Below are 57,671 nucleotides of genomic sequence, written 5' to 3' on the forward strand. Positions count from 1 at the left end.
ATCTATATGAGTATATAGCACAACTGTACTTATAAGATAATCATCAAAAATTCTACTTGCTTAGGAAATTCTGATTTGTAATAAATATCTTGCAATACAACAAAATAACTGTTGTCATAATATGTTTTTGCTGTATTTACACTTAAATAATACTGTAAATAGAATTACCTAATTGCTTCTTCTGATGGCTTTAATATACATTTTTTCACTTCCTAATACACTCTTTTTATAAAATACATTCCAATACAGATATCCTCCTTTGTCCAGCTTGAATGCTAAAGGTTCGGTTATTATTGATTTACCTAATGCTATATCTTTAATAACTATACAAATCGATTTCTCCTTATAAATTTTCTATTCATGAAATATTTACTTGTTATTAATTAATCTTTCAGTTTCTTTACATGAATTTTCTAAAATATTTACCAACCACATATAGTTTCAGATATTTATATTATAGAGAAAACTTTATTTACTTGATTTCCATAATCTATTGACATTGTTACAAAACTTCAATTTATAAGGTTGATTTCTTCTAATTTAGGCAATAGATTTGATTTATTGCAAACAAAACTTGAGTCATTTCATATATAGGATGGAATTTATTGTTTCTTAAACCATAATTTTCTGATACATATCTAAAATTTGCTTTCTTTTAATGAAATTATATCATAACTTAAACTTTAAATCAGTTCTTTTCTAAATAGAAAAATAAGATAAAACCATTGAAATTATGTGCAAGATAATAGAAAATCATATGCATTTAAATATACTATTTCTTAAATTCTTTTAAGAGCTCTTAAGTATATCTTTTGGTTTTGATTCAATGTAATTATATATTCTTAGCTGATAGATATACTACTACCATCTAATGTACATTTATAGTAAAGATTTTTAATTTTTTTAGTTACCTTTATTTTTTTGATTCTATATTTATGTTATATACTATACACATAGAAACTGTATCTATCACTTATAATATGGTTCTTTGTTATACTTTTAAAAGTAATTGCTTCACTAAAAATAACCACATAAGTAATTATCTTATATGGTCTATGTTAGTTATTCAGTATTATAAAGTTTTATTTTTAAATATCATACAGTAGTTATATTTAACAGTAGTACATCTTACATCTATATTAAATTACCTCTACTACATTAAAACCTTGTTTTTCAACTTCTTCTACAAAATTTTCTCCATCAATATGAATACAGTAAACCTGGTTTCTGTATTCCTTTGGAATAATTTCACTTAACATTCTTAGTGACGTGTGTACATTTTCACTATCCTCATTAAGACATGTATCATGATAGATTAAATTTCCAGATTTCAAATAAGGAATTACATCAAAATTTGTTTCACATGTATCTCCACTATAAAAAATATCATTTCCATTATCAAATTCTAATTTATAAGAATAAGTTTTTATCGCCTTGACATGTTTAGTTATAAATCCTGAAAATTTTAATTGTAACGAGTCAATTCGTTTATTCTCAGCATCATATACTACAAAACTTTCATTTTCTCTTAATCCTAAAAGCTTTAAAAACATACTTATTTTTTCTTTTTCATTAAAATAAACTTTAGTTATTATTTTATATTTCCAATAGCAAAATCCTATAAATCCTCCCAATGAACCTATATGGTCTGAATGCATATGTGTTATCAATACATTTATTTCGTTGATTCCCTCTATCAAATTCTTCTCTAGAATACTTTTAAATACAGTTTCTCCACAATCAATAAGTAACAAAGTGTTATCTTTCTTTATATATGCGGCAGTATTTTTCTCTTTAGTATGATATCCTGAACCTCTACCTAAAAATAATAGCTTATTCATAATATTTCCTCTCTTAATTCTAATCTTTGTTACTTACTTATTATATAATACTTTTATTATCTAACAACATATACATATCTTACTCATCTCTAACAAAACCACACCTCTTTATTTATATATTTTCACGTCTAATTTCCAATAGAATCTATTTGAAATTTAATTTATTCTATCTCTTTTTTTTACATATTCCAGTATATAACTAATTCCCATACCTATAAAACTACCAACTACCCCCCACATAAAATTATCTGTGACAAATCCAATTGATATACCAATTATAAAACCACCTATAATTAAATTATCTGATGGGTCATTTTCTTCCTCATTTTTATTATAATCTGTTATATTATCATTAGGTAATTTACTTGATACAATTGTATCTTCAACTTCAGCTTTATTTTCATTAACTATCAAATCATCTAAAGTTACATTAAATAGATTTCTTAATAATATTAGATTTTCTATATCTGGATATGTTTTATTAGATTCCCATTTTGATATAGCTTGCCTAGATACATTTAGCATTTCAGCAAGTTGTTCTTGTGATAAATTTCTTTCTTTTCTTAGCCTTTTTAAATTTTCTCCCAAGTTCAACATAATCACCTCATCTCAATTTAAATTATATTCATCTATCAGTTTATTCACAAGACTTATATAGTTGCATCTTGTTAACTATTAGTTGCATCGCTGAATTTATCTACACTTCAAATAAGAAAATAATAAAGGAGTTGTTTCAAAATTGATTTTTTATAATCAAATTTTAAGTTCAACTCCCTTTTGGATTTTTATATGTTATTTTTTATTCCAAATGCTCCTCTTTAAAGTGTCATACCTTTTGCATAATCGCAGCAATTTCCTCCCGTACCTTAAAATACCTTTTTTCCGGAATGGGAATCATCGTGCCTGTAACCATGGTAATTCTATAGCGTTCCACAGAATCAATAAATTCACAGTTAACCAGATACCCCCTGTGTGGTCTACAAAAGATTTCCGGGAATAATAGCGCTACCTCGCCTATAAGCCGTTTAATCGTTACTATCTTGTCCACAAAATGAACGACTGTATACTTGCCAATCGCTTCCGCATATACCACCATATTTGGATCAATATACTGTAGACCTGTGTCGTTGCGCAGTTCTATTTTTTTGTGCTGCTTTTTCACACTGCTTTCCGTCACCAGCTTTTGTACATAGCGATACGTTTGTACGCTGACCTTGAAAGGAAAGACCTCGTCATCGACCAGCTCGTTCCACTCGTTTGATACATGCATATGCGTTATTTTTACGCTCTTATTTTCGCCAGACTGTCTAAAATGAATTGTCACTCTTTGGTTGGCCGCTGCCACTTTATCAGCGTCTTGTTCAGTGTGACAGGAAAAGCGCCCGACTACGATACTGCTGTCTTTTCCGGGCTGTAGTAGGTAAAACTCAACATTCTCCATCTCTATATTTGGCATGATAAACCCATCTTTGAAGTAACTTTTTACTGCTATTTCACCAAACACGAACAAATTGCCTGGACCAATCCACATGACATCGGTATCCAATGCAGAAAAGAATGGCTCTGTGTTGAGATGATAATATTCACGAAGCATATACTCAGTGTACTCCACCACGTTTTCCATTACCAATTCCATTGAACACCCTCCTTCTGATTAAATATTGCAATTACTATTTTGCCGCAGATTAAATTTTTTTGCAAATAGTTTAAATATTTTTGCTGTTTTGAAACTTGTAAAAAATGTCATTCATCATCTTTTGTACAAGAAGATATCAAAATCCTCGTTCCTGCTGGGCAGTTTTGACAGTCTTTAACTTGAACCTCCTCTATCGGATTCAATATTGTAATTGTAATTTTGTTAAAAACAGAGTGCATCCCACTCAAACCTCAAGCGGGATACACTCTGTTTTTTTGTTCCTGGTCTCGAAAGTATACTGTGCAACCAGCTTCTCATCTAATCCACTTTTTTATTTGATTCTACTTATTTAAAATTTCATCCAGAGACGTATAAAAGATTTTTTAAAATCATCCGCTCCCTAAAATTTCATTGAACGCTCGAAGTTTATTTTTCATTTCTTCTACAAAGGTTTACTCTTTAGTAAATTCCGCCTGTGTAATACATCCTATCTTTCTTTGATAAGCTCCTATTGCAGATAAAAATGAATAATTATGCAAAGTCTTGCCTCTCTCTATTGGTGATGAGGTCTTTCCAAATAGACACGCCAAAGCATACCCTTTGTCAAATTCAATTGTAAAAGGCTTCCCCTGAACTGTTCGCCCGTTATGTTGATTTTCTATTCCGACGTCACGTCCCATGTCAGTATGAAAAGTCAGATTGAAAATAAACGATTTATTCCAATAACTTGCTATAGTTCCTGTAATTTTAATAATATGTTCTCCAGTCAGAAATTCAAGGTGTGCTTCATTTCCACGGTATGTTCCATGTGTATTAAGGTCAAACTGAGCATAACAAGTACCTATAAGATCAATAGCTTCTCCATAGCGAATAAAAATTTCATTAGGAAATGTACATCTGAGTTCCTCATATTCACGGAAGTCATCAAAATCAACAGCTCTTGATGCCTTGGCATCAATTAAATTAGTTTTTCTCAAATTCAAATCTGTCATATAAAATATCCTCCTTTTCTTTTTTCTAATTTTATTAAATCCATCAATAAAATTCAATGATTTGGAACAGATGACCTATTTTGGGGAATAAATAGCGAATATTTGATTAGACAAATACGATTTAAATCAATTACACACACATCCTTATCTGTTACACCTATAATGAAACTTATTTCTTGAAAATAAGCTAATCTACGCAAAAAAGAAAGCTGTTACACATCAATTTATAATTGTTATGCAACAGCTCCAACTTTAAGCTTCTCTTGTATTTTTAATTATTTCACAAATCTTTCTAGCATTTTCAGCAATATCTTCAACACTACCTTTAGTTAATAATCCACCAAATCCACACACATCAACACCATTTTCCAACCATATATGTAAGTTATCAAGAGTAATTCCACCACTTGCCAAAATTGGCATATCAGGTATTGGTGTCTTAAATACTTTCACTAATTTTGGTCCATAAAAATCTGATATTGGAAAAGCTTTGACAAAGGCAGCCCCTAAGCTCAATGCATCTACTGCTTCAGTCAATGATGTACATCCTGGTGCATAAGGAATCTGATATCTATTACAAATCTTTGCTACACCTTCATTGTAATTTGGTGCAATAATGAACTGAGCACCATGTAAAATGGCATGACGAGCTGTTTCACTATCCAATACAGTTCCTGCTCCTACACAAAGTGTTTTACCATATTTTTGACTAAGCCCTTGTATAATTTCTCCAGCATTATTCAAAGTATAACTCATTTCTATAACTGGTACTCCACCTTTAATACAACCTTCAGCAATCTCACATGCACGCTCAAGTGTTTTTGCTCTTACAATTGCTAAAGCTCCACATTCTACCATTTTTTTGGTTATATTCATCTTTTTCATACCATTCACCTCTACATTCATCAAAGCATTTTGATTCTTCATTAATTTCAATCCCATTTTATAATACTATATTAGTTATATGTCAATGTGATACCCCTATCTGTGTTATCTATTCTCACAGTTTTTATTGAACAACGCTTTATAATTTTCAACTACTTGCTTAATTTCTTCAAGAGATTCTCCTGTTGGCTCAATTACAGGAAATCGTGCAGGCCCAACATTAATTCCATTCAAGACAACAGTTTTTTTTATAACAGATGGAATAGTTCCAAATTTTAGGATACGACGAAGTTCTTCAATACTATTTTGAGCTTTTTGAGCTTCTTCCAAATCACCCTTCATGAATTTATTATAAATAGCAATATTAATCTCTGTTAGAAAATTTGCTGTGGCTGCAACAGCACCTTGCCCACCAGATTTCAAGGTATCAAGAATAAGGGAATCTGAGCCTGAAAATACACTGAAGTCTTCATTCCTAGTTATTTCAATATAAGCTTTTATATTATCAAGCTTACCACTACTATCCTTTATTCCAACAATATTCTTTACCTTAGATAATTCAAGTACTGACTCAGGTTCAATATTAATTCCTGTCTTACCTGGCATGTTATACATCATAATTGGCAAGTTAATTGTGTCAGCAATAGCTTTATAATGTAAAATTAATTCCTGTTGTGTTGGTGCCACAAAATATGGTGTAATAATTGATAATGCACTTGCACCTATTTTTTCCATTTTCTTGGACAAATTTATAACTTCTCGAGTTGAATTGCCCCCAGTGCCAACAAAAACTGGTACACGATTATTAGTATGATTGATAACAATTTTTGCAAATTCAACCTTTTCATCATCTGTAAGTACATGACATTCACCATTAGTTCCTAAAATAAATAATCCATAGATTCCCCTATTAATTAGATAATCAATCAATTCACATGTTGCGTGTGGATTGATATTTTGATTCTCATCAAATGGAGTTATCATTGCACATATAATACCTTTATATTTCATAAAATTACATTCCCTCTCTAATAGACTTTCCAAGACTTCCTCCTGGATGCCACTTTAAATACTGCTTTGCATCAAGACCTTTAGCATACTGAAGTGCAACACTTAATGATTGTAATACTATAGTTTCAGCAAGAATTGACGCACGAGGAGCCTTATTAAGGCAATCTCCTTCCTGTTTAACACCTGCAAATAAGAATATATCAGAAGAATTCTTTAAGTATGAATCAGTATTTCCACTCACACCAATTATTTTTGCTCCATTTGTTTTTAATGTTTCAACAGTTGCTTTTAATTCTTGAGTTTCACCACTATTCGATATTGCAATAACAACGTCACCCTCAAGTACTTGACCACTTGACCCATGTACTGCTTCTGTACCATGCAGTATATATGCTGGTGTTCCAGTAGATGAAAGCAATGAAGAAATATATCCCGATACATGACCTGGTTTACCAATACCAGTTACATGCACACGTCCATGCTTCCTTTCTGCTTCAAAAATTAAATCACGTGCTTTGTTTATAGATACTTCATCTATTGAAGCAATGAACGTCGCAACTTCATTAGATAGATTCTCTAGAAATACAGGTAATGTATTTTCCGCCATAGATTTATCCTCCTTAAAATTATAATAGGAATACCTATTGTCCTTGTATAATATTAATATGTTTTAGATAGGTTTTATAAATTGTAAAATATTATGTAATATTGAACCAACCACATTATAATCAATATTAGGGAAAGTCGCACCTTCTATACCAAGTGTTCCATAAACTGGATATAGTATAACTGGTAAGAATGCAAGAAATAATCCTACAACGAATGAACCAACAATAGCTCCTCTCCATCCACCTGATGCATTACCAAACACCGCTGCTGTACCACCTGAGAAAAAACATATATGAGCAGCTGGAATAATTACTACAGGGAATATATTAGGAAATGATGCCATAATAACAATTGCTAATAGGCCAGCAGTATATGCTGATATAAATCCAATAATAACTGCATTTGGTGCGTATGGAAATACTGTTGGTACATCTAATGCAGGACGTGAACCTGGAATATATTTTTCTGAAATAATTACGAATGCTGCAGTTATTTCAGCCAAGAACATGCGAACACCTGACATTAATATTGACATACCAGCTACGAATGTAAATGCTTCTATAAGAGGGAACACTAACCAGTGTGTTGAGCCAGCAAGTTCCTGAGTAAATGCGTGACCAGCTTTTAATGTTGCTACATAGAATAAGATTAGCATAACTATAGACAGACCCATTAAGAAATCTCTGAATATTGATAACCACTTAGGAAATTTAATCGTTTCTGTTGTTTCTTCTTTATGCTTTGAAAATAAACGACCAATATAACCTGATAAACCATAACCAATCATGTTGAAGTGACCAATAGCTTGTTCATCGCCACCAGTTAGTTCACGCATAAATGGTTGACAGAATTGAGGTAATGCAGCAGACATAAATCCTAAGATAGTACCTCCTACTAAAATAGTAATTGTATTATCGAATCCATGTGCTTTCATAATCAAAACTAATACACAAGAAAAGAATAAACTATGACCTGTTGTAAAGAAAATATTTTTGAATCTTGTAATACGTGCAAAAACTAAGTTTAATATGAATCCAAGAATCAATGTACATGAAACCGCAAAACCATATGTACCTTGTGCAAGTGCAGTAGCTGCTTCTGGTGAAGCTATAACACCTGTAATTCCAAAGCCTTGTTGGAATAATTTATTGAAGTTCTGTAATGCTCCAGTCATAGCTGAGGCACCAATACCAAATATCAAGAAACCTATAAGTGTTTTTGAAGCTCCAGTAAATACTTCAACAGCTGGTTTCTTTTGAAGAATCAATCCTATAAATGCAACTACACCAAGTAAAACAGCTGGCGTACTCAATAAACTAATAATAAACTCCATAAATAGCCCTCCTTATTCTATTAAATTTTATTTTTCTTTCGATGCAAGAAATTTTTCTAATGCTGTTTTAATTTCATTACGGTCAACAATGTTGTGAATTCCAATTATATCAAATTTCAAATTTTTATTTTTTAACTCTTCAGCAACATCGATTAATGTTTCTACAGCATCTCCATTAAATCCATTTAATGAGTCTAATGAACCATGCTCTACTTCAATTGGAAAATTATTTTCCTTAATGATTTGTTGAGTCTTTATTTTTAACATCAAACTTGAGCCAACTCCTGCTCTACATGCGATTAAAATTTTATACATAATTAAATCCCCCTTTTATAATTCGTGTGTTTTTATAAAATCAATAATTTCATTAGCTTCCTTAGCATTATCCAAAACTCTAAAGAATTCTTCTTCTTCCAATAATTCAACTAACTCGGACATAGCACGTAAATGAGTATTATTATCTATTGCACTTAAGCAAAATACATATTTTACAGGGTCATTATCATCATTTCCAAACTCAATAGGATTTTCTAAAGTAGCAATCCCTATTGCAATTTCTTTTGCCCCTGCTTCTGGTCTAGCATGTGGAAGTGCCACATGTTTTGTAATTACTATGTACGGCCCAGATGCCTTTGCTGAGTTAACCATAGCATCTACATAGGCTTCAGTTACTTTATCATTTTCAACTAAGACAGAAGCTGACTGTCTAATAGCCTCCTCCCAATCTTTAGCTTTTATCCTTAGTTTTATTAATGTTTCATTAGTAATGTCACTTAGCATAGGTCCTTCTCCTTCCTTAGACGTAAAATTTTCTATTTGTGTAAAATAAGCTAATAACTCACTTGAAAGCATACTTTCAGAAGTTACTTTAGCATATTTTTTTATTATATCCATAACCTCATCTATTTTAGGTTGTCTTAAAAAAATATCACCCAATTGAATGTACACTTCACGTGTAACCTTATATTTTTCTTTTGGGGTCATAACAGGACTAACTTTAATTACTGGAACGTCTGTTTTTAAACCCTCTGCCTTATAATTAGTAGTAAACACAATGTCTACAGATTCACTGATATTTTCCAACTCAGAGGATTCTAATATTGGTAGAAAATACAAATCAGGAAACAAGTTTGTAAGTTCTGCATGTAAAATAGCCGAGCTACCAACGCCATTTGAACAAACTATCAATGCTATCCTTTTTCTAGGTCCATCAAACTCTTTTTTATCTGAGAAAAGGGTTGCAAAATGCATAGTTAAATATGCTAATTCCTCTTCTTGAATTTCCTCTCCAAATAGTCCACAAAACTCTTTCATTGCATTACTCACAATTCTGTAAACTAATCTATATTCTTCTTTTACCTTTTCACAAATTGGATTATAAATAGGTAATTTAAATAAAAGTCTGTAATAGGCTGGTCTAAAATGAGAATATAATCTCTTAAATATTTTTTCTTGACTTATATAATAAACTCCACTTAAATATCCAAAATTTGTCATCATTTTATTTACAATTTTTGAAATAACAGCTCTATCTTCCGTATCTTCTTCATCATTTCCTATTGATATACCTAAAATCCAAGCACTAATATACATTATATTATGAGATTTTATCTTCTCTTTACTCTCATATACTTCTAATAGTTCCCTAGCAAATTTGTACTCCTTCATCGAACTCATGACTGCAATATTAGGAATATCTATATTCTCTTGAGCAACTATTCTATTTGAATACATCCTTGCTTTTAGAAAGATAAAGATATATATAAACTCTATTAATCTATCTTCAACAAAAGTAATTTCATATTTTTTTACAAGCTTTAATATAATTTTTTTAGCTTCTTCAAAGCTATCTAACTTATACTCTTCAATAAAAATATCAAATACTCTTGAACTTTTCTCATTAGATAGAGTTTCTATAATATTTTTAATAAGTACTCTTCTAATTTCCATCTCATTCCCGACTAAGTAATATCCGTTTATGCGATTGTTCTTAACCTTAATACTCTTTTTTTCAAGCTCTGGTATCAAATCTTTAAAATCAAGATTTACAGTAGACCTACTTACTTTTATAGAATCTATAAAATGGTTGATTGAAATATCCTCCAGATTAATAAAAAGCATTAAATACATATATAAAAGTCTTTCTGTTTTGCTAAAGTAGTAAGTATTCTTAGAATAGTTTTTTTCTAGGATTTCTTTAATTGCATCTTTTGTATCTTTTTTAACAATAATATCTTTATCAGCTCTTAAATATATAAGTGGTACTTTTTTTACTTTAAGCATGTCATTGATTTTATTTATTCTATAAGTAATTTGCCTCTTTGACGAGTTAGATTCCTCTTGCAGTTCATCAGCTGTAATCAATGTGCTATTTAATAAAATCTGAAGAATTGATACAATTTCTTTGTCCACTTCTATTAATCCCTACTTTCTTGTTAAGATTAGTCTTTATATTATCCCTGAATTTTCATCACCTCCATAATATTTATTTTATTTGATAATTTTAGCCTTTTCAATTTCATTTAAGTCTAACTTTTGTTTTAGATTAAGACAAAAATTAAACTTATCTAAAATACAAACTATAATACAGGTATAGATTCTATATATAAAAAAATAGTTTCTTAAATAAAGAAACACAAGAAAAATTGATTTAAATAATAAAAATTATATTTATTATGAATAAATTATTACAACTAAAAAGCACATTAATTTAAAATAAAATTGATGTGCCTTATCTATAACTCTAATATATTAAGTCTGATTTTTAATTTAGAATTTAACATCCTTTGTTGAAAATTAACTTTAAAATCAACTTATGTAAATATAAAATTCACAGTCTATGTTTCTTATGATTTTAATATTTTAGGCTAAATAAGTTAAATTTTTTTCTTATGTAATAATCTATATTTATTTCATCCTTCTAAATGTTTCGTCTAATGAAATACATTCTGCATATCTTCCATTCCAGATAAATTCATTATAGTATTTATATGATTGTTCTGCTGACATAAATGAATTCTTAACAGTTGTATTTGAATAAGCTGGAACTATTATATTAAGCCCATGTTCAAATCCACATTTTATAGTAGCATCAATACAGTAATCTGTTTGAATCCCAGCAATAATTATATTTTTTTCACTCTTACTTGTTAAGTATTCTAATAAGCCTGTTCCCTTAAAAGCGCTATTTACTTCTTTATCAAAGATTTTTTCTTCATCACATGGTTTAAATTTTTCATATATTTCAAATCCGTTTTTACCTTTAGTTAACTCATGTTCAACTCCATCGTCGTGACGTACATAGATTACTTCTATATTATTTTTTCTTGCTGTATCAATTAAACTTTCTACATTTGCTACAAATTCATGAAATTTATATAACTTTTCATTTGTTATTAGTTTTTGTGTATCAACAATTAATAAAACCATACCTATTCCTCCTTGAATGTTCCTCTGATAATTTCTTTATATTTTACTATAAAAGTAAATATTATCCTATAAATTTTTATTGTGAAAAATCTATTAAAACTAGGCTCCGATTTAAGAGAATATCTACAAGTGATTTTTACTTAAATTCAATTAACAAATAAGGGATAATCATATCACTCATTTATGATATAATTATCCCTTACACTTTTAAAGAGTTTGTGTTGTGTTTTTAGAAAACCTTTTGTATAGTGCATCTCTTGGATTTATAACTATCAATACAATTGCAACTACCAAATATAATATTGCATAGTATTTTATAAGCTCTATTAAACTTCCACTAATTATCCCAATTAGAAAATTAAATAGTTGATGTATTATAATAGGTACTAACAAAGTTTTATTTAAATTATAAAAAGTTGCCACTATAATACTAGTTGATATAACTGCAGTCATAAAAAATATAATATATTTTATTAAATCAATCCCTGTAAATCCTGTTGTAAACCATATTGGCAAATGCCACATACCCCACCAAAAACCTACTATTATTGATGCTTTTAAAGGAGAATGTTTTTTCTGAAGTTCATTTTGAACAAATCCTCTCCAACCTAATTCCTCACCTAATGGTCCTGCAAATAAATTTTTTAAGAATAAATATATAAACGCTCCCCATGATGAAACTGTGAAGTTAGGCATTGTTCCATGATTTTTAGATGTTAATATAAGTATAACTACTATAACTATTAAAACTTGTATACTAATTACTATAGATACTATTGAAAATTTAAATTTATGTCTAAATCTATCTTTTACATATACTATAAATTTTTTATCTGGGTAAATTTTTTTAAATAATATCATAAATGCAAAAGTTGATGACCAAGCTGATATACACAAAGCAATGTCAGATACCACTGTTGGAAGTTTTAACATTATAGTTGCTACTACTAATAAAAAAAGTGGTAAGAAAATTATATTTGTTAAAATAATAAAACTGACTACAGGTCTTTTTAATGCTGTCTCTGTTCTCATAAGTAATCCTCATTTCAAATTAATGTTTAACTGCTTATATCATGAGTTTAAACCTATGAGTAAGTCCCAGGTCAATGTTTTTATGTTATTTTATAGGGGCATGAATCTCTAAGAATATACGTTCAATCCCTTCTTCATAAGTAGTAAGCAATATGTTAACATAGACTATTCCAAGTAATTCATATCCATTTTCTATTGCTATTTTTCTTAATCTGTATTCCACTTTATTATCAATATTTTCTCCTCCAGTTGACCATCTTCCATCTTCAATAATAGTGTAAATACAATTGGGATGGGAGAGAACTTCACCTTCTATAGTTTTATCGATGTTTTCTACTTCTTTTACGATTATAACTTTATCTTCTATTATACCTTCTTCATTAAAATGTATTACTCTTCTTAAAGCAGTTAATGTAACTGCTTTTTTTAAGTTGTTTGTATTTTCTTTTAAAGCCTCATATTCATTGTAATCAGTAACATGCTTTATTTTACCTCTCACTTCTAAAGGCTTCATTTCTTTTATTGTGTATTTCCCGAAATATGTTTTGATTTTATCACAATCTTCTTTGACTAACTGAATCTTTTTTAAGAGAAGCTTTTTATATTTTATTTCTTCTAATATGATTTGTTCCTTCTCTTCTAGTAAAAGTTCTAAATTGCTTATACTCTTGCTTTTTCTTATTTCTTGAATTTTTTTAATTTCGATATCAATCTCTCTATAAAAATTTATTGTTGTAATATCATATATATCAAACTGATTATATTTTCTATATCCATTTTCATCATTTTTCTTAGGATTTACTAATCCTTTATCCTCATAAAATTTTAGTGTGTCTCTAGACATTCCTAAAAATTTAGATACTTGTCCAATTGTATACATTGTATCCTCCTACTGTTATATAAGTTCTTTATGTTCATTAAATTTCTTCCTATTAACAATTACAACATCTTCTAAACCTTGAAGTATCAAAGTCATCATAGTGTTTGCAATCTTTGTAATTACTCTTTTTATTTCATAACTCAAGTGAAAACTTGTTAATATGATACGTTATAAATATTATATTGTCTACATGTATCTAACAATGATTCTTTACCTTTAAAATACTCTCTCACATATTTAACTTTTACTTCAAAAGTTTTTCTAGACACAAAAATATTCCCTTCATGATAACAGTTTTATTATTTTAACTATCTGTCATCATAAAAGGAACATCTTAATTTTATCTCATTGGAATATATCCATGATACTGTGAATATACGTCCATAGTTGCTATATCACCTAAGAATACTGAAGCAATATTGAATTGTGGTTTTAAATATGGAAACTCCTCTTCTTGTGCCCATTCAGGCTTTTTGATAAATGATTTTGTCCCTTCAACCACAGCTTTATACCATTCTTCTTCTCCTTCAAACCATAGTTCTACTACACGATCAAAGGCAGTTGCTCCATAGTTAATCATGATTTTACTACTTACAAAACGATTAACATAACAGCAGTTTGTAAAGTATGGAACTACCTCATCATAGAACCATTTTTCTCCTTCTTCTTTAGAAATTCCATCTGGATACTTAATCATAAATTGCCAACGATAGTTTGGTCCATCTTGTACAGTACGCCCTTTTCCTCTAAAATCTTCTTCCCAGTTTATTGGAACAAAAGCAAATATAAATGGTGGACATCCATTATCCCCACCTACTGCACGTCCTGCATCTCCACTTTCTGCATTCTCATGAACTTTTTTATTCTCCACATCGGGTATACATCCCTGCCAACGAAGAACATCCATAGGCATGTATTCTGTCATAATTCTATTTGCCATTTCAGGCATATGTTCATCTACAAGCCAATAATGCTCTGTTAATTGCATCTTACGTACACCAAAACGTTCGCCTTCATCTGGTGTAGGATACGCTTGATAAAAAGCATATTTAGTACAATATGGTCCAAAATTACTAATACTATCTGGAATATGGTGGCGATATAACCAGTCCATTAATTTAGGTCTATACTCTTCCTTAGCAAGCCCTACATATATTAAACTTCTCATTATTTTAAATTCAAATCCCATAAACATTCTCCTATAATCAAATTATATTCACATGCTTTCAATTTCCCGTTTTTTTATCTTTCTTCAAAATGCACACAGTAAATAAATCTACCCCTGCTCCCACATACCACACTCCTACTGCCATAGCCACAGCAATTTGAAGATAAAGACCTTGTAAGTTAATAATACTTTCACCTGCCATAATAGTTAGACCTATGGCCCAACCACAAAGCCATGCTGGTAAGAAGATTATTTTTTCAAATAAAGATGCAATTATAACTGCAAAAAATCCTAATATGCTAAGAGTTAAAAATAATTCTAGGTTTGGATTGAAATTCATATATTCCATAATTAAAATGGCCAACACTGCCCATAAATCTCCACACCAAAAACCGAACATTATTTTTAATCCATCTTTTCGTTTATTACCATTTGTTACATATAATCCTGCACAAATAAGTGCTACAGCTCCAGTTTTTACTCCTATATAAGGTGCTAACACTGCCCACAAAGGAGGTAGTAAAGCAATCCCTATAGATAATGTTAATATTTCTTTTTTCTTTCTATCCATTTTCTATATTATAATTAGTAGCTTCTATAGCTTGCCTCATCCCAACTAACCATATTGCTATTGGATTTGCAATCATGGATAATACTACTAATAAATCTCCTATAACACTAATTAAAATATGAATCTTCATATTTTAATTATTCTCCTAATGAAAGTTCAACTTGCTTTTCTTTAGTTGATGGTTCTATAAAATTGTAAGCTGCTTTTCTTTCTTTAAATTCTGGTGTTTTACGAACTTCTGCATAATGGCCTTCCATTTGCTTAATATCATCACCATGTATAAACTTACCTGCTAAAGTATCATGAGCATGACCCAATTGCTCTTCTGGGAAACTAAATACAGTTTTTCCATTTGCAGTATCTAATTCTCCAACTATACCACATAGAGCACATATTGACTTTTTAGTACCTGGCTCAAGGTAGAATAATCTATTATTACAATGTGGACAGACTCCTTCTTCTCCTTTGTATAAAGCTTTTTCAAAATCTTCTGCTGCTTCAACTATGTTTAGACCTATTTGATGAACTTGAGCAAGTTTTGAGTCATCCATTACTAATTCCTTTGCCCATGGGAACCAAGCATTATCTATAACTTTCCACATTGGTATTAATGCTAGCATAGCATGCTCACATTGAACTCTTGTACCCCAATCTGAGCCTCCTATTCCCATGAATGATATTACTTTATCATTAAGCATTTTGGAATCTGGAACTTTTCCCCCTGTAGCTTCTGCAACTTTTGTTCCTATAATATTATTTCCTCTATCTGCTCTTGGTCCAAAACGATCCATTATAGTATGGAATAATCCTGATGCTCCTTCCTCAAAAATAGGGTCTGAAACTACTATCCCATCTGCATCTTTCATTTTGTCAAGTAACCATTCAAAATCATCTTTTAATACACACATACTACCTTTTCCAGATAATAAAGTCTTAACACATGCACAACATCCAGTACAATGTTTAATGTTAAGAGATGACATTTGAATAAATTCTACTTCAGCTCCTGCTTCTTGAGCACCTTTAAGTGCCACTTTACACATGGTGTCATTATTTCCATTTTTTGTTCCAAAAGAAACGCCTAGTATTTTCATTTTTAACTCTCCCTCTTTAGTATTTATTTAATCTTCTTTCATTTTTAATATATAGAATCCATCATCTAGGGCATCTATGATGATGTAACCTCTATCATCAACGATAAGATCTTCTGTTACTGCCAAGCGTGGTCCAGGGAATCCTGAGAAATAAGACTCTTCTGGTGTTTTATTTGGATTCGGTGGTATAAAATATGCTAACTCTTTGATATAATACGGATCCGATACATCATAAACCCTTAACCCTGCATGGAAATAACAGCAATATACTCTATCTCCTCTTTGCTCTAGCCACGGCTTATTATCCATTGGCTCATGAAGGTTATGTGGACCAAATGGTCCTGGCTTTCCTAATCCTGCGACATTAAAGTTAGGATATGGGAAATCCTTCGGTACTTCAGGATATGGAAATTGAGCAATTAATGTTGGTCTTGTTGGATCACTAACATCAACCATATGTATATTATTCATAGCTTGAACATCTGTAATATTCTCTGGCTTAAAAAATTGGAAACGTTCTCCCTCATTTTGCACAACAACTAAATCTCTTCCTGGTAATGGTAGTGCTGTATGAGTTCTTGCTCCTGCAAGCCTACTAGAAAATGCAGGCATGAATGGTAATTCACCTAAGCATCTTGGTCTTGCTAAATCCTCAACATCTAGTACAACTAAACCAGCTCCACCATAACCACAATATGCTTTTCCATCTCTTACAAATGGAGGTCCATGAAGCCATCCTTTATCCATAAATTCTGGACAATGAGCTGCTCCTGGATCAAAAGCTCTATTTGGATATCCATCTGCATATTGGTCTGGTCTCCACCATTTACCTATTTCCACTGGATTAGTTGGGTCTATTATATCTATAACTCTATAAATCAGACCTTCAAATCCAACGCAATCACTTGATAAATGTACATATCTTCCACCATTGTACATAAATCTATGAACACCCATTACATGCTTTAATCCACAATCCCAATATCCTAAAAACTTAGGATTTAAAGGGTCTTCTTTCAAACTATATATTCTAATTCCTGCTTCGCATTTAATACTTGCTAATTTAGCTTGATCAACAAGTGCTCCTGGCCCACTTCCACAGCTCATAGCTACTATCATTAAATCATCTGCTATTTGAATTTTGGGAGTAGTTGTTGTAGGATACTCTTTTGAATCTAGCATTTGAAAATGTTTTATAAATTGTGGATTATAAGGATCTGTAACATCACTAATCATTACTCCATTTTTTTTACTTCCCCCAAAACAGCATCCATATAAATAGTATTTTTCGTCTCTTTTGTACAGAGCCATTTGAAACATTCCACAAGTTCCATCTAAGTCATTAAAGGAACAAACTTCAAGGTTTTTAACATATCCGTTATTTCCTTTCCCTTTTGCATAAAATTTATCTTCCATTTTTTCTCCTTTCCTGTTTCTCATTTGAAGTATTATCAATTGATATACTTTCATTTTATGGGACAAACTTACTTAAATCCAATATCGTTTTCATTGGAATATATAAGTTATTCTTATTAATAACTTTATAAAGTCTAATATGAAAATATATTTAAAATATATATTTTTATACAAATATTTTCTAATATTCTTTAAAAGTGAATTTTCTTATACTATAATAAGTTTTAATTATATATAAATAACGTTTACAAACAATCAAGTTTAAATAGGGGTGATTATTTGAATACTAAACAATTAGAATATTTTATATCTGTAGCAGAAAATCTAAGTTTTACCAAAACAGCAGAAAAATTTTATATTTCCCAAACTGCTGTTACACAACAAATAAAAGCTTTAGAAGAAAAAATAAATGTAACTCTATTTACAAGAAGTAAACGACATGTTGAACTAACACCAGCTGGAAAAGTTTTTTTATCTGAGGCACGCATTATAATAAAAAATATCAATGATGCTATTGAAAAGACACAACAATTTGCACATGGTTCTTTTGGAACTTTGAGTATTGGAATCTTGATAGGGTATGAAAAAAACAAATTTCAACAATATTTAAAAGAATTTTCTAATACCTACCCTAATATATCTATGGAAATTTGTACTAACGAGATAACTGAACTTTTAAACTTAGTGAAAAATAATTTTATGGATCTTGCCTTTGTCATTAATCCAGAAAATCAACCATTAAAAGATTTTGAATATAAAACTGTAGAAAGATATTCTTTGGTAGCTCTTTTACCCCCTGGTCATCCACTTTGCAATGAGGATTATATTGATTTAATTGAGCTACAACATGAGAAGTTTATTTTTGTAAAGGAAACAGGAGATGAGTATGGCCAAAAGTCCATGATACAGAATAGATATCGTGAAGCAGGATTTGTGCCTAATGTTGTGCAACGTTCAAATGATCTTAATACTATTGAATCACTAGTAGCCTCTAATATGGGTATATCCATTTTGCCTTCATTTTGTATTGTAGATACTATGATAAAACAGGATATTGCAATTGTGCCTATAAATGAAGTACAAAATAGAATTGAAGTTGTAGTTGTATGGAATAAAAACAATACAAATCCAGCATTAGAAAAATTTATTTCTATAATATAAAATTAATTAATATTAACTATAAAAATAGCATTAACCACTTTTCTATGGTTAATGCTATTTTCTCCTTACTTAATTTTTAATATACTATTAATAATGTCCTTAAACTTTAGAAAAAATACTTTTTTATGACTATTATCTTCTATACAATAGTCATATTTCTTATTTATAGTTTACCATACGAAAAATAATCACTAAAATTCTTTACAACCTTTTTCAAATATTCCTTAAAATTTATAATTTTTTCCTTGTGTGTCAATTCTATTAACTCTTCTTCTCTTTCATTAATCATCATGGCCATATTATCTCTAATTTTTTTATCTATAGCATGTTTAATTTTACTATATTTTTTATATTCATCTTTATTACAATTTGAAAGCTGGTCAATTGTTTTAAAATCTTGTAATACGTACATATATTCTCTCCTGAACTCTTTGATATAATTAATTAACAGCTCTAATTCACTATAATCAGATAACTTAGACTTCCTACTACTTGATGAATTTTCAGCATTAATAATATTCCAATAAATATTTTCGGAATATTCGCTTATTTTTTCAAAAACTCTAATTTGTAAATCACTTTTTTCTATTATTCTATGAAAAAAATACTCATATATATTTTTATTTTTAATCAACCAATTACTTAAATCTAAGTTTACCATAAAATCTATATTTTTACATCTATGTTTATTCTTTTCTTTAAAGTCCTCTAACCATTTGATTTCTAAATCATCTAAATCTTTTGGTATACAAAGTACCCATTTATTCAATATCTTATTTTTTCTTTTAGTTGTTTTAACAGTCTCATCAAAAGATTTCTCTATCTGTTTTATTCTATTACTTTGTTTATAATCTCCATCTCCTTTTTCTTTCGCTATAGTCAATTTACCTTCTACAAAAAATTTACATTGATATACAGTCCATAAATCTCCATTTTCAACTAGAATATCTAATCCTCCATCACCTCTCCTAGTTTGAACATGATAAATTTTTCTAGAAAAATTCAACTCAAGTGTCTGGAATTTCTCAATTTTTCCCATATCTTTAAATTGTTTATCATCAATTTCATCATTTAAAATATAAGATAAATCTAATTGTTTTTCCTTATTTAATATTAATAAACTACACATAGTTTCAAAAATATGTCTAGCAGCTTCTTCTCCATATATTCCTGCTAATAAATAGTTAATTTGCATAAAACCCTCCATTGAGAAACTAATTTTATTATAGATTCCTTTTTGATTTTCTTTATTATATTACAAATTTTAAACAAGTACAATTAGACATATAAACATAAAAAGAAATACCTTTCATCTTTTTCAGATAACCCTTCCTTTACTAAATGTAAGTCTTGTTTTTTGCAAATATTTATTATCATATTACTTATTCCTTATTCAAAAATAAAATAAGCTAGATGAAGTATTCTTATCTCACCTAGCTTTATAGTAGTTATAATATATATATTCATTGCAAATTGTCATTACTTTATACTTTGTTTAATATAAATCTTCTCACAATATTATTTTTTTGTATTTTTAAACCATTCGATTGTTGCTTCTTCCATTTCTTTTGGAAGTATATTATTGTACACTTGATTATATAGCCATCCCAATGTCTTATTATTTAAATATTTTTTCATTTCATTTTCAGCTTCTAACATTACTACCTTTATTAAACAAGGACACTTAGTATGTGTTTCTGGTAAATTATCCTTATCTAATAATATATTATTTTGTCTTATCTCTGCACATTGAAAAAATGATTCCCTTCCTTCTACAGCTTCTACAACATCCCAAAATGTTATATTATCTGCACTACGAGCTAATGTATATCCTCCTTTTACTCCGGGAACAGATTTTATTATCCCAGATTTACTTAATCTTGCATATACCTTAGATAGATAACTTTCTGATATTCCTTGAAATGTTGCTAAATCTCTAATTCCAATTGATTTACCTTCTTCTAAATTAACCATATATAATAAACAATGTAGTGCATATTCTACTCCTACTGAAAACTTCATTTAACTTTACACTCCTTAAAAAAAATAATACCTTTATCATACATTATTATTATATTCGATTCAAGATATGCCACTTACATTTAATTTAAAATAGCATTTTATTGTTGACAGATTAAAAAAATTATTATATTATAATTAAAGACAATAATTATCCACGATATATTTTATCTTTAATTTAGGAGGAATGTAAAATGTTTACAGAAAAATTTTTAGAAGTTTTAAATAATGAAGGAGTTGTTTCTATTGTTACTTGTGCAAATAATGAAGCTCATGTATCAAATACATGGAATAGCTACCTAGTTCTTGTTGAAGAAAATAAAATACTAATTCCAGCAGCTGCAATGATAAATACAGAAAATAATATAAATATTAATCCTAATGTTAAATTAACACTAGGTAGCCATGAAGTGATGGGATATAGATATATGGGAACTGGATTTTTACTTGAAGGAACTGCTAGATTCTTAAAAGAGGGAGAGAACTTTAAAATTATGAGAGATAAGTTTCCTTTCTTAACAAGAGTATTAGAAGTCACAGTTGTATCTTGTAAACAAACTTTATAAAGGAAGGTTAATATGCCTAGAATAATCAATAAATCCGAGTGTATAGCTTGTGGAACCTGTGAAAGAGTATGTAAGGTGGGATGTATAACACAATTAGAAGATAAAAAGAGAATGATAAATTCCTCAGCTTGTGTTGATTGTGGAGCATGCCAACTTGCTTGTCCTAAGAGATGCATATCTCAAAACTAATTAAAATAATGTAAGTAAGTGAAGGTAGTAAAAAAGAACAGTGCTTATTATCTTAGACAGGTCTTTAAAATAAAGTGTGTATTCTTCCGAAAAGTGGTGATGATTAAAATATTAAATATCACGATATATAAGGAAGGTACACATTTTTTATGTTTAATAAAAATGAAATATTAAAAAAACTTATTGTTTTAATAACGCCACCAAGTCCAGCTGCTATTTCTATTACTATTTTCCCAGTTCCAGGTATACCTACCTCTAATGTATTTTTAATTATATTTGCACATAAGTTCTCTTTTCCTTTTACAATTCTAATAGTTTTATTAAAGCCAAGGTATATATCTCCATATTCTTTCGTATATGCTCTATTGGTACTCTTTCATCTGCTCCATGACCACCAGTTTTATACTCTAAGAACTTAGGTCCAAACGCCACCATATCTTTAAACCAACTTGCATATGTGCCACCACCCATAGCAATTGTATATCCATTTTCATCTGTTACTTTTTCATAGGCTTCTAATAACTTTTTAAGTACTAAACTACTCTCATCCACATAATGTAAGTCTTTATGAGCAATAATCTTTATTTTCCAACCATTACAAAAAAACTTTTTGAATCTATCTATTATATTGTTTAAAACTATATTTTTACCATACCTTATATCTAGCTCACATATGATTTTTTCCTCATTTACTTTTAATATTCCTAAATTTAAAGTAGTGCTTTTGAATACCTCATCATATTGATTAATTCCCAATGCATCTCCATAATAGTCACTACAAAGGTATTTTGAAACTAATTCTATATCTTCTCTATACTGAAAATCCATATTATCTTTAACTATCTTTATTATCATTTTAGATATAGCATTTTCTCCCTTTTCAGGATTACTTGCATGCACAGCTACTCCTTTAGTAGTTAATTCTGAAATAATTCCATTAATAATCTTTGCAGTACAATGAGACGGAACAACATTTTCTTTAGTTCCTCCTCTTACTATTATGTAAGGTTTACTTTTATCAATTTTAATCTCTTTTTCTATCCTTATATGAACTCTTCCTTTTTCTCCATTAACCACTGGATACATAGCATCTGGAGTAAAGCCCATACTTGGAATTTCTTCACCTTTATCTAAATAATATTTGATACACTTCATACCTGTTTCCTCATTTGTACCAAAAATTAATCTTATTCTTTTATTAATTGTAGGGTACATATCCTCTATGTTTTTCAATACATGTATAAGCATAGATACAGCCCCCTTATTATCTATGGCACCTCTTCCATAAATAACATTGTCAATTACTGCTCCCGAAAATGGATCTACACTCCAACCATCTCCCGGTGGAACGACATCTAAATGCATTGGAATTCCTATTAATTCTTCTCCCTCTCCAATTTCTGCATATCCAATATAATTATCAATATTTTTAACGCTAAAGCCCAAACTAGTGCAGTAATCTAAAGTTTTCTCTAAAGATTTTTTAGGTCCGATACCAAAAGGACATTTTGAAATAGGTTCACCTTGTTGTGTATCAATTTTTATTAATTCTTTTAGGAATTCTACTGTTCTATTTAAACTATTATCTACACTTCTGCTTATATCCATAAATCAACCTACTTTCTGTTTTTTTAAAGCCTGTTCTTAAAGAACAGGCTTTTAGCATTAAAAACTATTTTCTTGTAAATACTAATTCGCAAACTTCATCATCATGAGCACATTTTTGAGCAAACTCTAATTTAACACCTTGTGCACAATCAACTCTTCCATAATCACCGTAGCAAGCTAATCTACAAATTTCTTTTCTTTCTTCTTTAGTTAATCCATACTCTTTCCAAGCAGCATCTAATGGACAGTGATAGAATTTTAAAACTCCATTCTCATCTGTATTTTCTACTAATTCCATTTCAAACACTTTTTGCCCTTTACTGTTATATAACATTTCTGCCATTTTTCCTGGAGTATCTGCTACATTATATTTTTGACCTCTCATTTTGCCAAATCCATATATTGCTTCTTTACATATATCATCTGGATTAACTCCTAATTTTTCAGCTTCTTTCATAAGAAGATAAAACCATACTGCTCTTTCTCCTGTTGCTCCTCTAATTCCTTCTAAATATTCCTTTTCTGTATACATTTTTTCTGACATGTCTTTCTCCTCCTAAAATTAAATTCTATATTTTAATCATTGTAAATTAGAATATTCCAATGAATGATCCTACTAATGCTACTACAACTAAAATTACTAATAACTTAGTTATTGTCCACTTCTTGTATTTCATTCCCCAATATACGAAGAATACAACACCAAGTGGTAATAAACCTGGAGCAATCATGTTTAATGTGTCTTGAACAACAATTGCTTTACCACCAATATCAAATGATAATGGAGTTGAAAGCTTAACTGTAGTTGCAGATAATGCTCCCATCATAAACATTCCTAGAATTGAAGCACCATCAATTATCTTATTGACAATACCACCTGATAGAATTTTCTTAATTGAATCTCTACCTAAAGAATATCCTAAATGGAATAAGTAATAACCTTCACAAAATAGTAATATACTAAACATTATTGGGAAAAATGCACCTATAACACTTCCTTCTGCTCCAAATGAAGCACCTAAAGCTAAGAATATTGTTTGAAATGTACCAAAATCTAAAGTATCTCCAATTCCAGCCAAAGGTCCCATAAGCCCATTCTTAACACCTGAAATAACTTCTCCTGGGATTTTTCCTTCAGTAGCTTTCTCTTCTTCCATAGCTAAAACTGTACCGTGAATTAACCCTCCCCATATAGCTTGAGTATTAAAAAATTGTAAGTGCCTCTTTAACGCATCTATTAAATCTTCTTTTTTCTTATATAACTTTTCTAGAGCTGGAGTGAAACTTGCACAAACTGCTAATGCTTGCATTCTTTCAAAAGAGTTAGATAATTCTGCTGTCCACCACCATCTTAGATATGTTTTTGTTACATCTTTCTTCGTAAGTACTCTTGTCCTATTAACTTCAGTTGTACCTTGTTCATTTTTAACTTCTTTGTTTTTTATTTCTTGCATTATACTTCACCCACCCTTTTATCTTCTTTCATAAATGTAATTAAAAGAGCTATACAAACACCAAATATTGCAGCTGCAGTAATTGATATTTCAAAATATTGAACCATAAAAAATCCTATAATAAACATTGGTAAGAATTTATTTTTACCTATAGTAAATATTGTTGTTGCAAAACCTAATGCAGGCAATATACCGCCCATTACTGTTAATCCATTCATTAACCATTGTGGTATAACATCTAATAATGATTGAACTAAATCTGCACCAAAAAAGTTACATACAAAAACTATTGGAAATCTTAAAACAAACCCAAATATTAAAGAGTAAAGTGTTGCACATCTCCAGATACCTTTTGTATTACCTTCTTCGGCATACTTATCTGCCTTATGAACTAATACAGCATTCCCAGTTCTTCTTAAGTTATTAACTAATACTCCTATAACACCTAAAGGTACTGCAATAGATACTGCAACTTCTGCATTAACACCAGTTTGGAGTGCTACTGGTATTGCAATAAGAGCAGCTAAACATTTATCTGATGGAATATTTCCTCCTGCTGCTACCATTCCTAGATAAACCATTTCTATACTTGCACCAACAATCATACCAGTTGTTACATCACCCCAAAGTAATCCAAGGCTAAAACCTATAAATAAAGGAGACTTTAGTGTTGAGAAAAGGGTATACCCTGCAAGACCTGCTGCAAACCAATACCATAATCCTGTTACAATTGCCAACATCAAAACAGATTCCATTTATAATTCCTCCTAATTTATAATTTTTATTTGAATTTCTTTAACGCATTTTCATATGTAATAGATGATTCCTCTGGTATAACTTGTAGAACTATTTCAACCCCATCTTCATTAAGTTCATTTAGTTGTTCTACATCTTCATTTCCTAATGAAACAGCTGTAAATACCATCTTCTTTCCTGCTTCATTTGGAATACCTCCTAATTGAATCTTTTCATATTTAAGTCCAGCCTTATATGCCTTATTTGCCATATCAACATTCTTAAATAAAATAAATATATTTTTATCTCCTAAAGTATTGTTTTGGAATGCTTGTCCTGCATCTTCTACTGTTAATATAGCTACTTCTACTCCTGATGGTGCTGCCATTCTATATACGTCAGCCATAAATTCATCTTGACCTAGGAAGTCATCAACTATTACTATTTTTTGAGCTTGAGCGATTTTCACCCATTTTGTTATAACTTGTCCATGAATTAATCTGTGATCTACTCTTACTAATGTTATTTTTGCCATTATATCCACCTCATAATTTATATTTTTTTAAATTCTTTAATTAAATCCACACAAAGATTATTATTTTTTTTGACGATTCTTTCTGGTAATGTATGTACTTTATCTTCATTGCTTAATTCTTCATCTACGATTAAAATTGTCTGTAAGCTGAGTCCATTTATTGCATCTATCCCTCTTCTTATAGCAACAGCTATTGCAACACTTGACGTAGAGCCCCCATACAGATCTGATATTATAATTTTCACATCCTCTTTATCTACTACTTCTTCAACCTCTTTCATGAATACAGAAATATCTTTTTCAGGGCTTAGTGATAAAACTTCGTATTGATTTGACAATCCAAAATTTTTATTTGCTTCTTCTACTAATACCTTTCCCCAAGTTCCATGGCAGAGTATGATTGACTTATATTTATTCATTGCTAAACAAACTCTCCTTTATAGCGATTAATACTGTGATTTAATTCTACTTCTTCCTCATCAGGTACCATTTGAATTAATACATTAATATTTTTTTTAATAAATTCATCTATTAAAAGAAATTCTTTTTTATTGATGTATACATTTTGAGATATTTTCTTTTTTCCTATCCCTGTAGGTATCCTTCCAATAATAAGTTTTTTAATATCAATTCCTTCTTCTATCATTCTATTTGCAGTATCTAAGTTTTTAATTAATACAAAAACTTTATCATCAGCTTGGTTATTATAAAAATACCTCCTTGATTCACTTACAGTTAATATTGATAAATCAATATTCTTTGGTGCTGCCATTTTTATCAAACCTTTAGCAATAACATCATTGGTTGTTTCATCATCTACTACTACTATTTTTTTAACACCTAGATGCTTAACCCATTTATATATCACTTGACCATGTATTAATCTATCATCACATCTGCAATATTTTACTAAAGACATTTTTAATCGAACTCCTTTTTCTATTTCATTGAGCTAAGAACTTTATTAATATGGTTTATACCAGTTTTCCCCGCTTCAATACATGTCTCTGCTAACTCTTCTAAACTTTTTCCATCTCTATTAATTAAAGCTTCAAGTAGCATTGGAAGGTTTACTCCAGTAAGTGCATGAAACTTTCCACCTTTTTTAAGGTTTAAACTTGCAACATTACTTGGTGAACCTCCTAATAGGTCAGCTAATACTAAAACTCCGTCACCTTCATCTAATTCATTTAACTTTTCTACAAAATTTCTATTTAAGTCTTCAATATTATCATTCCTATTTAGTTTAATTGCCGCTGTTCTTTCTGCTGGTCCTGCAATAAGTTCACAGCTTTTTATAACTTCTTCACTAAAATTCCCATGAGTCATAACTATTATCCCAATCACCAATCTCACCTCACTTTTCTTGTCACTTTTTATATAAGCAATTGCCGTGCCAACTTATGTGTATCAATAACAAATGGCTATTTTACAGGATTTAATCAAATCTTTTTACTTAATTTATAAAAAAAACTTACTCTTTCAATATGTATCAAAATCTTTTTCAAACCTGTATCAAATCTGTATCAAAAAGAGGTAAAAAAAAGATAGCCTTTTGGCTATATTTAAATTTTGTATCAACTTTTGAATTTATCTGTATCATACTGTGATTCAAATATATCTAATATATTTGCATATTCCATATCTGAAATAATTATATCGAATGTCTCTTCTACAAGCTTAAAACTTTCTTTTATAACTAAATATAATTCTTTACTTCTACTAATTCTTTCTTCATATGATTTATAAACTAAAGACTCTTTTATTATTACTCTTTCAATCATACATGAACAATGAAATATAAACTTTACTAAAAGCTCATCTTGAATTACTAAAGAATAATGTTCGCTAATTCTATTAATTACTTCTTTTAATATAAAATAAGCCTTTTCCCCATTTAGAAAAGTCAAAGTTTTACTAATATTATCAATTAGTAATCTATCAAAATATCTACCACCATTATCTTTTTCAGCATATGTAATTTCCATATCTCCATAATGTTTCTTTATAGATTCTATAATATTAAAATATAATTTCTCTAATGTCATTTCCGGAGTTAGGGCCTTTCTAGTTGCTTCTATTACAATAGGTGTACTTACCATATCTATTGCTTTTACTTCTTTTCCAGTAGCATCATGAATAACTTTAGCAAATGTTAAAATAGATCCCATATCAGTTAGAATTAAAATTCCCTTTCCTTTGTCAATTTCATTGGCTATTTCTACAGCTTGGACTAAAATATCCTGAACTCTATCTTCTAATCCCATATTGATTGCCACCGCATGGTTACAATCCAGTAAAGTATTAGCTACATTCACCATGCTAGATGCCGTAGATTCACCATGCATTATAACTAATATTGCTATACTCTCCTCATTTAATCCCACATAAGATAAATAAAGAAACGTTGCTAAAAAAATTGCTTCATCTTCTGGAAACTCAACTCCATACATTAACGACATGTTAGATAATATTTCTTTTGCTATGTTGTATTCATATGCTCTTTCCTTCATAATTTCATCTTTATTAGGATGCTTTACTATGTTCCCAATCTTTATTCTTTCAATTAAATTCTGAATATGTAAGGCTATAGCTTTTATTAATTTATCTAATCCTTCTCTTTTGCTCCATTTATCATGCTTTTGTAAAATATACTTCACAGTAGTTGCAATTGAATCATTAACAATATTGTTATAAGCTGTTTGATTACTACTATTATATATAAAAGTATTCATTAAATTATAGGAATACTTCTGTATATCTTCATCTATAACGCTTCTAATTTGTGACTCTTTAATCCCTTCTTGTTGAAGTTTATTCCAAGTTTCTTTTATCATTCCATAGAAATCTAAATCATATTTTTTATTTTCTATTAATAAATTTTCACTTTCAAAATTCTTTTCTTCTGGTAAAAAAATAATATCATCTTTCCCAATAAAACTGAAGTTTTGTACAAACTCCTCTTTTCTATTATTTCCATATAATGATTCTCTAATATTGTTTGGTAGAAGAGAGAGTCTTACATATACACATTCCCTTTTATAGGTCATATAATCTAAAAAAGCCCTTGCACAAATTAATTGTATGTCGCTTTTTAATTGTCCTATATTTCCCTTACACTTATATAAAATAAATGCCTTAATAACTTCTTTTGAAACCTTTAACTTAACACCAATCCTAATACTTTCTTCTTTAAAAAAATAACATATAAGCTTCATTCTCTCTTGAAAGCCTCTTTCCTCTAAAGGCGGAATCTTTATAGTTACAGGTATTCTTCTTAAAAACGTTTCCAACATTGCTATCTCTGGATCTTCTGTAGTAGCTGCAATTATCATAACCCTACACTCATGTACCTTATTAGCCTCTCCTAATCTTCTATATATACCTTTATCCATAAGCAGAAATAACATTTCTTGTCCCTCTGCAGATAACCTATGAACTTCATCTAAAAACAATATTCCATTATTAGCTTCATGTACAATACCATATTTATCTTTATCAGCTCCAGTAAATGCTCCTTTTACATATCCAAAAAGCTGTGCTAATAATAATTGCTGATTATCAGAATAATCAGCACAGTTAAATATGATAAATGGTGCATTATCACTATCTTCTTTTATAGTTAAACTATACTTATACATATATTCTGCAAATATAGATTTACCAACTCCTGTCGGTCCTATTATTAATGTACTCAACCCCTTAGGTGGATATATTACTGCTGCTTTAGCTTGCTCTATCTGGGACTTTAAACTTCCGTCACATCCTACTAAATTAAAAATATTGTTCTCTTTTTTTATACCCTCTACAATATACTCATCTTTGATAGAATCATTTTCACTATATTCGTTTATAGAGTTAATATTATCAAATATACCTTTGTTTAGTTTCTTTCCTAAAATACTCTCAATACTTTCTTTATATAAATACTGAACAGGCTTTCCCTTTATCTTTATAATAATACTTTCCTTTATTAATTGATTTAATTCCTTACTAGCATTACTTCTATTTATACCTACTTCAGTAGCAATATGTTCTGCATCAAATCCAAATCTAATGCCATTATTAAGGTTCAAGTGCTCTTTTGTTAACCTTTTCAAGCAAATTAAAACTTTTTCTTTCCTTGATAGCTTCTTTTGTATCATAGTTAACCTCCCCTATAAGCAGTAATACTGTTAAATATTTATTATTAAGCTTAATTCTACAATATTTCAATATTTTTGTCTAATTATGTAACTATTGATTTTCTTTCCTGTTCGTTTTATAATATAAATTACGTTACCCTCATCTTTTATAGAGGAGGAATTTATATGAATTTTTTATCAGATTTACACACCCACTCTATAGTCAGTGGTCATGGCTATAGCACTTTGTTAGAAAATATTAATTATTGTAAAGAAAATGGAATTAAGATACTAGGTACATCTGAACATGGTCCTAAGATGCCTGGTTCTCCCCACAAATGGTACTTTCACAACATTCAAAATATCCCAAGAATCATAAATAACATTATAATCTTAAGAGGATGTGAAGCAAATATACTAGACACTGAAGGAAACATAGATCTAGAACCCTTTGTCATTCCTCGATTAGATTATCTTATCTTGTCATTTCACGAAGCCGTTTTTTCACCAAATACATTAGAGAATAATACTAAAGCCTTAATAAATGCAATAAATAAGCATGATAATATTGAAATATTAGGCCACCTTGGAAACCCAAACTACCCAATCGACTATGAATTAATCATTAAATTAGCCATGGAAAAGAGTATCTTAATAGAAATAAATAATTGTTCTATCAAAGGAGTGTCAAGAAATGGTAGCTCAGATAATTGTAAGTATATTGCTACACTTTGCAAAAAATATGGTGCTAAAATCATACTAACTTCAGATGCTCACATTTGTTTTGATATAGGTAATTATGAGTATTCTGAGAATATCTTAAAAGAAATTAATTTTCCAGATGAGTTAATAATGAATTATCCTAAAAAACTTATTAATCATTTTCGCCAAAAAGATAAATTACTAGATGTTGATTATACAAATATTTGAGCAATAATACATGCTTGTTTTAACTCTTATAAAAATCTTAATACTATTTATATATATGAAATAAGGATATTATAATGAAGAGTATATTTAATAAACTAATAAATGAGGATATTTCTAATAAAATATATGTAGTATTTACGGTTTAGGAGAATCAGGTAAAAGTACACTTGCTAATTCACTAAAATTACAATTACAAAATTGGAATTATCCTTCTTATGTCTTACACATTTATGATTTTATACATCCTAAGTTTATTAGGCGTAATAATTCTAAAGAAGAGTGGTATTGTTATTACAATATCCAATGGAGATGTGATTATTTACTAAATGAAATTCTAGTTCCTGTAAAAAATGGAGATAAAGTATTATAAAGAAAATGATAGATATATAGGTAATTTAGAAGATATAAAATGTAAATAGGTACTTCCCCGCTGAAGAAAAATATACCTTGGAATATTATCCTATTGAAAATGCCAATCTCATATTAACTACAAATAGACTATAATTTACATATTTGTCTACTTTTTATATATTTACTTTTCAAATTTACACAATTTATTCCAAGTAAATACAAAAAAGATGGGTTACCTTGTTCTTTAGGCAGCCCATCCTTCATTAAGTATATTATCACATCATCATTTATTTGTATCTCTATGCTATCTATTTCTCTTTTCTTATTCATTATTACCTTTGAAACACTGCTCCATTATAAATCCAACAGAGCATATATTTTGCTACAATTTTATAAAATAATATTAAATTAGAGTTAATTGTTCATTTTTACTTGTTTCGTCAATATCTTGTTCTATAAATAAATCATGTTTAGGTAAAATATCTAAGTCATCTTCACACAATTCCTTAGCCTTTTTTACTATTAATTTATTTCTAGCTGTTATAAATCCAGCATAATCATCTTTTAAGTTATCACCTAATTTATTCTATACTTTATTATTTAATCCTTCTTTATCTACTTATTTATCTATATTTTAATCAATTTCGATACTTTACTAAATCCAATCTGATAATTTATATCAAAATACTATATATTATTTGTACTTTAACTTATTATATGCCTGTAAAATAAAAGTAGCCTTAACCAACTTATTTCAGTGGTTAAGACTAACGTGCGCCCTTACTTATGATATGGTTCCCCATTATTTATCCTATAGGCCCTATAAATCTGTTCTAACAATATCAGCCTCATCATCTGATGAGGAAAAGTCATCCTAGAAAAAGATAATCTATAATCAGACCTAGCTAAAACCTCATCAGAAAGCCCTAACGAACCTCCAATTATAAAACAAATACTACTGTTACCTCTAACTGCTAAATCACTCATAGTCTTAGCAAGCTCTTCAGAGGATAAATTCTTTCCATCAATAGCAAGAGCTATAACATAACTGTTATGCTTTATCTTACCTAAAATCTTCTTTCCCTCTTTATCTTTTATAATTTCCATTTCTTTGGCACTTAAATTCTCTGGAGCTTTTTCATCGTCTAACTCTATAATCTCCAACTTGCAATACTTAGAAAGCCTCTTTCTAAACTCATCAATGCCTAACTTTAAATATTTTTCTTTAATTTTACCTACTACAACTATACTTATATTCATATACTTCTCCTAAACTTAATCTTATTACAAATTTATATACTAATATAACTTACAAACCATTAGTAAGCTATTTAGCAAGTTCTCGATTTGCATAATCTATAAACTCCTCAAAAGGTATAGCTTTACTATAATAATATCCTTGATATATTTCACATCCTAGGCCATACAACTTATCTCTTTGATTTAAATTTTCAACATACTCCACAATTATATCAAAATCTAAGTGTTTTGAAAGATTTACAATAGACATTATGATTTCACTACTTCTTTTGTTTGTAAGTATCTCTTTAACAAGTGAGCCATCTAACTTAACTATATCAAAATTATTATTTTGAAGATATATAAGGGAACTATGTCCCATTCCAAAATCATCCATAATAAGCTTTATACCCAAATCATGTATTGCATTTATACGTTCAACAATTATCTGAGAGCCTGACAATGCAACCTGCTCCGTGATTTCTATACCAAGCATATTAGGATTGATATTATTATTCTCAATTATATTTTTTATTTGCTCTGGCAAATTAGGGTCATTAAGTTGGTCTGGAGATATGTTTACAGAAAATTTAATAGGATTTATTAATAAGCTTTCACTTTTCTTTAAATCAATACATGCTTTATTAATAATATACTCTCCAAGTTCATCTAAAAAACCTTCTTCTTTAGCTAAAAGTATAACAAGTGGTGGATAAATAAATCCCCCTATTGAATGTCTCCATCTAAGTAATCCCTCTGCCCCTACAACATTTCCATCATAATTAACTTGCGGTTGGTAAAAAAGCTCTATCTCTTCTTTTTTCATAGCAAACTTTAAGTCTGATGCTAGCATTTTTGAGATTGAACCTATCTTTCCACTGTGATTCAAAATATTTGGTTGTTCTCCTGTTAATTCACATTTCTTTACTAAATTTGTCAAATTTTCTATATTATTTTTAAACATATAAATATATCTATTTTGTGACATCTTTATAAATGGAATATAAATCATAACTCCTACACATAAATTAAACAATTGCAATAAACTTCCTCTTATTGAATCTGTAGCCATATATCCACTTAAAAATATAGGTGATGTCCATTCTACAGCAGAAACTGTACAAGGTACAATCCCTGTAGCCATAGCTACATAACTTGTAATTGTTAGAATTATAGGTGTAATTATAAAAGGTATGAACATAATATAGTTAAAAACAATTGGAATCCCAAAAACTAACATTTCATTTATATTAAAAAGAGCTGGTATTGAAGCAATTTTAGCCAGCTTTCTTACATTTATACGTTTTTCACTAAGAAAAATGGCAATTACCAAACATAACAAAGCTCCACATCCACCCAATAAAACCATTGTATCAAAAAAAGTCTTAGTAAAAATTTCTGTTGGTATTTGATTATTGTTAACTAAGTTTATGTTAATTGCCATTCCATTTTCAAATAAGTTTTTTGCAACCGTATCAAGTACATTGCTCCCATGAATACCAAAGAACCACATAAAATGCATTAGAAATATAAATAACAAAGCACTCATAAGGTTTCTTCCCATACTCTTAAATATATTTGAAAATAAATTATAAAATATGTCTTGAAAGTTTGAACTTCCAATTAGATTTATTATTATTACACGAAAAATAGAAAATAAAAATACTACAATTATGAAAGGAATTATAGCTGAAACCACCATATTAAAATCAGCATCAGCTCCTTCTGTATGAAACTTTACACTTGTAATAAAAGACTCTGTGAGCTTTACAAATAACATAGAAGATGTTATTGAAATAATAATAGCTGTAAACAACCACTTTGTTTTAAATATTTCCACATAAGAATCTAGTTCACTACCATGAGAAAATACTAAAAAAGAGCACATTGCAACTATGGGAACAAGTACTGTATACTTGCTCCCATAGATTTTTCCATAGCTATAACTTATTGTCAACAGTATTATTAGTGAGATAATTCCTAAGGTAGAATCATTTATAAATTTAAGAATATTTGAAATTTCACCATTAAATAAACTTGTTATATATTCTTGATAAATCTTTATTGGAAGATTCAAAATAACAAGGGCAATTGAACCAGTCATAATAGCAGGTATTGCTAAAATCATCCCTTGCTTTATAGAATATAAGATTTTATTATCCTCAACATTTTCGAAATTTCTTTTTAGCAAAGTTATTCACCTCTACTTCATTTTATAAACATTAGAAACATCATTGCGTGATAATACATCTAGTTTTACATCCTGCCCAACTACTATATCATTTGATGCTAATACTCCTTTTGAAGTCTCATATGCCAATTCTGGAAAATTATTTTCTTTACTTAAGTGTGCTAATAATATAGACTCTGTACCTTTATTAATAAGTTCAACACAGAAATTTGCTGCATCTTCATTAGATAGATGTCCAGTATTTGACATTACTCTTTTCTTTAAGGTATATGTATATGAACCCATCATAAGCATATTAGGGTCATAGTTTGATTCTAATACCACTAATTTAGATTTATATAGATGTTTTTTTATATTTTCAGTTATACACCCTATATCAGTAGCTATAGACATTTTTTCATCATTTTCTGTATAGAAATTGTATCCAACTGGGTCAGCTGCATCATGTTCTATCGAAAAAGGCCTTACTATAACATCTCCTAATGAATAAGTTTTATCATTTTCAAAGACTTTCATATTTTTATCCTTAATATCACCAAGCTTGTCTTTCATAGAACACCATGTCTTTATATTTGCAAATACTGGAATATCAAACTTTCTTGATAATATACCTGCCCCTTTTATATGGTCAATATGCTCATGTGTTATAAATATCCCTTTTAATTTATCTGTATCTACTCCAATGTCTTTAAGACCTGTAGTTATTCTCTTTCCACTTAATCCTGCATCTACCAGTATATTAGTATTTTTATACCCTATATAGTGGCAATTTCCACTACTACCACTTCCTACTGAACAATACTTTAGCATTGTTTCACCTCTTTTTCTGCCTTATAGATTATATTATACCAAAAAAACATAGGATGTCTCAAAATAAAAATTTGAATCATCTCCTTTTTTGTACAACAACAGAAAAGGGGTTCCTAAGAACCCCTAATCTATGCGATAATTATTCTGTGAAAAAGCAAAAACCACATTATAGTAATAAAGCAATAAATAAATACTATTATTAATAACATTTTTAATTTATTATTTTCCTTCTCTAGTATTTAAACACTTCTGCTAGCTTTGCTTTTTTCACCAAATTATTATAGGTTTTTGATAAAGCCACTAATTCTTTGTGCTTACCAAATGCCTCTACTTCTCCGTTATCAATAACTACTATCTTATCTACATTTTCAATAGATTTTAGTCTATGTGAAATAATAATAACAGTTTTGTTTTTTGTTAAGTAATTTAAACTTTCTTGTATTTTCTTCTCATTATCAACGTCTAAGGAGGCGGCAATTTCATCTAAAATGATGATAGGAGCATTCTTCAAAAATGCTCTAGCTATAGATATTCTTTGTCTTTCTCCTCCAGATAAAGTTGCTCCATTTTCACCAATTATTGTATCATACCCATTTGGTAGTCTGCTAATAAATTCATCGCAATTTGCTAGGTGTGCCGCTTTTTTTACCTCTTCATCTGTAGATGTTTTATTCCCTATCCTAATGTTTTCTGTTATAGATGTATTGAAAAGTGTTACATCCTGAAAAACTATGGATGTTTTTTCAAATAATGATTTCGTCGAAATTTTTTTGATATCCACTCCTCCGATTTTTATATTTCCATTGTCATAATCATAAAGCCTAGAAATTAAACGAAGAATACTTGTTTTACCACACCCTGACATACCCACAAGAGCAGTTACCTCATTTTGATTCGCAGTAAAGCTAATATTTTTAAGAACTTTAGTATCTTCGTTATAAGCAAATGATACATTTTTTAGTTCTATATTGTAATCTAAAATTTCTTTGTCTTCTCCTTTTTGAATTTCTGTACTTCTTATTTCTTTAATGCGATTAATCATGGAATCAATATAATAAAGTTCTGTGATGTTTTGACTTACTCCATCTACACTTTCCTTGATTTTTATAGATACTAAAATGTATCCAATAAGATATAAAATGTTTATTTCTCCTTTTAAAAACAGTCCCGTTCCTACCAACAGAACGATTGCAAAAGCAATTTGAACAACAAGCCCTGATAAAAGTAGCGGAATAACAGCTATAACTTCAGTTTTTAAGTGGATTTTTTCGCTTTCTTCCATTTTTTGATACAGACTATTTTTTATCTTTTTTGTAAGCCCAAAGCTTTTTATCTCTTGCTGTAGTTCAATTGCCTCTTGGAAGCTATCCGAATTATCTCTAAGTTTTGTGTAATATTTAATGTTTTCTCTTAGTTGAATTTTTTTAGACCAAACAATTAATAAAATCCCTATGACAATTGGTAAGATAACAGCTAATCCTAACTTTAAGTTTCCTTTTAGTAAAAGAATAGATATGAGTGGAAGAAACATAAAGAAACCAATTGTTTTTGCCATTGCATGACTCATGGCGTGTTCAATAGCTGTAACATCAGACATAATTGTCTGAGATAGATCAGATAGATTATACTTAGAAAAATAAGAAAGAGGAAGTTTGCTCAAAGTATCTGCAATATCTAGTCTTAAATTAGCACTCTCCTTATAGGTCGAATTATAAAGCGTATTATATTCTACTCTTAAAAGAGCATACATGATAACAAGTATCGCGATAGAAAAGCTTATGTAAAAAACTTTATTCTTTATATTTCCTAAGACAAGCTCATCAAACAAAACCATAAGTAGTATTGCTGGGAGCATATTGGCTATATATACAAAAAAGGATGTAAAACTCGCTTTCACCAAATCACTTGCACCTTTATCAGTCAACGCAAAGCATCTCTTAAATAAACTATTCATGACCCACCCTCCAATCATTCGCTTTTACGTAAAGTTCTTGAAAATATTTATATCTGCTGTCTTTCTTCATTAATTCAGCATCATTACCTCTTTCTATAATTTTCCCTTTTTCCATCACTAGTATTTCATCAACTGCTCTAATACTGCTAAGTCTATGTGCAATCATAATCACGGTCTTATCCTTAATAAGATTTTTAAATGCTTTTTGTAATACGTGCTCGTTTTCAGGGTCAACTGCCGCACTAGCCTCATCCATTATGATAATGTTTGCATCTTTAAGAATGGCTCTTGCAATAGCAATTCTTTGTTTTTCTCCCCCTGATAAAAACACCCCTTTTGTGCCAATCACAGTTTGTTCTTTTAAAGGGAATTTCTTAATAAGCTCATCACATCCCGCAAGATGAAGTGCTTCAAATACTTCATCTTTTGTCGCATTAGGATTTGCTGTTTGAACATTCTCGAAAATACTCATTTTAAATAACTTGCTATCTTGAAATACAAAAGCAATGCTTTTAGTGATAGCCTCTTCACTGTAGCTTAAGATGCTTTTTCCACCGATTTTTATATCTCCACCATTAATTTTATAAAATCCTGATATTAATTTTGCAATAGTCGACTTTCCACTTCCGGAGGCTCCAACCAATGCATAGCTCTTATTTGCTTCAAGTTTAAAACTAAGATTATCTAAAATCACTTCATCGCCATATCCAAAACTAACACAATCAAATTCTATATCATAATTACTGAACTTTTTCAGTGTTCCAAACTCTAATTTATCTTTCTGCATATCTGTAAAAATTTGCTCTAGTTTTTCTACAGCAGATGTACCCATATAAGCATACATAGAGACATACATGATTTTCATAAATCCACTAAATAATACACCACTGAGGAATAAAACCATAATCAAATCCACAGCTATCACTTTAGGACTTGAGTGAATATCCATAAATAAAACTATAAATGGAGTAAGAATAGCAATAGCTCCTAGAAAAATAATTTGAAATCTTAAATATGGCTTTCTGCAACTCATAGAATAATCAAGAGCGTATTTCGAATAATCTATAATCGCTTTGTGTAAAGCCTTAAATGAATTGACACTAGCCCCAAAAATCTTAACAACTTGCATACCACGTACATACTCAACAGCTTCACTATTCATCTTTTCTAGTGCTGCTTGATAAATTGCCATGAAGTTTTTATCTCCTGACATCAAAATAATTTGTCCTGCACCTACGATGGTAAACAAAACCAAAGCTATTCCTACTTTTACATCAATCATAAATCCAACAACAAGTACCAATATTGGCGTAAGCACTGCACCTGCATTATCTGGTATAAGATGCGCAACAATGCTATGTGTTTGTGCTGCATTGTCATCAATCAGTTGTCTGGTTCTTCCAGATGAATTTAAATCGAAAAATTTAAAGCTGGAATTTATAAGCCCATCAATACCTTTTTTTCTTAAATTTGTTTCTAACCTAAATCCAAGAATATGGGTTAACAACACAGAAAATATATAAATAAGAGAACCTACAACCAAGAGACCCACTATTATAACTGCATAATGAAATGCATCTCCTGCTTCATTCATAATGACAAGCCCTTTAAGAAACTCATACATATAATAATATGCTGACACTGTTATCATGGTAGAAACAGCTGTGAATGCAATTGCAACGAACGCTAACCACTTTTCTTTTGGTACATAATAAAGCAATTTTTTGTAAGCTTTTAACATATAATACCTCCTTTATATTATCTCGTTTGGACATCATCATTGTTTTTTTAAAACTTATTCTATAATGCAAACTTGATATTTATTTGATATTCATCCTTCTTCCAATAATTAGCCTAAAACTATTGTATCATCCAATAAAATAAGATACAATAAAACAAAGGTACTTATGTCCAATCATATCATTGTCTAATCGAGATATTAGGAGGTCGAACTATGAATTCATTTCAAGATTTTTTAGAAGAACTAGGGTGGAAATCTTGCCCTAATTGTTATAAATATTGTCAGGCTGGTAAGACTGCTTGCATACAAAACGAAGATTTTGATGGATTGTATTGGTATTATGAAACTGATCAATTTATTATTAATATTCATGATTTCTTTATAAAAAAAGAAACAGTGGCTCATTCTTTTCCTGATATGAGTCCTTTTATGTCATTCAGTTCGTCATATATTAAATCAGCTAATGGAGAGAGCTTTAACCCTTATCAAACACTAACTGCAAATACCATGTTTGTTACAAGTATGGATAAAATAAAAATCCGATTTCTTTTACACGCAAATTTCCCCTATGTAAGTGTGGGAATTAATTTCAAAGATAAAATGATTAAAGACTATATTTCTTGCCACCTAAATACAAACTACATTACCGTTTCGGATGTCTTCTTCGATACTAGGGAGCTTGTAACAAAACCTATGGAAAAGCTTGCAAATTCTATTCTAAATTGCAATATGAGTTCTCCTGCTGCTGAGATATTTCTTGAAGCAAAAGCTAAGGAGTGGTTAAGTGTTACCCTTGATGCATATTTGAATAAAGCAAAATCAAAGCAAATATCCGAATCAGATGAAAAAGCAATCGAGAATGTAGCAAATTATATTAACGACCATTATGCATTGGATATTTCTCAAGAGCTCTTGGAGAAAATTGCTATGATGAGTGGAACAAAATTAAAAAATGTATTTAAACAAAAATACCAGATGAGCATTACAGAATACTCACAAAGAAAAAGAATGAACATAGCAGAAACTTTACTCTCAACAACAGAACTCGAAATAAGAGATATTGCGAAATCTGTTGGGTATACCTCCCACAGTAGATTCACAGTTCTCTTTAAAAAATATAAGGGTATATACCCTCGTGAAGTTAAAAAGCTAATTTCTCTAAATAGTGATTCTATACATGTGTGCCAAAATAATAGCAATAACTTAGGAAAGATCTCGTCATGCAAATCTACACAATAAAAATCAATACAAATAATAGACCTAAACTTCAAAAAGTTTAGGTCTATATTTTATCTTTGTATTAAAATTTAGATGTAGAAAAAATAATATTTTAGGAAGCATTAGATATATATACAAATATTAAAAAATAACCCTGTAACTGCATATGCTTGCTATATTTGTACTATGTCTAATTCTGTATCTCCTTTTGAACCTGCCCTGTTTTTAATTTATAAAGATATTACAATGATAATTAAACTTGTGAAAAGGTACATTCTCTGCACGAAATTTACTTGTATTCACTTATAATCTTATTTATATCTACCCCTTTACTGTTCCATAGTTCTACAAAAGCTCTTCCATTGGCATTTTTATGTTTGTATTTATTGTAATATTCATTTAGCGTTTCAAAGAATACCTTATCTCCAACTTCTTTTCTTACTTCATTAAAAGCTGTTGCTCCTTTTGTATAAACATTTAAACTGTATTCAGTAGAATTTTTATATTCATTTGATGGTTTAAATATGTTTTCACTCAAATAACTCTTTGTTTGTATTTGCATAGTTTTTATAAGTTTATTTGCCATTTCTTTTCCATATTTTTGTTCAAAATAAACTATTGTAGAATATTCAGTAAGAGCTTCATCTAACCAAGGTTCACTTATTTCATCATTTCCAACAGCAGAATACCACCATTGATGTGCTGTTTCATGTGCTATAACATACTCAAGCAAAAACTCATTTTTTTCATTATATAAGCTTTGGTCTATCATAACAAGCATAGGATATTCCATGCCACCTATAAAGAAATCACTTGCTACAACAGAATATTCTTTGTATGGATATTTTCCAAACAACTCACTGAATATATTTATTGAATCTTTTGCAATCTCTGTTGCTCTGCTAGAAAGCTTCTTATTTAAATTGTATGTACTAATAGATACTCCCTTTGAATCCACCTTATTTACATCAAACTTACTACTTAATATAAATGCAAAATCCCTAACGTTTTCAGCGTCTATTTCATACAACATTTTCTTGTTATCATGTTTATCATTAACAAGTTTTCCTGTATGAGCAATCTTATACTTATTTGGAATCAATAGTTTCACATGAAAATCACTAGTTTCACTATAAAATGGGTCCCCAATAGTTTCATAACTCTTTAGATTCCATCCTCTTTCATCATTAACACAAGCTATAGGAAACCAATTAGTAATATTTATAGTGTTTTCTCCATATCCAAATCTTCCCACTGAATTTGGTATTTTTACGTTATATTTTATATCCAGAGATATCTTTTCATTTGGCTTTAACTCTTTCCCCAATTCTATTTCTAGTATATCATTTTTATCTCCTTTGATTTTATATTCCATTTTACTACTATTGCTTAGTATGTTTTTTATATCTATATATCCTTCATTGAATCCATTAGGATAGGCTCTTGTCATCTCATCTTTTTCAAAAGGAGCAAATTCTTTTTTAGAAAAAGCATTCGGATATATATGGAAATATACTTTATCCATATTTGATTTTGTCTTATTTATGTACTCAACACTCTGATTACACATTAACCTCTTAGTTTCATCATCAAATATAACATCCATATTATATTGATTTATCTTTGAATTAGATTTTTCTTTGTATGTTTCTAAACTGTCATCCTTTTCTATAAAGCAACCTATTATTAGTACCATAAATAAAATTGCTACTGATAATGTTCTTCTTACTTTTTGGTTGAATTTTATAACCAAAATATCTCCTCCTTTTTAAAATGAATACTTTTAGAAAATATTTACATGCTAATCTTATGACCTTTTATTTGTTTACAACCAAATGTAATACAAAAAATGATATAATTTAATCTGAGGTGATAAAATGTTTTTCAAAGAAAGCAATGAAATAGATTTAGGTGAAATCACTATTCCCAATATCTTTATAGATATATTTATGCCAATGGCGGACGGGTTATACGTAAAAGTTTATCTTTTAGGCTATAGACAGGCATGTGATATTACTTCTAATCCTAAGTTCGACAATAGCTCAATAGCCAAGAACCTAAATATACCTTTGTCTGATGTACTATCTGCTTGGAAATTTTGGGAAGAAAAAAAGATTATAAAAATACATGATAATGGAGAATATGATAATTTTAATTATTCAATAGAGTTTTTAGATTTAAAAAATTTCTATATCGAAAATATATTAGGTAATAATTCATCTGTAAAATCTAATACAGATAAAGTTGTATCTACTTCTGAAAATCCAAGTATTAGAAAGATGTTCAATTCTATAAATAAAATAGTTGGTCGATACCTTGACCCAAGTGAAAAAATAAGTATTATGGACATAATGAATAAATACAACATGGGCCCTGATATGATACTTTGTGCTTATGAATATGTTAAAGATAAAACTGGGACATCTAAACCAGTTAAATACATCGAAGGCATTATTAGAAACTGGTATGATTCAAATTTATATACACCAAAAGATGTTGAAGACAGCTTCTTAATTAGAAGTGAACGATATATTTTATATAAAACTATTTTCAATGAATTGGGATTTTCAAGACAAGCAACGAAATCAGAAAAAGAACTTATGGATGCTTGGTTTGATAAATTTGATATGGATATAGACTTAATAGTAAATGCATGTTCTAAATCTAAGAATATACCAAACCCAAGTATATCTTATATAAATGGAATAATTAAAAATTGGCACGGAAAAAATATAAAAAATTTAAATGATTTAAAGCAAAAAGAGGAAGAACGTATAGTTAAGGAGAATATTAATAAGAAGCAGATTAATACTACTCAAAACAACAATACTTACAAGAAAACTAAGTTTCATAATTTCAACGAAACATTTACTCAATATACATCTGATGAACTAGATGAAATTATTAAAAAAAGTCAAAAAGAAAAGTTTAAGTAGGTGATTAAATGAATGAAGATAAAATAAGAAAAATACTTGTTAAATATGCCAATAAAAGAGATAAAAATGAACTACTATTAGAACATAGAAAAAATGAAGTCTATAACAGAATTCCTGAGATAAAGTCTATAGATGATGAAATTTCTAAAATAGGTCTTAACTTAGCTAAAACAGTTCTTTTGAATCCTAAATCTAAAGATGAAATTATAAATGAGTCTAAGGAGACGATAGAATCTTTAAAATTGAGAAAAGAAGAACTTTTAGTTAAAAACAACATATCTCTTGATTACTTAGAAATAAAGTTTCAATGTGACTCTTGTAAAGACAAAGGTTTTTTACCTAATGGTGAAAAATGCTCTTGCCTAAAACAAGAAATTGTAAATGAGGCTTATAAAATGTCTAATTTAGATAGAATTTTAAGTCAGGAAAATTTTTCGAATTTTAACTTGAATATATTTTCTCCTAAGAAGAGTCCTGATGGAGAAATCTCTCCAAGAGAAAATATGTTAAATAATCTAAGTATCTGCGAAAATTTTGTTCATGACTTTAAGGTAGATAATAATGAAAACCTATTGTTTTATGGTTCTACTGGACTAGGTAAAACATACATGTGCAACTGTATTGCAAAAGAGTTATTGGACAAAGGCAATGTTGTAATCTACCAAACTTCTTTTAGGATTTTAGATATTCTTGAAGACTATAAATTTAGAAGAGACCCAAATAATCAAATAAGTGAAGAAAATTATAAAAACTTGTTTGATTGTGATTTATTGATAATAGATGACCTTGGTACTGAACTTAATAATTCTTTTACTAGTGGAGAGATTTTCAATATTGTAAACACAAGACTTGTTGCTGGTAAAAAAATTATTATATCAACCAACTTAACACCATCTCAAATAGGAAATACTTACACTCAAAGAATTCTATCTAGGATTTTAGACAAGTTTAGAATTTTAGAATTTACTGGAGATGATTTGAGATGGGAGAGATTCAAATAAAGTAGCCCTTAAAAAACATTTTTTTATTTTTAAATAGAGAGGTAAGAACATACTTGCTTCTCTGTTTAAAACTTATACTACATAATCACACTGTCCATTCAGTTTTTCTAATTATATTTCTAATATACCTTTTAATATACGAATTCTTTATCTAGTTTGTAATTTTTTATTTATTAATATCATACTTAATATATTGTATTATTTAAATTTATTATAGTACATTTATAGACTCTGTTTCTAAAGCTATGATATTGTATAATATTTAAAAAGTTAATTATAATTACAATCAGTTTTTGGCGCAATTAAAAAAAAGATACCTGAAAGTATCCTGTAGCATAGAAAATTATATTAATTTGCATTTATGTATTTTGTGGAGCTGGTGATAGGAATCGAACCTACAACCTGCTGATTACAAGTCAGCTGCTCTACCGTTGAGCCACACCAGCATATATAGTATTTTTCATCTAAAAACTGGTGGGACTAACAGGGCTCGAACCTGTGACCCCCTGCTTGTAAGGCAGGTGCTCTCCCAGCTGAGCTATAGTCCCATATTGGTGACTCGTAGGGGAATTGAACCCCTGTTACCGCCGTGAAAGGGCGGTGTCTTAACCTCTTGACCAACGAGCCATGATTTGGTGATCTATCCGCGACTCGAACGCGGGACACCCTGATTAAAAGTCAGGTGCTCTACCGACTGAGCTAATAGACCACATTTTTTCGACTTTTTTCGTCGTTTCTTTCACTCACAAGTTATATTATAACTGCTGTGTAACTTTTAGTCAACAGTTTTTTTTATTTTTTTTAGCATATAATTAAAATAATCCTGAATCATTGATTTTCAACAGAATTCTCTAAATAAGACATCTAATTTAGGGTATAAATTCGACCTTAATTTTATTTAAAATATACATAAAAAGTTTTAGTTCAATATAAAAGAGCATCTCTAGTAATTGTAAGTATTATCTTGAGATACTCTTTTTAATCATTCATAATTTAAATTACTTACTTGAGATGCTAAGCAAATATGTTTTTTCTTATTATAGTTTGAGCTCTATTAGGCCCAACAGAAACCATATCTACACTTACTCCTATCAACTCTTCTATTTTAGCAATATATTTCTTTGCATTTTCTGGAAGGTCATCAAAATTATTTACTTGAGTTATATCTTCATTCCATCCATCTAATTCTTCATATATAGGTTCACATTTTGCTAAATCATCTAATGAAGCTGGGAAATCTGTTATTATTTCATCGCCCATCTTATAAGATGTACAAACTTTGATTTTGTCAAATCCAGTTAACACATCTAATAACATAAATGAAATACTAGTTAATCCATTAACTCTAGCTGCATATTTTACTATAACAGCATCAAACCAACCACATCTTCTTGGTCTACCAGTAGTTACTCCAAATTCATGGCCTTGTTCTCTTATCTTATCACCAGTTTCATTTATTTGTTCTGTAACAAATGGCCCTTCTCCAACTCTTGTAGTATAAGCTTTTACTATACCAACAACATCCTTTATCATATTTGGTCCTATACCTGCACCAATAGCAAATCCTCCAGATATTGGATGAGAAGATGTAACAAATGGATAAGTTCCTAAGTCTAAGTCTAATAAAGTACCTTGTGCTCCTTCAAATAACACTTTTTTACCTGCTTTTACTGCATCATATACAATAACTGATGTGTCTGCTACATATTTCTTTATTTGTTCTGCGTACCCAACATATTCATTATATATGGCTTCAAAATCAAATAATTCTTCTTTTCCATATATGTTTCTAACTAATTTGTTTTTAGCTTCTATCTGAGCCTTTAATTTTATAGCAAATTTATCTTTGTCCATTAAATCACATATTCTAATTCCAGATCTCTCTGTTTTATCCATGTAACAAGGTCCAATACCTTTTTTTGTCGTCCCTATCTTTAAATCGCCTCTAGCTTCTTCTGATAATGCATCTAGCTCTTTATGGTATGGGAATATAACATGAGCTCTATCGCTAATTTTTATGTTTTCTGTATTTATATTATCCGCTTTAAACATTTCTAATTCTTCTAAGAATCCTTTAGGGTCAAATACTATTCCATTTCCGATTATGTTCACTGTCTTTGGATTTAAAACTCCAGATGGTATTAAGTGTAATGCATATTTTTTCCCTTCAACAACTAATGTATGTCCTGCATTATTTCCACCTTGTCCTCTTACTACTACATCTGCCTGAGTAGCAAGATAATCGATAACTTTACCTTTACCTTCATCTCCCCATTGAGAACCAACAATTGCAACTGTTTTCATGTAATTCACCTCTATATTTTATATACTCTCGAACGCTTTACTTATTTATTCTATCAAATATTCGTATTTTTTTCAACTTTTTTAGCGTTCTCCAATATTTAACAAATACTCTTCTATTTTTGAAAAGTCATTGATTTCTTTAATTTCTGTATTACTTTTTATAACTTTTTCTATAAACTTGTCCACGTCTAAAAGTTTTTCTAATTTACATATGTTAATTATATTTCCAAAGTTTGTATTAGTCATGTTTATATAATATTGATTGTCAACAATGCTAGCATAAACGACAATTGATTCTTTTAAATTATTATCAACTATCCTAAATAAGTTTATTTCATCAAGTATTTTAATTATATTGGGATATATACATTTTAAGCTTATTTTTTCCATATTATTCCTCCTAATAATTAATATTTATACACAGATAAAGCAAGCCAAAAGCTTGCTTTATCTACTTATTCACACTTATCAACAGGCTATCTGTGGATAGTGTGGATAATTTTTTAGCTAAATTTCAAGGTTTAGACATATTTAGTGACATGTATCCACATTTTTCCTGTAGAAAGAAAGGATGTTCTGTGGATATTAGTTAAATTATAGGTCTCTCAACTTATCCCCAAATCTTTGAACTTCACCAAGCCAAACTAGTTCCACAGAACCAGTTTCGCCATGTCTATTTTTTGCTATTATTATTTCTCCTATATTTTTACTCTCAGAATCAGCATGATAGTATTCGTCTCTATACAAGAACATAACTATATCTGCATCCTGCTCAATTGCTCCAGATTCTCTTAAATCAGATAACATAGGTCTATGGTCTGCTCTTTGCTCTGGTGCACGTGATAGCTGAGATAATGCTACTACAGGACAATTTAATTCTTTTGCTAATACTTTTAATGACCTTGATATTTTAGATATTTCTTGTTGTCTACTTTCATTATTACCTTCACCTTCCATAAGTTGAAGGTAATCTATCAGCACTAAATCTAAACCTTTTTCTATCTTTAACTTTCTGCACTTTGACCTTAATTCTGATATTTTTATACCAGGAGTATCATCGATGTGTATTTTTGCATCTGACAGTACTGCCATTGCATCTATAATCCTAGGCCAGTCATTATCATTAAGTGTTCCAGTCTTTATCTTTTTCAATTCTACACTAGATTGCGAAGATAGCATACGTTGTACTAACTGTTCTTTGGACATCTCTAAGCTAAATACAGCTACAGAAGCATCTCCTTTTAAAGCTGCATTTTGTACTAAATTTAAAGAAAAAGCAGTTTTCCCCATTGCAGGTCTTGCGGCAACTAATATTAAATCTGTTCTTTGAAGACCATTTATTTTTTTGTTTAAATCTTTAAAACCAGTAGTTATACCAGTTACATCGCTTTTATTGGTATATAATTTTTCTATCATATCATAGGCATCCATCAAAACTAAGTTTATAGATTTAAAATCGTCACTAGTTTTTTCCTGTGATATATCAAATATTCTCTTTTCAGCTTGTTCCAAAACATCTTCAATTTTTGTTGCTCCACTATATCCTAGATTTATTATTTCATTAGATGCTTTTATAAGCTTTCTAAGTACAGACTTTTCTTTTACTATATCAGCATAGTATTTTACATTTGAAGTTGTTGGCACTATTGTAGAAAGACTTGTAATATAACTGATTCCTCCAATATCATTAAGATGCCCTTGTTTTCTTAGCTCTTCTGTCAATGTGATTAAGTCTATAGGCTCACCTTTATTGCTTAAAGTTATCATACATTCATATATTATTTTGTGAGCCTCTTTATAGAAGTCATCAGGCCTTATAGTTTCTGTAACTGTTATTATAGCATCTTTATCTAGCAGTATAGAACCTAATATTGATTGCTCTGATTCTACACTATGAGGGGGAATTCTCGTCATGTCTTCCATCTTTATCACCTCTAGTTATTACTGTTTTTCTTTTACATCTACTCTTATTTTAGTAGTTACTTTTTGATGTATTTTTATTTCTACAAATGTTGAACCTAAAGTTCTTATTGGTTCGTCTAATAAAATTTTTCTTTTGTCCACATCTATATCTTTTTGTTTCTTTAATTGCTCAGCTATCTCTTTGGCTGTTATTGAACCAAATAATCTTCCACCTTCACCTGATTTTGAATATATTTCTATATTAATTTCTTCCATTTGTTTTCCTAATAAAACAGCTTCTTCATATTCTTTTTGAGTTTTTATTTCTTTAGATTTATTCTTTTCATTTAATTCTTTGATTGCTACACTATCTGCTTGCACAGCCATTTTTTTAGGAAATAAGAAATTTCTTGCATATCCATCACTTACTTCTTTCATTTCCCCTTTTTTACCAGTTCCTTTTACGTCTTTTAATAATATAACTTTCATCTATTCTTCCTCCTCTAAATACTCCTCTATTATTTTATTTACTATCTTGTAAGCTTCTTTTAGAGAAACATTTTTTAACTGTGCACCAGCTATATCTATATGTCCCCCGCCTCCTAATTTCTCCATAAGTACATGTACATTTATTTGCCCCAAAGACCTTGCACTTATAAATATAGTATCATCTTTTTCTCCTAATACAAAGGAGGCTTCTACTTCTTTTATATTTAATAGCTCATCAGCAGTTTGAGCTATTATAACGTTTATACTATCTATTTCTGTACTTGAATATGCTAGACATATTCTATTATTAATTATCTTTGTACTTTGAATTATTTCAGCCTTTATTATAAAATCTTTTACATCAGAATTGAAAAATTTCTTGACTTCTATTGTATCTGCTCCAACTTTTCTAAGGTAAGAAGCAGCTTCAAATGTCCTAACACCTGTTTTAAATGCAAAGTTTTTAGTGTCTAAGCTTATTCCTGCTAAAAGACCTTCAGCTGTAAGTTTATTGATTGTTACTTCTTCATCCATATATTGAACTAATTCTGTAACCATTTCACATGTTGAAGATACATATATTTCATGGAATAAAAGCACTGCATCATTTATAAACTCTACACCTCTTCTATGATGGTCTATTACTACTATCTTCTCAGATAACTTTAAGAGCTCTTCACATTCAGTATAATTGGGTCTATGAGTATCAACTACGACAACTAGTGTATTTTTAGTACAGTTATCAATAGCCTCCTCTTTTCCAATAAACAACTTCTTATAATAATTACTTTCATTTATTTTATTTATAAATATCTCTATAGATTCATTTACAGATTGTAAAACTATATTCGCTGTCTTATTGCAAGATTTACATATATCGTAAACCCCAACTGCAGCTCCCATAGCATCCATGTCAGGATATTTGTGACCCATTATATAAACATGGTCACTTTCTTGTATAACCTCTCTCAGAGCATGACCTATAAGTCTAGATTTTACTTTTGTTTTCTTTTCTACAGCTTTAGATTTTCCACCATAAAATACAAACTTATCTTTTGTCTTTACAACAGCTTGGTCTCCTCCTCTACCGAGTGCTAAATCAAGAGCACCTGTAGCAAGTTTTAGGTTCTCATTTAATGTATCTCCATCTATACCAATTCCTATACTTATTGTAACAGGAAGATTATTTCCATAATCAATATGTCTTATTGTATCTAAAATAGAAAACTTCTCAGCTTCTAATTTTTTTAACTCTTTTTTATGCATTACCAAGAAGAATTTATCCTTTGAAGTCCTTCTCAAAGCACCATTTGAATTTAATTCTAAAGCAGAAAGTATTTTTTCTACTTCAACATTAATTAAAGCTCTCTTATCTTCTGCTGCACTTTTTAATACTTCATCATATCCATCTACTTGTATTAACATCATTGCATCTTTTTCATCATCATAATCTTGTTTTACTTGTAAATATTCTGTCTTATCTATCCAGTATAATATCATTAAATATTTAGGATTTTTTTCTTGATCATTTTTTATAACATTATAAACTATTGTATATTCTCTCTCTTTATAGTTTATTTCAGTGTACATCTCTTTATTTTCATTTAATACTTTTCTTAAATTAAGATTTTTAACTATCTCTTCTATATTTTTATCAAGTAAATCTTTTTGACCAATCATATCATAAAACTTTCCATTATACCATGATATATTTCCATCAAATTCTAGAATACATAGTGGTATTGGAAGATTTATTATAGCTTTCTTAGTTGTTTCATCTATATCTAAAGATAAATTTTGAATATACTCTGTCCATTCATGACGTCTAATATTAGTTGTTCTCCAATTGTGAAAAACCATATATGCAAAAATACAGAAAAATAAACACCCTACATACAAGTTGTAATAAAGCAAAATTATACTAGAAATACCAATAACAATTATATATAAATTTATTTCTGGCATATTTAATTTAAAGGTTTGTTTATTACTCATTTCTATCCTCCTAAGTGGATTTATAACTTCTCACCTTTCTAAAGTCAATTATACTATCTACCATACCAACAAAAGATATTCCCATAAATCCAAATAAACATAAAATTATCCCTGAAAGAAACATAATTTTATTTGGTCCTTGTCTTATCCATTTCTTTAAATAATAAATACAAACTGCTATTCCTTGAATTACAAACATTAAGTTAAAAACTAGCTGTAAATTAGTCATTATTAATTCTGTATATAATTTCGAGCCAATAATTTCAATAAATAAGACTAATAAATAAAGTAAAAAAGTTGTGACTATAGCATTTCCTGGTAAATAAAAGTCAGCAAATTTGGGAAATCTTATATTCAAACTTGTAATCCTTTTAATAAAGAATACACTTAAATAATATGTTACAAATGCTGATAATAAACCTTGTAAGAACAGCATCATTGGTAGCATATTTGTAAAATAACTTACGATTTCATCTGGCTTCATTTTACCAAATACTTTAAGCTCAGTTGCAGAAAAACTATTTTTTTGAATATTTACGATTTCTGTTATCATTTTAGCAACTTCATCTAATAAATTTACATTTAAAAATGTCTTCGATACAAAGAAATACACAACCATTGCAAGCACAAATATTATTGTTCCTCCATATATTGGTTCAAATTTATTACTATCTTCTTGCTCAAAACTTCTCTTCAGCATCTTTCCTATTGCTATACCTGGCAAAGAATACATTATACATATATTTAATGCATACGAAATGTCTGCAAATAAAATTAGCACACAAAATGTAATCAAAATAGATAAAAAAGAATACTTTTTATCAGTAATGGCACCTATAATTACATATGGGACAGCTGCTAATATACTAAACATTCCTAGCATTGGAATATAGGCTATTACTAAAGCAATTATTATAGCTAAAACTATTATAGACATGGCTTTAGATAGTCTAATTTTATTATTCAATTTAATATCACTCCCTATTATCCATATGTTTTTTTAAGTTAGATAAATCTCCATACCATCTTTCAACGCTATGTTCTTCCTCTATACCAATTTTTATTTTTTCCTTGACTTTATAATCCACATCTCTAAAACTAATTCCTAATCTCTTTGCTAAGAGATATGTTATCATTATTATATTTGCTAGAGTATCTTGAATTGCCTCATCTAAAGGTTTTACCCCTTTAAATAATAAGTTAAACAAATCACTTACACTCATTAATATTTCTGTTTTCATCCACTCTATTATCTTTATGTTTCTTGTTATCTCAGAACCTTTATCTATTTTCACGTTTGCAACCCTCCTTAATATATAATATTATATCATAAATAATAATATATTTAAGTATATAAACAAAAAAACGAGCGTTATAGCTCGTCTCATTTACTTATATAAATATCTATAATAAAAAATGAGCACAAGGCTCATTTTTTAATCTAATGTATATGGTAAAAGTGCTATATTTCTTGATCTTTTTATAGCAACTGTTAATTCTCTTTGATGCTTAGCACAAGTTCCAGATATTCTTCTTGGTAATATCTTTCCTCTTTCAGTTATATACTTTTGTAATCTTTGAGTACTTTTGTAATCTATTTTAGCATTTTTGTCAGCACAAAATTGACAAACTCTTTTTTTCTTACGTCTTTTTTTATTCATCATGACTTTTTTCCCTCCTTTTTAAAATGGTATATCGTCATCATCTATAGCTTGGAAACCTTGTGGGTCTAACCCTTGAGGTTCAAAGCTTGGCTCAAAAGCTGGAGCACTCTCTTTATATGAATTTTCCGATTTATTCTTGCTATCTAAAGCTTGTACTGATCTAGTACTTACTTTTGTAAAAGTTCTTTTTTCACCTGATTGTGTCTGATAATTGTCTACTCTCATAGATCCTTGAAGTGCAACTAATCTACCTTTAGTTATGTAGTTGGCACAAAATTCAGCGGATTTACCCATTACTTCAACAGGTATAAAATCAGTTTCTTTAGATCCATCTTTTTTTACATAGTCTCTATCAATGGCTATTGTAAATGATGCCACTGGTGTTCCTGTACCTGGGATGTATCTTAATTCAGGGTCTTTAGTTAACCTTCCCACTAATACAACTTGATTCATAAAAACACCACCTATTTTTTATAATAAAACTAGTTATTAAGCAACAACTATCATATGTCTTATTACGTTTTCATTTATCTTTAAGTTTCTGTCTATTTCTTTAGGAACGTCTACTGCTGATTTGAAGTTAACTAACACATAGAAACCTTCTGTAAACTTAGCTATTGGATAAGCTAATTTTTTAGTTCCCCAAGTATCAACTTTAACTATTTCTCCTTCAGTTGCAACAACTTCCTTAACTTTGTTTAGTACAGCTTCTCTTGTTTCTTCATCAGAGTTTGGCTTTACTACATAAACTAATTCATAATTTCTCACTATAATTCACCTCCCTTTGGACTTAACGGCTCTACACTTTTAGAGCAGAGAAATGAGACTAAAATCTCATACCTACACATTCTATCATTTTTTCTTATTTATGTCAATTTAAATTTTGGACAAATTTTAATATTTAATATAAGTTGAAATATATTTTTTAAATTAACAAGGGATGGCTATTGCCATCCCTCATAATATATCTATAAGTTATTATTTTTAATTAAGCTTCAACGCCCATAGCTTCTTTTAAAACTAATGCTATCTTTTTGATACCTTCTATTATTTTTTCTTCTGGCATATTTGAATAGTTAAGTCTGAAAGTATTTTCTCTACCACCATTAGGGAAGAATCCTCCTCCAGCAACATAAGCAACATTCTTTTCTAAGCATTTTGTCATTAATTCTTTAGCATTTAAATTACTTGGAAGCTCTACCCATGTAAATAATCCACCTTCTGGATGAGTAAATACTAATCCTTCTGGGAATTCTTCTTCCATAGTCTTAAGCATTACATCTCTACGTTTGATATAAACAGCTTTTATTTTATCAACATGTTCATCTAAGTCATACATATCCATAAATTTGCTTACTTCCATTTGAGATATAGTTGATGCTTGTAAGTCTGCACCTTGTTTTGCAAAGTTAAATTTAGATAGTATTTCTGCAGAAGCACAAGTCCATCCTAATCTGTATCCTGGGCAGAATATTTTAGAGAAAGTTCCTAAGAATATTACTAATCCTTTTGTATCCATTGATTTTAAAGATGGTAAAGTTTCTCCTTCAAATCTTAAATCTCCATATGGATTATCTTCTATTACTGGTATTTCATATTTATTTACTATTTCCATGAATTTTTTACGTCTTTCAAGTGGCCAAGTTCTTCCTGTTGGATTTTGGAAATCAGGTATTACATAAATCATTTTTATTCTATCAGTTGTTTCTAGTATTTTTTCTAGTTCTTCCATTATCATTCCATTAGAATCTGTTGGAACATCTATGAATTTAGGTTGGTAAGATTTAAATGCGTTTATAGCTCCTATGTAAGATGGGCTTTCACATAAAATTACATCACCTTCATCAATAAATACTTTTCCTGCAAAATCTAGACCTTGTTGAGAACCACTTGTAACTAATATATCATCTTTATTTACATTAGTTTGGTTTTTGTCATTCATTCTAGCTGCTATTTTTTCTCTTAATGGTTCATATCCTTCTGTTGTAGTATATTGCATAGCTGATCTTCCATTTTCTTCAAGCACTGCAACTGATACTTTTTTCATTTCTTCAACTGGAAATAACTCTGGAGCAGGCATTCCACCCGCAAAAGATATTATTTGTGGTTGTTGAGTAAGTTTTAAAAGCTCGCGTATTTCAGATCCTTGTAAACCTTCCATTCTTTTTGCATATTTAACTGCCATAATTAAAGCACCCCCATGAAAATGTTTTCTTCAATTTCTATTATACCAAAAATTTGGATATTAATATACGGTATTTGACATTTTTTAAATGTTAAATTTATATCATTTTTTTATTAGCTTTTTTACTCTCTTTTCTAATGTCTCTCTATCAAGCATTATTAGCCTTGAACATTTCGTACATTTTATCTTTATATCCATTCCAGTTCTTACAATTTCAAACTCTTTACATCCACATGCATGTTGCTTTTTCAACTCAACAATATCACCTATTTTTAAATCCATTGGCATAAATAATTAGCCTCCTAATCTAACTTCTTTGCTTCCTTTGAGCCATCTTCTAATTTACTTATACAATAAATTCCCTTTATATCTACATTATTTTCAACTAAAATTGTCTTTATTTTTTCCATATCTTCAAAAGAAAATTTAATTGATATTCCACAGCTTGCTGTTATTTCTCTTGGTGTTGGAAGAGCCATTACTTTTAAACCATTTTCACCAAATAACTTTTCTGACCTTATTGCATGATGTGTCGAATTAAACGATACTATATACATTTGATTCATTGCTTAATCCTTTCTGACTATCTACTTTTCTTTAGTTTAATATTTCTTATTGACTTTATATTGTTAAACAAACATATATTATATAGAAATAGTATTTGATGCATTTTTTAATGTTTCAACTATAGTGTACATATTTGTAACTGAACCAACTTGTAATTTTTCTTTTAAATTATAGTAATCTAAACAAGTTCCACAAGATAAAATTTCTACACCTTCATCTTCAAGTATTTTAAGATTTTCTATAGTTGCTTCATTTTCAGCACTTAATTTTACTCCTCCATTAACTAAAAGTATATGTTTAGGATATGGCTTTGATTCTGTTAAAGTATATATAAATCCTTTTATTAATACTTGTCCTAATTCATCATTTCCCAATCCCATCTTATCTGAAGATATAAATACACATGTATCTTCTAGTTCGCTTTCTTCTTTTTGAACTACAACATTATTACCTTTTTTAATTTCTATAGAAATTAAATTTTCTTTTTCATCAACAATCCTTGCTTCACAATTTAAAGATTTAGCAAGTTTTAATATATTTTCTTTTGCTGTTTCATTGTCAACTGTTGTAACTACAATACCTTCTTCTATATTATCTAATTCTTTTTTTGTATTTATAACTGGTTTAGGACAAGCAAGCCCTCTAGCATCTATTTTTATACTCATTGTTTGATTCATCTCCTTAAAATTATTCATACAATTTATATTTTATCATAGATATTATCTTGCTTGTTATAGATTGTTTCTATACTATTATAGGTTTATTATACTTACATTATTTCTAAATTTTTATACATAAATACTCCCTTTTGGTAGTACTCTAATTCTTTCTCTTTTGATATGCTTGAATATAATTGACCTAAGTCTATGTACAAGTTTGCTAATATCTTATTATTACCTAAATCTGATACTATTTTTATACATTTAATTAAATACTCAATAGCAAGAGTAATTTCATTTTGATTCTTATACATATTAGAATAGAATTTTAATGCTTTATACTCATTAAACTTGTTTTTATTTTTTATTGATGAGGCTAAAGCTATTTTACAATATTTTCTAGCCAAATCATAATCTTCTTTATCTATGTACGCTTCTATTATCTTAAATAAACCTGACATCATATATTCGTCTTCATCATTTTTCTTTATGTTGTACACTTTTTGAGAATACTCAAGAACTCTATCTGTCTCACCTATTTTTCTATAAACATCACAAATTGTTAAGTATACATTTGCTATTCCAGTTTTATTATCTTCATTTTCAAGTATTTTTAGTGCTTTTTTAAAATACTCTTTTGATTCTTCATATTTTCCAATCTCAAGCATGTTATTTGCTTTTAACACCAAAATATCGACATCTTCTTTTCTATCATTTTTATTATCTATTTCATTTATTTTATCTATGTACTTTAATGACATATTTGGATTATCTAATTTTATATAACAATATGCCATCTTACTATATAATTCCTTATATATGTTAATATCCTCAAACTTACTCTCTGATAAAATTTCCTCTGCAAAATTAAAGTGACTTATCGCACCTTTATAAAAGTCTTCCTGCATATATATCTTTCCTATGTTTAAATAGCACTTTAGTATGTTTTCACTATCATTATTTTTTATAAAGAAATATAAAGCTTTTTCAAAGTTTTCTATAGCATTGTTGTAATTAGATTTTTTTAAGTTAATATTAGCCATAAGAAAATTGCATCTGCCATAGTTCTCCATTAAATCGTATCTCTTACATATATCTAAAACTTCTTTTATTTGGTCCTCAGCCTTGTTTAACTCATTCTCTTTTATATAAATTTCACTTTGCAGTATTAAATTATCTGTTATCTTTTTTGACTGCATTTCTTTTGTTTCTAATAGATATTCCACGCTTACATCTAGCTTATCACC

Annotated in this window: 60 protein-coding genes and 4 tRNA genes (1 of these 64 running past the window's edge); 7 read left to right on the top strand and 57 right to left on the bottom strand. The window is 29.2% G+C overall.

Going from position 1 to position 57,671, the window contains the following annotated elements; genetic code table 11:
- Positions 1-1,139: 1,139 nt before the first annotated feature.
- The 20 genes from KGF50_RS03555 to KGF50_RS03640 form a co-directional block, all read right to left on the bottom strand.
- Entirely contained in the window at positions 1,140-1,841 is a 702-nt protein-coding gene (locus KGF50_RS03555) for an MBL fold metallo-hydrolase (protein ID WP_227846854.1), read from the bottom strand.
- Positions 1,842-1,997: 156 nt separating this feature from the next.
- Positions 1,998-2,438 (bottom strand): helix-turn-helix domain-containing protein, encoded by a 441-nt coding sequence (locus tag KGF50_RS03560; protein ID WP_227846855.1) that lies wholly within the window; start codon positions 2,436-2,438, stop codon positions 1,998-2,000.
- Positions 2,439-2,667: 229 nt separating this feature from the next.
- Positions 2,668-3,477 (bottom strand): LytTR family DNA-binding domain-containing protein, encoded by an 810-nt coding sequence (locus KGF50_RS03565; protein ID WP_227846856.1) that lies wholly within the window; start codon positions 3,475-3,477, stop codon positions 2,668-2,670.
- 107 nt (positions 3,478-3,584) lie between these two features.
- The gene (locus KGF50_RS22290) at positions 3,585-3,716 is read right to left on the bottom strand and encodes a hypothetical protein (protein WP_255654735.1); all 132 of its coding nucleotides are present in this window, start codon (positions 3,714-3,716) and stop codon (positions 3,585-3,587) included.
- A 213-nt stretch (positions 3,717-3,929) separates the two neighbouring features.
- Positions 3,930-4,469 carry a jacalin-like lectin gene (locus KGF50_RS03570; RefSeq protein ID WP_227846857.1) on the bottom strand — a complete coding sequence of 180 codons (540 nt, stop codon included), beginning with the start codon at positions 4,467-4,469 and terminating at the stop codon, positions 3,930-3,932.
- Between the two features lie 252 nt (positions 4,470-4,721).
- Positions 4,722-5,354: a ketohydroxyglutarate aldolase gene (locus KGF50_RS03575; RefSeq protein WP_227846902.1), complete on the bottom strand. Its 633-nt coding sequence runs from the start codon at positions 5,352-5,354 to the stop codon at positions 4,722-4,724.
- A gap of 105 nt (positions 5,355-5,459) precedes the next feature.
- Positions 5,460-6,365 (bottom strand): 4-hydroxy-tetrahydrodipicolinate synthase, encoded by a 906-nt coding sequence (gene dapA / locus KGF50_RS03580; protein WP_227846903.1) that lies wholly within the window; start codon positions 6,363-6,365, stop codon positions 5,460-5,462.
- A 4-nt stretch (positions 6,366-6,369) separates the two neighbouring features.
- Positions 6,370-6,972 (bottom strand): SIS domain-containing protein, encoded by a 603-nt coding sequence (locus KGF50_RS03585; protein ID WP_227846858.1) that lies wholly within the window; start codon positions 6,970-6,972, stop codon positions 6,370-6,372.
- Between the two features lie 63 nt (positions 6,973-7,035).
- A complete protein-coding gene (locus KGF50_RS03590; RefSeq protein WP_227846859.1) occupies positions 7,036-8,307 on the bottom strand; it encodes a PTS ascorbate transporter subunit IIC in 1,272 nt (423 codons plus the stop codon).
- Between the two features lie 27 nt (positions 8,308-8,334).
- A complete protein-coding gene (locus KGF50_RS03595; protein WP_227436477.1) occupies positions 8,335-8,622 on the bottom strand; it encodes a PTS sugar transporter subunit IIB in 288 nt (95 codons plus the stop codon).
- A 15-nt stretch (positions 8,623-8,637) separates the two neighbouring features.
- Positions 8,638-10,719 carry a BglG family transcription antiterminator gene (locus tag KGF50_RS03600; protein ID WP_227846860.1) on the bottom strand — a complete coding sequence of 694 codons (2,082 nt, stop codon included), beginning with the start codon at positions 10,717-10,719 and terminating at the stop codon, positions 8,638-8,640.
- A 495-nt stretch (positions 10,720-11,214) separates the two neighbouring features.
- The gene (locus KGF50_RS03605; protein WP_227846861.1) at positions 11,215-11,736 is read right to left on the bottom strand and encodes a cysteine hydrolase family protein; all 522 of its coding nucleotides are present in this window, start codon (positions 11,734-11,736) and stop codon (positions 11,215-11,217) included.
- Between the two features lie 207 nt (positions 11,737-11,943).
- Positions 11,944-12,768 (bottom strand): type II CAAX endopeptidase family protein, encoded by an 825-nt coding sequence (locus KGF50_RS03610; RefSeq protein ID WP_227846862.1) that lies wholly within the window; start codon positions 12,766-12,768, stop codon positions 11,944-11,946.
- Positions 12,769-12,853: 85 nt separating this feature from the next.
- Positions 12,854-13,648, bottom strand: a complete 795-nt coding sequence (locus KGF50_RS03615; RefSeq protein ID WP_227846863.1) for a MerR family transcriptional regulator — start codon at positions 13,646-13,648, stop codon at positions 12,854-12,856.
- Positions 13,649-13,663: 15 nt separating this feature from the next.
- The gene (locus KGF50_RS22295) at positions 13,664-13,792 is read right to left on the bottom strand and encodes a hypothetical protein (RefSeq protein WP_255654737.1); all 129 of its coding nucleotides are present in this window, start codon (positions 13,790-13,792) and stop codon (positions 13,664-13,666) included.
- 196 nt (positions 13,793-13,988) lie between these two features.
- Positions 13,989-14,843: an acetyl-CoA hydrolase gene (locus KGF50_RS03620; RefSeq protein ID WP_413926788.1), complete on the bottom strand. Its 855-nt coding sequence runs from the start codon at positions 14,841-14,843 to the stop codon at positions 13,989-13,991.
- A 31-nt stretch (positions 14,844-14,874) separates the two neighbouring features.
- Complete coding sequence (locus tag KGF50_RS03625; RefSeq protein WP_227846865.1) at positions 14,875-15,387, bottom strand: DUF1097 domain-containing protein; 513 nt, start codon at positions 15,385-15,387, stop codon at positions 14,875-14,877.
- Positions 15,380-15,517: a hypothetical protein gene (locus tag KGF50_RS03630; RefSeq protein WP_227846866.1), complete on the bottom strand. Its 138-nt coding sequence runs from the start codon at positions 15,515-15,517 to the stop codon at positions 15,380-15,382. Before KGF50_RS03630 ends, KGF50_RS03625 begins: the two co-directional genes overlap by 8 nt.
- A gap of 7 nt (positions 15,518-15,524) precedes the next feature.
- A complete protein-coding gene (locus KGF50_RS03635; RefSeq protein ID WP_227846867.1) occupies positions 15,525-16,481 on the bottom strand; it encodes an NAD(P)H-dependent oxidoreductase in 957 nt (318 codons plus the stop codon).
- 27 nt (positions 16,482-16,508) lie between these two features.
- A complete protein-coding gene (locus KGF50_RS03640) occupies positions 16,509-17,897 on the bottom strand; it encodes a hypothetical protein (RefSeq protein WP_227846868.1) in 1,389 nt (462 codons plus the stop codon).
- Between the two features lie 279 nt (positions 17,898-18,176).
- On the opposite strand from KGF50_RS03640, the gene KGF50_RS03645 reads away from it, so the two are divergent.
- Positions 18,177-19,058, top strand: coding sequence for a LysR family transcriptional regulator (locus tag KGF50_RS03645; RefSeq protein WP_227846869.1), 882 nt, complete (start codon positions 18,177-18,179; stop codon positions 19,056-19,058).
- 163 nt (positions 19,059-19,221) lie between these two features.
- Here KGF50_RS03645 and KGF50_RS03650 read toward each other — a convergent pair whose 3' ends face one another.
- A complete protein-coding gene (locus KGF50_RS03650) occupies positions 19,222-20,253 on the bottom strand; it encodes a hypothetical protein (protein ID WP_227846870.1) in 1,032 nt (343 codons plus the stop codon).
- 323 nt (positions 20,254-20,576) lie between these two features.
- On the bottom strand, positions 20,577-21,080 hold the full coding sequence (locus tag KGF50_RS03655) for an Rrf2 family transcriptional regulator (RefSeq protein ID WP_227846871.1): 504 nt from the start codon (positions 21,078-21,080) through the stop codon (positions 20,577-20,579).
- A gap of 191 nt (positions 21,081-21,271) precedes the next feature.
- Here KGF50_RS03655 and KGF50_RS03660 point away from each other — a divergent pair, with 191 nt between their 5' ends.
- Both KGF50_RS03660 and KGF50_RS03665 read left to right on the top strand, forming a co-directional pair.
- On the top strand, positions 21,272-21,643 hold the full coding sequence (locus KGF50_RS03660) for a pyridoxamine 5'-phosphate oxidase family protein (RefSeq protein WP_227846872.1): 372 nt from the start codon (positions 21,272-21,274) through the stop codon (positions 21,641-21,643).
- A 12-nt stretch (positions 21,644-21,655) separates the two neighbouring features.
- Complete coding sequence (locus KGF50_RS03665) at positions 21,656-21,832, top strand: 4Fe-4S binding protein (RefSeq protein ID WP_227846873.1); 177 nt, start codon at positions 21,656-21,658, stop codon at positions 21,830-21,832.
- 300 nt (positions 21,833-22,132) lie between these two features.
- Here the strand turns inward: KGF50_RS03665 and KGF50_RS03670 are convergent, their stop codons facing one another.
- The 9 genes from KGF50_RS03670 to KGF50_RS03710 all read right to left on the bottom strand — a co-directional run bounded on the left by KGF50_RS03670 (position 22,133) and on the right by KGF50_RS03710 (position 30,309).
- On the bottom strand, positions 22,133-23,440 hold the full coding sequence (locus KGF50_RS03670; RefSeq protein WP_227846874.1) for a M20 family metallopeptidase: 1,308 nt from the start codon (positions 23,438-23,440) through the stop codon (positions 22,133-22,135).
- A gap of 64 nt (positions 23,441-23,504) precedes the next feature.
- Entirely contained in the window at positions 23,505-23,984 is a 480-nt protein-coding gene (locus KGF50_RS03675; protein ID WP_227846875.1) for an L-2-amino-thiazoline-4-carboxylic acid hydrolase, read from the bottom strand.
- Between the two features lie 46 nt (positions 23,985-24,030).
- Positions 24,031-24,894, bottom strand: a complete 864-nt coding sequence (locus KGF50_RS03680; RefSeq protein ID WP_227846876.1) for a PTS system mannose/fructose/sorbose family transporter subunit IID — start codon at positions 24,892-24,894, stop codon at positions 24,031-24,033.
- Positions 24,894-25,649, bottom strand: coding sequence for a PTS mannose/fructose/sorbose/N-acetylgalactosamine transporter subunit IIC (locus tag KGF50_RS03685; RefSeq protein ID WP_003425166.1), 756 nt, complete (start codon positions 25,647-25,649; stop codon positions 24,894-24,896). The genes KGF50_RS03680 and KGF50_RS03685 overlap by 1 nt, the downstream gene beginning before the upstream one ends.
- Before the next feature lie 26 nt (positions 25,650-25,675).
- Positions 25,676-26,164 carry a PTS sugar transporter subunit IIB gene (locus KGF50_RS03690; RefSeq protein ID WP_227846877.1) on the bottom strand — a complete coding sequence of 163 codons (489 nt, stop codon included), beginning with the start codon at positions 26,162-26,164 and terminating at the stop codon, positions 25,676-25,678.
- Between the two features lie 17 nt (positions 26,165-26,181).
- On the bottom strand, positions 26,182-26,583 hold the full coding sequence (locus KGF50_RS03695) for a PTS mannose transporter subunit IIC (protein WP_227846878.1): 402 nt from the start codon (positions 26,581-26,583) through the stop codon (positions 26,182-26,184).
- Positions 26,584-26,585: 2 nt separating this feature from the next.
- Complete coding sequence (locus tag KGF50_RS03700) at positions 26,586-27,083, bottom strand: PTS sugar transporter subunit IIB (RefSeq protein WP_227846879.1); 498 nt, start codon at positions 27,081-27,083, stop codon at positions 26,586-26,588.
- A gap of 20 nt (positions 27,084-27,103) precedes the next feature.
- Positions 27,104-27,511 (bottom strand): PTS sugar transporter subunit IIA, encoded by a 408-nt coding sequence (locus KGF50_RS03705; RefSeq protein WP_227846880.1) that lies wholly within the window; start codon positions 27,509-27,511, stop codon positions 27,104-27,106.
- 230 nt (positions 27,512-27,741) lie between these two features.
- Positions 27,742-30,309 (bottom strand): sigma 54-interacting transcriptional regulator, encoded by a 2,568-nt coding sequence (locus tag KGF50_RS03710; RefSeq protein ID WP_227846881.1) that lies wholly within the window; start codon positions 30,307-30,309, stop codon positions 27,742-27,744.
- Positions 30,310-30,474: 165 nt separating this feature from the next.
- On the opposite strand from KGF50_RS03710, the gene KGF50_RS03715 reads away from it, so the two are divergent.
- The gene (locus KGF50_RS03715; protein WP_227846882.1) at positions 30,475-31,218 is read left to right on the top strand and encodes a PHP domain-containing protein; all 744 of its coding nucleotides are present in this window, start codon (positions 30,475-30,477) and stop codon (positions 31,216-31,218) included.
- A 498-nt stretch (positions 31,219-31,716) separates the two neighbouring features.
- Here the strand turns inward: KGF50_RS03715 and KGF50_RS03720 are convergent, their stop codons facing one another.
- The 6 genes from KGF50_RS03720 to KGF50_RS03745 form a co-directional block, all read right to left on the bottom strand.
- Complete coding sequence (locus KGF50_RS03720; RefSeq protein WP_227846883.1) at positions 31,717-31,899, bottom strand: hypothetical protein; 183 nt, start codon at positions 31,897-31,899, stop codon at positions 31,717-31,719.
- A 450-nt stretch (positions 31,900-32,349) separates the two neighbouring features.
- Positions 32,350-32,829: a 23S rRNA (pseudouridine(1915)-N(3))-methyltransferase RlmH gene (rlmH, locus tag KGF50_RS03725; RefSeq protein ID WP_227846884.1), complete on the bottom strand. Its 480-nt coding sequence runs from the start codon at positions 32,827-32,829 to the stop codon at positions 32,350-32,352.
- 67 nt (positions 32,830-32,896) lie between these two features.
- On the bottom strand, positions 32,897-34,999 hold the full coding sequence (locus KGF50_RS03730) for an EAL domain-containing protein (protein WP_227846885.1): 2,103 nt from the start codon (positions 34,997-34,999) through the stop codon (positions 32,897-32,899).
- 12 nt (positions 35,000-35,011) lie between these two features.
- Positions 35,012-35,809, bottom strand: coding sequence for an MBL fold metallo-hydrolase (locus KGF50_RS03735; RefSeq protein ID WP_227846886.1), 798 nt, complete (start codon positions 35,807-35,809; stop codon positions 35,012-35,014).
- A 232-nt stretch (positions 35,810-36,041) separates the two neighbouring features.
- Positions 36,042-37,763: an ABC transporter ATP-binding protein gene (locus tag KGF50_RS03740; RefSeq protein ID WP_227846904.1), complete on the bottom strand. Its 1,722-nt coding sequence runs from the start codon at positions 37,761-37,763 to the stop codon at positions 36,042-36,044.
- A complete protein-coding gene (locus KGF50_RS03745; protein ID WP_227846887.1) occupies positions 37,756-39,504 on the bottom strand; it encodes an ABC transporter ATP-binding protein in 1,749 nt (582 codons plus the stop codon). Before KGF50_RS03745 ends, KGF50_RS03740 begins: the two co-directional genes overlap by 8 nt.
- A 213-nt stretch (positions 39,505-39,717) precedes the next feature.
- Here KGF50_RS03745 and KGF50_RS03750 point away from each other — a divergent pair, with 213 nt between their 5' ends.
- Entirely contained in the window at positions 39,718-40,743 is a 1,026-nt protein-coding gene (locus KGF50_RS03750; protein ID WP_227846888.1) for a helix-turn-helix domain-containing protein, read from the top strand.
- Positions 40,744-41,011: 268 nt separating this feature from the next.
- On the opposite strand, the gene KGF50_RS03755 is transcribed toward KGF50_RS03750, so the two are convergent.
- The gene (locus KGF50_RS03755; protein WP_227846889.1) at positions 41,012-42,475 is read right to left on the bottom strand and encodes a M1 family metallopeptidase; all 1,464 of its coding nucleotides are present in this window, start codon (positions 42,473-42,475) and stop codon (positions 41,012-41,014) included.
- Positions 42,476-42,599: 124 nt separating this feature from the next.
- Between KGF50_RS03755 and KGF50_RS03760 the strand changes: the two genes are divergently transcribed.
- Both KGF50_RS03760 and KGF50_RS03765 read left to right on the top strand, forming a co-directional pair.
- Complete coding sequence (locus KGF50_RS03760) at positions 42,600-43,658, top strand: DnaD domain protein (RefSeq protein ID WP_227846890.1); 1,059 nt, start codon at positions 42,600-42,602, stop codon at positions 43,656-43,658.
- A gap of 8 nt (positions 43,659-43,666) precedes the next feature.
- Positions 43,667-44,659 (top strand): ATP-binding protein, encoded by a 993-nt coding sequence (locus tag KGF50_RS03765; protein WP_227846891.1) that lies wholly within the window; start codon positions 43,667-43,669, stop codon positions 44,657-44,659.
- A gap of 371 nt (positions 44,660-45,030) precedes the next feature.
- On the opposite strand, the gene KGF50_RS03770 is transcribed toward KGF50_RS03765, so the two are convergent.
- From KGF50_RS03770 to rstA, 19 genes are all read right to left on the bottom strand, one after another.
- A tRNA-Thr gene (locus KGF50_RS03770) sits at positions 45,031-45,105 on the bottom strand.
- Between the two features lie 26 nt (positions 45,106-45,131).
- A tRNA-Val gene (locus KGF50_RS03775) sits at positions 45,132-45,207 on the bottom strand.
- A 4-nt stretch (positions 45,208-45,211) separates the two neighbouring features.
- Positions 45,212-45,286 (bottom strand) — tRNA-Glu (locus KGF50_RS03780).
- Between the two features lie 6 nt (positions 45,287-45,292).
- Positions 45,293-45,368, bottom strand: a tRNA-Lys gene (locus tag KGF50_RS03785).
- 305 nt (positions 45,369-45,673) lie between these two features.
- On the bottom strand, positions 45,674-46,963 hold the full coding sequence (locus KGF50_RS03790; protein ID WP_227846892.1) for an adenylosuccinate synthase: 1,290 nt from the start codon (positions 46,961-46,963) through the stop codon (positions 45,674-45,676).
- 81 nt (positions 46,964-47,044) lie between these two features.
- Entirely contained in the window at positions 47,045-47,353 is a 309-nt protein-coding gene (locus KGF50_RS03795) for a hypothetical protein (protein ID WP_227846893.1), read from the bottom strand.
- 204 nt (positions 47,354-47,557) lie between these two features.
- Positions 47,558-48,886 (bottom strand): replicative DNA helicase, encoded by a 1,329-nt coding sequence (gene dnaB / locus KGF50_RS03800; RefSeq protein WP_227483326.1) that lies wholly within the window; start codon positions 48,884-48,886, stop codon positions 47,558-47,560.
- Positions 48,887-48,904: 18 nt separating this feature from the next.
- Positions 48,905-49,354 (bottom strand): 50S ribosomal protein L9, encoded by a 450-nt coding sequence (gene rplI / locus KGF50_RS03805; protein ID WP_227846894.1) that lies wholly within the window; start codon positions 49,352-49,354, stop codon positions 48,905-48,907.
- A complete protein-coding gene (locus KGF50_RS03810) occupies positions 49,355-51,349 on the bottom strand; it encodes a DHH family phosphoesterase (protein ID WP_227846895.1) in 1,995 nt (664 codons plus the stop codon).
- A 10-nt stretch (positions 51,350-51,359) separates the two neighbouring features.
- The gene (locus KGF50_RS03815) at positions 51,360-52,316 is read right to left on the bottom strand and encodes a YybS family protein (RefSeq protein WP_227846896.1); all 957 of its coding nucleotides are present in this window, start codon (positions 52,314-52,316) and stop codon (positions 51,360-51,362) included.
- A gap of 7 nt (positions 52,317-52,323) precedes the next feature.
- Entirely contained in the window at positions 52,324-52,644 is a 321-nt protein-coding gene (locus KGF50_RS03820; RefSeq protein WP_227846897.1) for a MazG-like family protein, read from the bottom strand.
- 141 nt (positions 52,645-52,785) lie between these two features.
- Positions 52,786-53,013, bottom strand: a complete 228-nt coding sequence (gene rpsR, locus KGF50_RS03825) for a 30S ribosomal protein S18 (protein ID WP_021386573.1) — start codon at positions 53,011-53,013, stop codon at positions 52,786-52,788.
- Between the two features lie 18 nt (positions 53,014-53,031).
- A complete protein-coding gene (locus tag KGF50_RS03830) occupies positions 53,032-53,466 on the bottom strand; it encodes a single-stranded DNA-binding protein (RefSeq protein ID WP_227846898.1) in 435 nt (144 codons plus the stop codon).
- Positions 53,467-53,502: 36 nt separating this feature from the next.
- Positions 53,503-53,781: a 30S ribosomal protein S6 gene (gene rpsF, locus KGF50_RS03835; RefSeq protein ID WP_227436544.1), complete on the bottom strand. Its 279-nt coding sequence runs from the start codon at positions 53,779-53,781 to the stop codon at positions 53,503-53,505.
- Positions 53,782-54,001: 220 nt separating this feature from the next.
- Entirely contained in the window at positions 54,002-55,198 is a 1,197-nt protein-coding gene (locus KGF50_RS03840) for a PLP-dependent aminotransferase family protein (protein WP_227846899.1), read from the bottom strand.
- A 102-nt stretch (positions 55,199-55,300) separates the two neighbouring features.
- The gene (locus tag KGF50_RS03845) at positions 55,301-55,486 is read right to left on the bottom strand and encodes a DUF951 domain-containing protein (RefSeq protein WP_054275506.1); all 186 of its coding nucleotides are present in this window, start codon (positions 55,484-55,486) and stop codon (positions 55,301-55,303) included.
- 14 nt (positions 55,487-55,500) lie between these two features.
- The gene (locus KGF50_RS03850; protein ID WP_227846900.1) at positions 55,501-55,764 is read right to left on the bottom strand and encodes a DUF3343 domain-containing protein; all 264 of its coding nucleotides are present in this window, start codon (positions 55,762-55,764) and stop codon (positions 55,501-55,503) included.
- Positions 55,765-55,842: 78 nt separating this feature from the next.
- Positions 55,843-56,430, bottom strand: a complete 588-nt coding sequence (gene yedF / locus KGF50_RS03855) for a sulfurtransferase-like selenium metabolism protein YedF (protein WP_227846901.1) — start codon at positions 56,428-56,430, stop codon at positions 55,843-55,845.
- Between the two features lie 104 nt (positions 56,431-56,534).
- Positions 56,535-57,671 carry the 3' portion of a toxin production/motility transcriptional repressor RstA gene (gene rstA / locus KGF50_RS03860; protein WP_227839146.1) on the bottom strand. 156 nt of this gene lie beyond the right edge of the window, so the window shows 1,137 of its 1,293 coding nt (coding positions 157-1,293); its start codon lies off the right edge, out of view — the gene reads right to left on this strand; it ends in the stop codon at positions 56,535-56,537.

This window comes from Clostridioides sp. ZZV15-6598 (assembly GCF_020657705.1).
Classification (GTDB): domain Bacteria; phylum Bacillota; class Clostridia; order Peptostreptococcales; family Peptostreptococcaceae; genus Clostridioides; species Clostridioides difficile_F.

Coding starts and splice junctions, on each gene's coding strand:
- KGF50_RS03555 (WP_227846854.1), bottom strand. CDS start 1,841: ATGAATAAGCTATTATTTTTAGGTAGAGGTTCAGGATATCATACTAAA.
- KGF50_RS03560 (WP_227846855.1), bottom strand. CDS start 2,438: ATGTTGAACTTGGGAGAAAATTTAAAAAGGCTAAGAAAAGAAAGAAAT.
- KGF50_RS03565 (WP_227846856.1), bottom strand. CDS start 3,477: ATGGAATTGGTAATGGAAAACGTGGTGGAGTACACTGAGTATATGCTT.
- KGF50_RS22290 (WP_255654735.1), bottom strand. CDS start 3,716: ATGCACTCTGTTTTTAACAAAATTACAATTACAATATTGAATCCGATA.
- KGF50_RS03570 (WP_227846857.1), bottom strand. CDS start 4,469: ATGACAGATTTGAATTTGAGAAAAACTAATTTAATTGATGCCAAGGCA.
- KGF50_RS03575 (WP_227846902.1), bottom strand. CDS start 5,354: ATGAAAAAGATGAATATAACCAAAAAAATGGTAGAATGTGGAGCTTTA.
- dapA (WP_227846903.1), bottom strand. CDS start 6,365: ATGAAATATAAAGGTATTATATGTGCAATGATAACTCCATTTGATGAG.
- KGF50_RS03585 (WP_227846858.1), bottom strand. CDS start 6,972: ATGGCGGAAAATACATTACCTGTATTTCTAGAGAATCTATCTAATGAA.
- KGF50_RS03590 (WP_227846859.1), bottom strand. CDS start 8,307: ATGGAGTTTATTATTAGTTTATTGAGTACGCCAGCTGTTTTACTTGGT.
- KGF50_RS03595 (WP_227436477.1), bottom strand. CDS start 8,622: ATGTATAAAATTTTAATCGCATGTAGAGCAGGAGTTGGCTCAAGTTTG.
- KGF50_RS03605 (WP_227846861.1), bottom strand. CDS start 11,736: ATGGTTTTATTAATTGTTGATACACAAAAACTAATAACAAATGAAAAG.
- KGF50_RS03610 (WP_227846862.1), bottom strand. CDS start 12,768: ATGAGAACAGAGACAGCATTAAAAAGACCTGTAGTCAGTTTTATTATT.
- KGF50_RS03615 (WP_227846863.1), bottom strand. CDS start 13,648: ATGTATACAATTGGACAAGTATCTAAATTTTTAGGAATGTCTAGAGAC.
- KGF50_RS03620 (WP_413926788.1), bottom strand. CDS start 14,843: ATGTTTATGGGATTTGAATTTAAAATAATGAGAAGTTTAATATATGTA.
- KGF50_RS03625 (WP_227846865.1), bottom strand. CDS start 15,387: ATGGATAGAAAGAAAAAAGAAATATTAACATTATCTATAGGGATTGCT.
- KGF50_RS03630 (WP_227846866.1), bottom strand. CDS start 15,517: ATGAAGATTCATATTTTAATTAGTGTTATAGGAGATTTATTAGTAGTA.
- KGF50_RS03635 (WP_227846867.1), bottom strand. CDS start 16,481: ATGAAAATACTAGGCGTTTCTTTTGGAACAAAAAATGGAAATAATGAC.
- KGF50_RS03640 (WP_227846868.1), bottom strand. CDS start 17,897: ATGGAAGATAAATTTTATGCAAAAGGGAAAGGAAATAACGGATATGTT.
- KGF50_RS03650 (WP_227846870.1), bottom strand. CDS start 20,253: ATGCAAATTAACTATTTATTAGCAGGAATATATGGAGAAGAAGCTGCT.
- KGF50_RS03655 (WP_227846871.1), bottom strand. CDS start 21,080: ATGAAGTTTTCAGTAGGAGTAGAATATGCACTACATTGTTTATTATAT.
- KGF50_RS03660 (WP_227846872.1), top strand. CDS start 21,272: ATGTTTACAGAAAAATTTTTAGAAGTTTTAAATAATGAAGGAGTTGTT.
- KGF50_RS03665 (WP_227846873.1), top strand. CDS start 21,656: ATGCCTAGAATAATCAATAAATCCGAGTGTATAGCTTGTGGAACCTGT.
- KGF50_RS03670 (WP_227846874.1), bottom strand. CDS start 23,440: ATGGATATAAGCAGAAGTGTAGATAATAGTTTAAATAGAACAGTAGAA.
- KGF50_RS03675 (WP_227846875.1), bottom strand. CDS start 23,984: ATGTCAGAAAAAATGTATACAGAAAAGGAATATTTAGAAGGAATTAGA.
- KGF50_RS03680 (WP_227846876.1), bottom strand. CDS start 24,894: ATGCAAGAAATAAAAAACAAAGAAGTTAAAAATGAACAAGGTACAACT.
- KGF50_RS03685 (WP_003425166.1), bottom strand. CDS start 25,649: ATGGAATCTGTTTTGATGTTGGCAATTGTAACAGGATTATGGTATTGG.
- KGF50_RS03690 (WP_227846877.1), bottom strand. CDS start 26,164: ATGGCAAAAATAACATTAGTAAGAGTAGATCACAGATTAATTCATGGA.
- KGF50_RS03695 (WP_227846878.1), bottom strand. CDS start 26,583: ATGAATAAATATAAGTCAATCATACTCTGCCATGGAACTTGGGGAAAG.
- KGF50_RS03700 (WP_227846879.1), bottom strand. CDS start 27,083: ATGTCTTTAGTAAAATATTGCAGATGTGATGATAGATTAATACATGGT.
- KGF50_RS03710 (WP_227846881.1), bottom strand. CDS start 30,309: ATGATACAAAAGAAGCTATCAAGGAAAGAAAAAGTTTTAATTTGCTTG.
- KGF50_RS03715 (WP_227846882.1), top strand. CDS start 30,475: ATGAATTTTTTATCAGATTTACACACCCACTCTATAGTCAGTGGTCAT.
- KGF50_RS03720 (WP_227846883.1), bottom strand. CDS start 31,899: ATGAATAAGAAAAGAGAAATAGATAGCATAGAGATACAAATAAATGAT.
- rlmH (WP_227846884.1), bottom strand. CDS start 32,829: ATGAATATAAGTATAGTTGTAGTAGGTAAAATTAAAGAAAAATATTTA.
- KGF50_RS03735 (WP_227846886.1), bottom strand. CDS start 35,809: ATGCTAAAGTATTGTTCAGTAGGAAGTGGTAGTAGTGGAAATTGCCAC.
- KGF50_RS03740 (WP_227846904.1), bottom strand. CDS start 37,763: ATGAATAGTTTATTTAAGAGATGCTTTGCGTTGACTGATAAAGGTGCA.
- KGF50_RS03745 (WP_227846887.1), bottom strand. CDS start 39,504: ATGTTAAAAGCTTACAAAAAATTGCTTTATTATGTACCAAAAGAAAAG.
- KGF50_RS03750 (WP_227846888.1), top strand. CDS start 39,718: ATGAATTCATTTCAAGATTTTTTAGAAGAACTAGGGTGGAAATCTTGC.
- KGF50_RS03760 (WP_227846890.1), top strand. CDS start 42,600: ATGTTTTTCAAAGAAAGCAATGAAATAGATTTAGGTGAAATCACTATT.
- KGF50_RS03765 (WP_227846891.1), top strand. CDS start 43,667: ATGAATGAAGATAAAATAAGAAAAATACTTGTTAAATATGCCAATAAA.
- KGF50_RS03790 (WP_227846892.1), bottom strand. CDS start 46,963: ATGAAAACAGTTGCAATTGTTGGTTCTCAATGGGGAGATGAAGGTAAA.
- KGF50_RS03795 (WP_227846893.1), bottom strand. CDS start 47,353: ATGGAAAAAATAAGCTTAAAATGTATATATCCCAATATAATTAAAATA.
- dnaB (WP_227483326.1), bottom strand. CDS start 48,886: ATGGAAGACATGACGAGAATTCCCCCTCATAGTGTAGAATCAGAGCAA.
- rplI (WP_227846894.1), bottom strand. CDS start 49,354: ATGAAAGTTATATTATTAAAAGACGTAAAAGGAACTGGTAAAAAAGGG.
- KGF50_RS03810 (WP_227846895.1), bottom strand. CDS start 51,349: ATGAGTAATAAACAAACCTTTAAATTAAATATGCCAGAAATAAATTTA.
- rpsR (WP_021386573.1), bottom strand. CDS start 53,013: ATGATGAATAAAAAAAGACGTAAGAAAAAAAGAGTTTGTCAATTTTGT.
- KGF50_RS03830 (WP_227846898.1), bottom strand. CDS start 53,466: ATGAATCAAGTTGTATTAGTGGGAAGGTTAACTAAAGACCCTGAATTA.
- KGF50_RS03840 (WP_227846899.1), bottom strand. CDS start 55,198: ATGGCAGTTAAATATGCAAAAAGAATGGAAGGTTTACAAGGATCTGAA.
- KGF50_RS03845 (WP_054275506.1), bottom strand. CDS start 55,486: ATGCCAATGGATTTAAAAATAGGTGATATTGTTGAGTTGAAAAAGCAA.
- KGF50_RS03850 (WP_227846900.1), bottom strand. CDS start 55,764: ATGAATCAAATGTATATAGTATCGTTTAATTCGACACATCATGCAATA.
- yedF (WP_227846901.1), bottom strand. CDS start 56,430: ATGAGTATAAAAATAGATGCTAGAGGGCTTGCTTGTCCTAAACCAGTT.